At 70.9% G+C, this 55516-nt stretch carries 44 protein-coding genes and 3 pseudogenes; 26 read left to right on the plus strand and 21 right to left on the minus strand.

Annotated elements, in window-relative coordinates; all coding sequences use genetic code 11:
* Positions 1 to 773: 773 nt before the first annotated feature.
* Entirely contained in the window at positions 774 to 1355 is a 582-nt protein-coding gene (locus A2U95_RS21650) for a caspase family protein (RefSeq protein WP_277350961.1), read from the plus strand.
* A gap of 85 nt (positions 1356 to 1440) precedes the next feature.
* Here A2U95_RS21650 and A2U95_RS21655 read toward each other — a convergent pair whose 3' ends face one another.
* A complete protein-coding gene (locus tag A2U95_RS21655; RefSeq protein WP_055469927.1) occupies positions 1441 to 1866 on the minus strand; it encodes an OsmC family protein in 426 nt (141 codons plus the stop codon).
* A 527-nt stretch (positions 1867 to 2393) separates the two neighbouring features.
* Here A2U95_RS21655 and A2U95_RS21660 point away from each other — a divergent pair.
* A complete protein-coding gene (locus A2U95_RS21660) occupies positions 2394 to 3077 on the plus strand; it encodes a response regulator (RefSeq protein WP_166025853.1) in 684 nt (227 codons plus the stop codon).
* Positions 3078 to 3138: 61 nt separating this feature from the next.
* Here the strand turns inward: A2U95_RS21660 and A2U95_RS21665 are convergent, their stop codons facing one another.
* Both A2U95_RS21665 and A2U95_RS32840 read right to left on the minus strand, forming a co-directional pair.
* The gene (locus tag A2U95_RS21665; protein ID WP_166025855.1) at positions 3139 to 3873 is read right to left on the minus strand and encodes a hypothetical protein; all 735 of its coding nucleotides are present in this window, start codon (positions 3871 to 3873) and stop codon (positions 3139 to 3141) included.
* A gap of 350 nt (positions 3874 to 4223) precedes the next feature.
* A complete protein-coding gene (locus A2U95_RS32840; protein ID WP_240957563.1) occupies positions 4224 to 4496 on the minus strand; it encodes a hypothetical protein in 273 nt (90 codons plus the stop codon).
* Between the two features lie 69 nt (positions 4497 to 4565).
* Between A2U95_RS32840 and A2U95_RS21670 the strand changes: the two genes are divergently transcribed.
* On the plus strand, positions 4566 to 6242 hold the full coding sequence (locus tag A2U95_RS21670; protein ID WP_240957574.1) for a hypothetical protein: 1677 nt from the start codon (positions 4566 to 4568) through the stop codon (positions 6240 to 6242).
* Position 6243: 1 nt separating this feature from the next.
* Here A2U95_RS21670 and A2U95_RS21675 read toward each other — a convergent pair whose 3' ends face one another.
* Positions 6244 to 7605 carry a sensor histidine kinase gene (locus A2U95_RS21675; protein ID WP_166025859.1) on the minus strand — a complete coding sequence of 454 codons (1362 nt, stop codon included), beginning with the start codon at positions 7603 to 7605 and terminating at the stop codon, positions 6244 to 6246.
* 304 nt (positions 7606 to 7909) lie between these two features.
* Here A2U95_RS21675 and A2U95_RS21680 point away from each other — a divergent pair, with 304 nt between their 5' ends.
* The 3 genes from A2U95_RS21680 to A2U95_RS21690 all read left to right on the plus strand — a co-directional run bounded on the left by A2U95_RS21680 (position 7910) and on the right by A2U95_RS21690 (position 11420).
* Positions 7910 to 10060, plus strand: coding sequence for an AAA family ATPase (locus tag A2U95_RS21680; protein WP_085571293.1), 2151 nt, complete (start codon positions 7910 to 7912; stop codon positions 10058 to 10060).
* Positions 10061 to 10136: 76 nt separating this feature from the next.
* Positions 10137 to 10490, plus strand: coding sequence for a hypothetical protein (locus A2U95_RS21685; RefSeq protein WP_125537126.1), 354 nt, complete (start codon positions 10137 to 10139; stop codon positions 10488 to 10490).
* A gap of 399 nt (positions 10491 to 10889) precedes the next feature.
* Positions 10890 to 11420: a GNAT family N-acetyltransferase gene (locus A2U95_RS21690; protein ID WP_166025861.1), complete on the plus strand. Its 531-nt coding sequence runs from the start codon at positions 10890 to 10892 to the stop codon at positions 11418 to 11420.
* Between the two features lie 359 nt (positions 11421 to 11779).
* Here the strand turns inward: A2U95_RS21690 and A2U95_RS21700 are convergent, their stop codons facing one another.
* From A2U95_RS21700 to A2U95_RS21710, 3 genes are all read right to left on the minus strand, one after another.
* Positions 11780 to 12247 carry a cupin domain-containing protein gene (locus tag A2U95_RS21700; protein WP_063788357.1) on the minus strand — a complete coding sequence of 156 codons (468 nt, stop codon included), beginning with the start codon at positions 12245 to 12247 and terminating at the stop codon, positions 11780 to 11782.
* A gap of 1191 nt (positions 12248 to 13438) precedes the next feature.
* Complete coding sequence (locus tag A2U95_RS21705; protein ID WP_085571308.1) at positions 13439 to 14110, minus strand: response regulator; 672 nt, start codon at positions 14108 to 14110, stop codon at positions 13439 to 13441.
* Between the two features lie 140 nt (positions 14111 to 14250).
* A complete protein-coding gene (locus A2U95_RS21710; protein ID WP_166025863.1) occupies positions 14251 to 16314 on the minus strand; it encodes a sensor histidine kinase in 2064 nt (687 codons plus the stop codon).
* A gap of 312 nt (positions 16315 to 16626) precedes the next feature.
* Here A2U95_RS21710 and A2U95_RS21715 point away from each other — a divergent pair, with 312 nt between their 5' ends.
* The gene (locus tag A2U95_RS21715; protein ID WP_085571297.1) at positions 16627 to 18216 is read left to right on the plus strand and encodes an alpha/beta hydrolase; all 1590 of its coding nucleotides are present in this window, start codon (positions 16627 to 16629) and stop codon (positions 18214 to 18216) included.
* Positions 18217 to 18519: 303 nt separating this feature from the next.
* On the opposite strand, the gene A2U95_RS21720 is transcribed toward A2U95_RS21715, so the two are convergent.
* The 3 genes from A2U95_RS21720 to A2U95_RS21730 form a co-directional block, all read right to left on the minus strand.
* Positions 18520 to 19635, minus strand: coding sequence for an MFS transporter (locus A2U95_RS21720; RefSeq protein WP_240957577.1), 1116 nt, complete (start codon positions 19633 to 19635; stop codon positions 18520 to 18522).
* 228 nt (positions 19636 to 19863) lie between these two features.
* Positions 19864 to 21258, minus strand: a complete 1395-nt coding sequence (locus A2U95_RS21725; protein ID WP_085571299.1) for an amidohydrolase family protein — start codon at positions 21256 to 21258, stop codon at positions 19864 to 19866.
* A gap of 211 nt (positions 21259 to 21469) precedes the next feature.
* The gene (locus tag A2U95_RS21730; RefSeq protein ID WP_085571300.1) at positions 21470 to 22237 is read right to left on the minus strand and encodes an Atu4866 domain-containing protein; all 768 of its coding nucleotides are present in this window, start codon (positions 22235 to 22237) and stop codon (positions 21470 to 21472) included.
* Between the two features lie 384 nt (positions 22238 to 22621).
* On the opposite strand from A2U95_RS21730, the gene A2U95_RS21735 reads away from it, so the two are divergent.
* Positions 22622 to 22921 (plus strand): Atu4866 domain-containing protein, encoded by a 300-nt coding sequence (locus A2U95_RS21735; RefSeq protein ID WP_061441713.1) that lies wholly within the window; start codon positions 22622 to 22624, stop codon positions 22919 to 22921.
* 190 nt (positions 22922 to 23111) lie between these two features.
* On the opposite strand, the gene A2U95_RS21740 is transcribed toward A2U95_RS21735, so the two are convergent.
* The 3 genes from A2U95_RS21740 to A2U95_RS21750 form a co-directional block, all read right to left on the minus strand.
* Positions 23112 to 23984, minus strand: a complete 873-nt coding sequence (locus A2U95_RS21740) for a helix-turn-helix transcriptional regulator (RefSeq protein WP_166025867.1) — start codon at positions 23982 to 23984, stop codon at positions 23112 to 23114.
* Positions 23985 to 24069: 85 nt separating this feature from the next.
* Positions 24070 to 24945: a helix-turn-helix transcriptional regulator gene (locus tag A2U95_RS21745; RefSeq protein ID WP_166025869.1), complete on the minus strand. Its 876-nt coding sequence runs from the start codon at positions 24943 to 24945 to the stop codon at positions 24070 to 24072.
* A gap of 384 nt (positions 24946 to 25329) precedes the next feature.
* Positions 25330 to 26007, minus strand: a complete 678-nt coding sequence (locus A2U95_RS21750) for a GntR family transcriptional regulator (protein ID WP_061441710.1) — start codon at positions 26005 to 26007, stop codon at positions 25330 to 25332.
* Between the two features lie 150 nt (positions 26008 to 26157).
* Here A2U95_RS21750 and A2U95_RS21755 point away from each other — a divergent pair, with 150 nt between their 5' ends.
* A complete protein-coding gene (locus tag A2U95_RS21755; protein ID WP_061441709.1) occupies positions 26158 to 26580 on the plus strand; it encodes a VOC family protein in 423 nt (140 codons plus the stop codon).
* On the plus strand, positions 26577 to 27338 hold the full coding sequence (locus tag A2U95_RS21760; RefSeq protein ID WP_166025871.1) for an SDR family NAD(P)-dependent oxidoreductase: 762 nt from the start codon (positions 26577 to 26579) through the stop codon (positions 27336 to 27338). The genes A2U95_RS21755 and A2U95_RS21760 overlap by 4 nt, the downstream gene beginning before the upstream one ends.
* Before the next feature lie 379 nt (positions 27339 to 27717).
* On the opposite strand, the gene A2U95_RS21765 is transcribed toward A2U95_RS21760, so the two are convergent.
* The 4 genes and pseudogenes from A2U95_RS21765 to A2U95_RS21780 form a co-directional block, all read right to left on the minus strand.
* A complete protein-coding gene (locus A2U95_RS21765; RefSeq protein WP_166025873.1) occupies positions 27718 to 30222 on the minus strand; it encodes a DUF7825 domain-containing protein in 2505 nt (834 codons plus the stop codon).
* A pseudogene (locus tag A2U95_RS21770) lies at positions 30219 to 31585 on the minus strand (SWIM zinc finger family protein). Before A2U95_RS21770 ends, A2U95_RS21765 begins: the two are co-directional and overlap by 4 nt.
* 104 nt (positions 31586 to 31689) lie before the next feature.
* Positions 31690 to 32631 carry a DUF2071 domain-containing protein gene (locus tag A2U95_RS21775; protein ID WP_085575404.1) on the minus strand — a complete coding sequence of 314 codons (942 nt, stop codon included), beginning with the start codon at positions 32629 to 32631 and terminating at the stop codon, positions 31690 to 31692.
* Positions 32632 to 32951: 320 nt separating this feature from the next.
* Positions 32952 to 33323 (minus strand): winged helix-turn-helix transcriptional regulator, encoded by a 372-nt coding sequence (locus A2U95_RS21780; protein WP_061441704.1) that lies wholly within the window; start codon positions 33321 to 33323, stop codon positions 32952 to 32954.
* Between the two features lie 79 nt (positions 33324 to 33402).
* Here A2U95_RS21780 and A2U95_RS21785 point away from each other — a divergent pair, with 79 nt between their 5' ends.
* From A2U95_RS21785 to A2U95_RS21800, 4 genes are all read left to right on the plus strand, one after another.
* Positions 33403 to 33813 (plus strand): RidA family protein, encoded by a 411-nt coding sequence (locus tag A2U95_RS21785; protein ID WP_166025876.1) that lies wholly within the window; start codon positions 33403 to 33405, stop codon positions 33811 to 33813.
* Between the two features lie 457 nt (positions 33814 to 34270).
* Positions 34271 to 34606 (plus strand): beta/gamma crystallin domain-containing protein, encoded by a 336-nt coding sequence (locus A2U95_RS21790; RefSeq protein ID WP_085575403.1) that lies wholly within the window; start codon positions 34271 to 34273, stop codon positions 34604 to 34606.
* 284 nt (positions 34607 to 34890) lie between these two features.
* The gene (locus tag A2U95_RS21795) at positions 34891 to 36618 is read left to right on the plus strand and encodes a protein kinase domain-containing protein (protein ID WP_240957580.1); all 1728 of its coding nucleotides are present in this window, start codon (positions 34891 to 34893) and stop codon (positions 36616 to 36618) included.
* A 335-nt stretch (positions 36619 to 36953) separates the two neighbouring features.
* Complete coding sequence (locus tag A2U95_RS21800; protein WP_166025878.1) at positions 36954 to 37862, plus strand: DUF1963 domain-containing protein; 909 nt, start codon at positions 36954 to 36956, stop codon at positions 37860 to 37862.
* Positions 37863 to 38261: 399 nt separating this feature from the next.
* Here A2U95_RS21800 and A2U95_RS21805 read toward each other — a convergent pair whose 3' ends face one another.
* Positions 38262 to 39200 carry a DUF1963 domain-containing protein gene (locus tag A2U95_RS21805; RefSeq protein ID WP_166025880.1) on the minus strand — a complete coding sequence of 313 codons (939 nt, stop codon included), beginning with the start codon at positions 39198 to 39200 and terminating at the stop codon, positions 38262 to 38264.
* A gap of 182 nt (positions 39201 to 39382) precedes the next feature.
* Here A2U95_RS21805 and A2U95_RS33810 point away from each other — a divergent pair, with 182 nt between their 5' ends.
* Complete coding sequence (locus A2U95_RS33810; RefSeq protein ID WP_166025849.1) at positions 39383 to 39559, plus strand: hypothetical protein; 177 nt, start codon at positions 39383 to 39385, stop codon at positions 39557 to 39559.
* 33 nt (positions 39560 to 39592) lie between these two features.
* Here A2U95_RS33810 and A2U95_RS33815 read toward each other — a convergent pair.
* A pseudogene (locus tag A2U95_RS33815) lies at positions 39593 to 39977 on the minus strand (ISAzo13 family transposase); the annotation flags it as partial.
* A 17-nt stretch (positions 39978 to 39994) separates the two neighbouring features.
* On the opposite strand from A2U95_RS33815, the pseudogene A2U95_RS21815 reads away from it, so the two are divergent.
* The 10 genes and pseudogenes from A2U95_RS21815 to A2U95_RS21860 all read left to right on the plus strand — a co-directional run bounded on the left by A2U95_RS21815 (position 39995) and on the right by A2U95_RS21860 (position 49261).
* Positions 39995 to 41032 (plus strand): annotated as a pseudogene (locus A2U95_RS21815) (IS110 family RNA-guided transposase).
* Between the two features lie 183 nt (positions 41033 to 41215).
* The gene (locus tag A2U95_RS21820; protein ID WP_466238056.1) at positions 41216 to 42313 is read left to right on the plus strand and encodes an IS110 family RNA-guided transposase; all 1098 of its coding nucleotides are present in this window, start codon (positions 41216 to 41218) and stop codon (positions 42311 to 42313) included.
* Between the two features lie 32 nt (positions 42314 to 42345).
* Positions 42346 to 43629 (plus strand): bifunctional 3-oxoadipate enol-lactonase/4-carboxymuconolactone decarboxylase PcaDC, encoded by a 1284-nt coding sequence (gene pcaDC, locus A2U95_RS21825; protein ID WP_166025884.1) that lies wholly within the window; start codon positions 42346 to 42348, stop codon positions 43627 to 43629.
* A gap of 36 nt (positions 43630 to 43665) precedes the next feature.
* Positions 43666 to 44301, plus strand: coding sequence for an MBL fold metallo-hydrolase (locus tag A2U95_RS21830; protein ID WP_166025886.1), 636 nt, complete (start codon positions 43666 to 43668; stop codon positions 44299 to 44301).
* 73 nt (positions 44302 to 44374) lie between these two features.
* Positions 44375 to 45154 carry an exodeoxyribonuclease III gene (locus tag A2U95_RS21835; protein WP_166025888.1) on the plus strand — a complete coding sequence of 260 codons (780 nt, stop codon included), beginning with the start codon at positions 44375 to 44377 and terminating at the stop codon, positions 45152 to 45154.
* 67 nt (positions 45155 to 45221) lie between these two features.
* On the plus strand, positions 45222 to 45695 hold the full coding sequence (locus tag A2U95_RS21840) for a DUF6278 family protein (RefSeq protein WP_166025890.1): 474 nt from the start codon (positions 45222 to 45224) through the stop codon (positions 45693 to 45695).
* Positions 45696 to 45984: 289 nt separating this feature from the next.
* A complete protein-coding gene (locus tag A2U95_RS21845; RefSeq protein WP_166025892.1) occupies positions 45985 to 46740 on the plus strand; it encodes an amino acid ABC transporter ATP-binding protein in 756 nt (251 codons plus the stop codon).
* An 82-nt stretch (positions 46741 to 46822) separates the two neighbouring features.
* The gene (locus A2U95_RS21850) at positions 46823 to 47728 is read left to right on the plus strand and encodes a glutamate ABC transporter substrate-binding protein (protein WP_240957586.1); all 906 of its coding nucleotides are present in this window, start codon (positions 46823 to 46825) and stop codon (positions 47726 to 47728) included.
* Position 47729: 1 nt separating this feature from the next.
* Complete coding sequence (locus tag A2U95_RS21855; protein ID WP_166025897.1) at positions 47730 to 48374, plus strand: amino acid ABC transporter permease; 645 nt, start codon at positions 47730 to 47732, stop codon at positions 48372 to 48374.
* Positions 48371 to 49261, plus strand: a complete 891-nt coding sequence (locus A2U95_RS21860; protein WP_166025898.1) for an amino acid ABC transporter permease — start codon at positions 48371 to 48373, stop codon at positions 49259 to 49261. Before A2U95_RS21855 ends, A2U95_RS21860 begins: the two co-directional genes overlap by 4 nt.
* Positions 49262 to 49437: 176 nt before the next feature.
* On the opposite strand, the gene A2U95_RS21865 is transcribed toward A2U95_RS21860, so the two are convergent.
* Entirely contained in the window at positions 49438 to 50214 is a 777-nt protein-coding gene (locus A2U95_RS21865; protein ID WP_166025900.1) for a hypothetical protein, read from the minus strand.
* Between the two features lie 318 nt (positions 50215 to 50532).
* Between A2U95_RS21865 and ggt the strand changes: the two genes are divergently transcribed.
* Entirely contained in the window at positions 50533 to 52332 is a 1800-nt protein-coding gene (gene ggt / locus A2U95_RS21870; RefSeq protein WP_166025902.1) for a gamma-glutamyltransferase, read from the plus strand.
* A gap of 65 nt (positions 52333 to 52397) precedes the next feature.
* Here ggt and A2U95_RS21875 read toward each other — a convergent pair whose 3' ends face one another.
* The gene (locus tag A2U95_RS21875; RefSeq protein WP_166025904.1) at positions 52398 to 55103 is read right to left on the minus strand and encodes an ATP-dependent Clp protease ATP-binding subunit; all 2706 of its coding nucleotides are present in this window, start codon (positions 55101 to 55103) and stop codon (positions 52398 to 52400) included.
* Positions 55104 to 55516: the final 413 nt, after the last annotated feature.

Consider the following 55516-nt stretch of genomic DNA (forward strand, 5'->3'; position numbering starts at 1 on the left):
CCGGGCGCGGCCGCCGTCCCGGCGCACGGCGCCCCGCCGGGCCGGACGCCCGCCGGCGGCACGCCGGCGCCCGCTACCTTGGGGCGGGTGACGCCGGGGGCGGACCACGTGTCCGGCCGTCGCGTGAGGCGTGACCCGGCGATGTGGCGTTCTGCGAAAGATGAAAGGCTCGGAGCGTGAGTGAGACGAAGACCCCGGCCCTCCAGTTCCGCTTCGACGGGCCGGAACACGCTCCGGTGCTGATCGTGGGACCCTCCCTCGGCACCACCTGGCACAGGTTGTAGAGACCGTCCAGGGGCGTCTGTGCCAGTCCCCCGTGGGCACGAAAGTGCAGGTCGGAGCCTCTTGGTCCGAGAGCGTCTCCCCAGCTGGTGATGGCTGTGTGATACGAGGGTGATATGGCGAAGCGCCGCGGTCCGTCCTGGCGGGGTCTCTGCCCGGATGCGTGAGACGTCGAAGCCGCACCGGAGCGCTCCGGTGCGGCTTCGACGTGAGGTCGAACGCGTTGGCGCGCATGATGCGGTCGGCGCTCCTGAGCGGTCCGTGTGCCTGTAACTTTCTCGGGTGCCTGATTTGCGATCGCACCCGCTTATCCGTCCGTACCGGGGTGCGTCTTTCTCCCAGCGGGACGAGACATGCTCATGTATCTCGATTGCTACTTTGCCCGAGGGGCCGACCACTTGGCCGGGCTCACACGGCCATGACGGCCATCAGAAGCGGAGTCGTAGGCTATAAAGCTTGAAGAGCAGGGTCCGTGAAATATCGGCAGCTTCATCTCCAGCCAGACGGAGACCGACCTCACCGCCGATGACATGCGACTGGCCATCGGCGAGTTTCTTACGGCCTGCGACGAGGACGAACTGGCCCTGCTGTGTATCTCGGGGCACGGTGTAAGACGGGTCAGAGACGGCGGCGAGTTCTACGTCGTCGCCCGGGACACCGACTTCGACCGGGTGGCCGAGACCGGTGTTAGCGCCGGTTTCTTCGATGAGCTGTTGGAACAGTGCGCCGCGCCACAGAAGGTCGTCATGATCGACTGTTGTCGCAGCAGTGGCTTCGCCGTCGGCCGCACCTCCGACCAGCAGCCGAACGGCGCCGTGGCCAAGTCTGGCGAGCCGGCCCTGCTGACCAGTAGAGGCATGATGACCGCCGGCGGCCCGCTGCACGACCTCGGCACCCGCATACGGCCGGAAGTCGGCACGCCCCCCTGCGCCGAGCAGACAAGGGACGACAAGAAGGGGGCCGGCCCGCCGCCCATGAGGGTGGCAGGCCGGCGAGGCCGCTCCGGCTTCCAGTGGCAACGCCGTGGCCTGCCCACCTCGAATCGCCACTACGCGTCTTCAGCGGGTGCGTGAGTCAGACCTCTGGGGGACTGCACCGCAGTTCCGTTGCAGAACCGGCTCCGCCCGACGCGTCATGTGGCCGATCCCCGCCCCTGTTTCAGGCCAGCTTCGCGGTCAGGGTGATGGTCGTGCCGGTCAGGGCCTGGCTGACCGGGCAGTTCTTCTTGGCGTCCTCGGCGGCGGCGACGAAGGTGTCGTTGTCGAGGCCGGGGACGGTGCCCTCCACCGTGAGGTGGATGCCCTTGATGCCCTCGCCGGGCTGGAAGGTGACGTCGGCGGAGGTGGTGAGCTTGGTGGGCGGGGTGCCGGCGCCGGTCAGGCCGTGCGACAGTGCCATGGAGAAGCAGCTGGAGTGGGCGGCGGCGATCAGCTCCTCCGGGCTGGTCCTGCCGTTCGCCTGCTCGGCGCGCGACGGCCACGACACCGGCTGCTCGCCGATGCCGGACGAGTCGAAGGTGACGACGCCGTTGCCCTCGAGCAGGTTGCCTTCCCAGACGGTGTGCGCGGAGCGCGTGGTTGCCACGGTGGTTCCCTTCGTTGAGCCTTCGGCCCCTGATCGGGGCAGCGAGCCCATCGGATCACAGGAGGACGTGGCACGGCGGCACGGTGTCCCACGGCGATACCGGCGGTCTTGCGGTGTCAGCACCGCCCGCGAACGCAGGCCCTTGCCCGGACGGCACGCTTCACGAAGTTGATCGTCGTTCACTTTTGCGTAATTGTGTACTGCGTGCTGTAGGGCACGTAAGGCAGTAAGGCGAAGGGAAAGTGCTCCGACAGATGATCCCTCAGTTGCTAGAGCAACCTTCTCGGACCGGTCTGATCAGTCGCCAGGCCGGAGCAGCGTGCCGTCTCGTCTCTGCGCGTCGGCTGCGTCACGCTGCGCGCATCGACCCAACGCGTCCCGGAGACCCGTGCAGATATCGTGATCTCTCGTCATCGAGAGCCGGTACACATGCTCGTCGTCGGCGCATCGCTCGGGGCGGCAGTCGAGTCGGCCGCCCGTTTCACCCGCACCGCACGCCGGTGCACCGCACGAAGGAAGCCTCTTCCATGGAGTCCGTCCGCGTTCTGCTGGTCGACGACCAGCAGATGATCCGCACCGGTTTCCGTCTCATCCTCGAATGCGAACCGGACATCGCCGTTGTCGGTGAGGCGTCCGACGGCGACTCCGCTGTTCAGCAGGTCCTCGCCCTGCGGCCGGACGTCGTCCTGATGGACGTCCGCATGCCCGGCACGGACGGTGTCGAGGCCACCCGGCGCATCGTGGAGTCCGGTGCGGAAGCCCAGGTCGTGATGTTGACCACGTTCGACCTGGATCGGCACGTCCTGGACGCTCTCAGGGCCGGGGCCGTCGGTTTCCTGCTCAAGGACGGGCCCGCACAGTCTCTGGTGGAGGCGGTACGGATGGTGGCCGCCGGTGACGCGGTCCTGTCTCCCCGTGTCACTCGGCGGCTTCTGGACCGCTTCGCCCGTCTGCCTCAGCCGGCCGTCGGGGCCGCGTCCAGGCGGCTGGAGCATCTCACGGCCCGCGAGGTCGACGTGTTGCGTGCGCTGAGTCGGGGGCTGTCCAACGAGGAGATCGCTCAGGAGTTGGACGTCAGCAAGAACACGGTCAGGACACACATCGCTCATATCCTGGAGAAGTACCATCTGCGTGACCGGGTACAAGCGGTGATCCTGGCCTACGACGCCGGCCTGGTCACACCGGTCGGGCACGCTTCCACCGTCCGCTGACAGGCTGCTCCTCCCTGACGGCCTCCCACGAACGAGTCGTCAGCGCATCCGGGGCGCGAGATCAGAGGCGCAACGGCGACTGCGCGGGCGGCACTTCGTACGGCACGGCCTCGCGTACACCCGAGTACCTGGTCCGGCCCCACCGGTGTACGGCGTCGACAGAGACCCCGTACGGCGCCAGACGTCCGTTCAGACGCATCACACGGGCTTGCAGCGCCCGTTTGCTCACCGGCTCCCCGGCGGTGCCGAGCAGCAGACCCAGATCGTGACAACACCACTCACGGGAAGGCAGGCTTAGAAGTTCCAACAACACCTGCTGAGAAGCCTGGTGAGGCACGACCTGCGGACGACTCCGGGACGGTGCCCGCAGGCGTTGACGCCTCGAAGAGAGATCGATCCACCTGCGTTCGGCGACGATCCGTCCGGCCAACTCCCTAGGAGGGGTGTCCCGGGGGAGCACGTTGACGGCCCCCGCACGCAGCGTGGCGACCACGTCCACGTCCCGGGGGGCCAGCACCACGACCGAGGAGATCGTGCTGAGCACGCGCACGCGCTGCTCAAGTCGGTCCGTTCCGCCGTCCTCTGACACATCGAGGACGGTCAGTCCGTCGGGCCTGCGCAGCAGCGACATGTAGGCCGGTGCGGAACCCCATGAGTGGGACAGGGCCGGCAGCACGTGGTACGGGCGCATGGTGCGCAGCAGACGGGCTGTCTTCTGCCGGCGCAGTGAGAGGACGACATCGACGGGGCAGGAGGAGGACATCGCAGTTGTGGGCATGGGCATGGGCATGGGCATGGGCATGGGGGTGGTACTCGTGTGGCGGGGGGTGGTACTCGTGTGGCGGGTCCGTTCCATGCTCGGCACCCCCGCGCGCCACCGGCTGCTCAAGCGGTGGTCGCCATGTGCTCACCTGTGCTCAACGGCGGCCGCCGAGGGTGCAGGGGCGACGAACTCTCCGCCCCTCGTGGGCGGCCGCTCTTGGTGATCCACGGACGCATATGCTCCTCTCGGAGTACTCCCGTCGCGGCCGCGCTCCGCGCTGTCGCGGTCAGCGGCCCGGGCGCGTCGGGCGAGACGGAGAGGCGGAGTGAGTGAGCACGCGCGGCGGCAGCCTGGGCCGGCGGTTGGAACGAGTCCGGGAGCGTTCATTCCTCGGACGCAGGCGTGAGCTCCACTTCTTCCGCGCAGCGTTGCACGGAGCATCCGGCGCCGCCTGCGTTCTCTACCTGCACGGTCCGGAGGGCACGGGCAAGTCGATGCTCTTGCGCCGGTTCGCGCTGGAGGCCCGTGCCGCAGGCCGCACCGTCGTACGGGTCGACGGGCGGACCACGCCGGCGACCGCCGATGCGTTCACGCGTGCCGTACGTCCCGTCACGCGGGAGCCTGGAGCCGTTCTGCTCGTCGATTCCTTCGAGCACTGCCGGTCCTTGGACGGCTGGTTGCGTGAGGAGTGCCTACCCCGCCTCCCCTGGGGCACCGTGGTCGTCGTGGCGAGCCGCCACGAGCCTGACCCTCACTGGCCGGCCGACCCGGGCTGGACGGGGCTGCTGCGTGTACTGCCCCTCGGCGGTCTGAGCAAGCCCGACGCAGCGGCGTTCCTCCGGCAGCGAGGCGTGCTCCCTCACCTGCACGACGCCCTGCTGGAGTTCACCGGAGGGCACCCCCTGGCTCTCGCCCTGGCCGCGGAGGCGGCGGTGCGCACGGAGACCGATGGCGGTGCCGATCACGCGGATCCTCCGCTGGGCCAGGACGCCGTCGCCACTCTGCTGCGCCGCCTCGTCGGTACCCCGCTCGACGAGGCTCACCAGGCAGCCCTGGAGGTGTGCGCCCAGGCCCGTGTCACTTCGGTGGCGTTGCTGCGGGCGGTCCTCGGTGACCAGGGCGAGGATCTCTTCCTCTGGCTGCGCGACCAGCCGTTCGTCCAGACCACCCGGCTCGGTGTGGCCCCCCACGCCGTCGTACGCGAGGCGCTGAGAGCCGATCTACGCTGGCGTGATCCGGCCGGATTCGCAGAACTGCACCGGAGGATCCGGGGCCACCTGCTCGAACGGACGAGGCTCGGGCCCGCTTCCCGCGTCCTCGAGACCGTGGGGGACCTGCGGTTCCTCCACCGCTCCGGGCGCTTTCTGGCAGATGCGCACGGCCGGGCGTCGGGCGGCCGGGCCGAAGAGCTGCCCCGCGCGGTCGGGCACGAGGCGACGCTGATCCGCCGGATACGCCGCCAGGAGGGACCGGAGTCGGCGCGCATGGCCGCGCACTGGCTGCGCGAGCAGCCCGAGTCCTTCCTTCTGCAACGCCTCGGACCTGGTGAGGAGGACGTCGGAGGTTCGGCGTGGTTGAGGCTCATGCCCTTCGAAGGGGAGGCGGAGGACCCGGTCGTCGCCGCCGCCTGGGCGCACACCAGGAAGCACGGTCCGGTGCGGGCCGGCGAGCACATCGCGCTGGCGCGGTTCCACGTCGGCGAGTACGGCGATCACCGTCCCTCCCCCGTGATGGACGCGTCCCTCGGGCGCATGGTGGGGGAGATCATCCGCGACGACAGACTGGCCTGGGCGTTCGCCGTCCTGCGCGACGACGGCTTCTGGGACTCTCATCTGCGCCACCACGCCATGGAGCCGACGGCCGGCACGGTGACCGTCGACGGTCACCGTCACCGTCTCTTCGCCTGCGACCGGCGTGCCCTGCCCGCGGTGTTCGGGGGTGCGGCGAACGCTCCCTTGCTCACCGGCGCCGCTCTTGGTCCAGCCCGCTCCGGGAAGGATCCGTGCACGGCGGCGGAGATCCTGGTGCTGGGCGAGGAGGAGTTCGCCGTCGCCGTGAAGGCCGCTCTGCGAGCCTTGCGCCGGCCACGTGAGCTGGCGCTCAACCCGCTCCAGCGCAGTCGTCTCGTCCTGGCGCACGGCATGGGTCTCAAGGACGTGGTCACCAGCGCGATCGGCAGCCTGCCGCTCGAGCGCGGTGGTGACAAGGGCTACCGGGCGGCGACCGCCGCCTACGTCGAAGGGGCCTCGACGCAGGCGGCCGCCGCTCGGCGCTTGGGGCTTCCCCTCAGCACCTACCGCCGCCACCTGGCGTGGGCGACACGCCGGATCACGCGGATCATGTGGGAGCACGAACTGTCCGGAACCCCGCTGCTGTCACCCGCGGACCGGCCGCGGCGTTGACTCAGGTGACCGGGAGAGCGAGGACGGTCCCGGCCTCGTCGTCGTGGGACCCGGTGCCGTCCTCGTGGCCAACGGGCTCGGCGAGGACGCAGGAGCTCCGGTCGTCCGGCGGGGGCGGGCCGTACACGGACGGAAGGGGGAGGGCGGCATGCACACAGTAACCGCCTCCGGGCCGGTGACCGGTGTGCAGTGTGCCGCCCATGGCCGCGACCCGTTCCCGGATCCCGACCAGCCCGTGCCCCGCCCCCCGGTCGAAGACGTGGGCCGGTGAAGGCGCGGCCTGCTCGCCGGGGCCCGCGTCGCAGATCCTCAAGGAGAGCCTGCGGCGGTCGTGCTCCCACGTCAGCGTGACGGCGGTGCGGGTGCGGCCCGCGTGCTTGAGCGTGTTGGTGAGGGCTTCCTGCACGATCCGGTAGACCGCCAGTTGCGAGCCGGCCGACAGGTCGACCGGTTCCCCGCTGATGGCGCAGTGGACCTGGAGACCGGCGGCACGTACCGACTCCAGCAGCGCCGGGATGGCGTCGATGGTGGGCTGCGGTGGCTGCTTGCTGGGGTCGGTGTCGTCCTCGTCGTCGGTGCGGAGCACGTCCAGCAGTTGCCGTAGCTCGGCGACGGTGGCCCGGCCGGTCTCCTCTATGGTGCGGTGCAGTTCGTGGGCCTTCTCCGGGTCGCGGGCCTGGACCCGGTCGGCGGCGATGGTCTGCACGACCATGAGGCTGACGTTGTGGGCGACGATGTCATGCAGTTCCCGGGCGATGCGCGCGCGTTCCTCCATGACGGCGGCACGGGCTTTGGCGAGCTGTTCACCCTCCAGCGCCTTGGCGCGCTCCAGCGCCTGATCCTGCATGGCGGTCCGCGTTCGTACCAGCCGGCCGAGGGACCAGGCCGCGGCCGTCAGCACCGCCTCGGTCGTGCCCGCGGCAAGCCAGTGACCCGCGGGCGCCAGCACGGCTTCCGTCACGGACAGCGCCGGAACGTGGAGGAGCGCCACAAGAGCGGCGGTGCGGCGCTCGGTCCGCACGGCGGTCAGGAACAGGGCAGTCGCGGCGCACAGGTAGGTGGGGCTGATCGCGGTCCCCTGCGGCCCCACCAGGTGGGGGACGTAACTCAGCGCCTGGAGGATGCTGCAGGTGACCGCGACCACCACGAGGCTCGCCAGCGGGAACCGGTGATGAACGGTAATGGGCGCACCGCAGACCAGGATGAGCGCGACCCACCAGCCGCCCGGCGCGTTGTGCAGGGCCTCGCTCGCAGGGACCAGGGAGGGCAGGGCCAGGCACCAGCCTGTCAGGAGAACGCCCAGGGCCAGGTCGGTCAGGGCGGGGGGCAGACGGCGGCGCGGCCACGAGTTCAGTGCGCTCATGACGGTCCACGGTAGACCGCGCCGGCCGACAGCGGCCCGCCGGGACACCGGAAGACGGCGTACCCCTCGTCCGTGGGTCAGCGCGAGCACGGACAGTCCGGATGTCGGTGCAGGAGCGTCCGGGGGCACGTACTCGTTCTCCAGGACGAGCAGGAGAGCGACCTCGTCCGGTCGGCCGATCCGCGAGTTCGCCTCGAAGGCGGAGCTCGCCGACGACCGGGACGGTTGGACTGGAGGGGTTGACCGATCCCTTCGCAGAGGAGTTCCGGTGAGTCCGGGACCAGTCCCTACCCGAGCCGAACCAGTGAGCGGCAGCAAGGCCACGGACCCCGCCGGCTCCTGTGGTGACGGTCTGCTCGGCGAGCACGTGGCCGCCGCACGTGCCCGGGCCTTCGTCGGCAGGGCGGCCGAGCGGGATGCGTTCCGAGCGGCGCTGGCGGGAGAAGCCGAAGCCCGTCCCGTCCTCTTCGTGCACGGGCCCGGCGGTATCGGTAAGTCCGCCCTGCTGCACCGCCTGTCCTGGGACGCGACCGCCGCCGGCAGGACGGTGGTGTGGGTGGACGGTGCGAGGACACCGGCGGACGCCTGTGGTCGCCTGGATGCGTTCCGTGATGTCCTTGACGATCCCGCACCCGTCCTGTTGGTCGACAGCCTGGAGCGGTGCACCGGGCTGGAGGCGTGGCTGCGCGAGAGCTTCCTGCCCGAGGTGCCGGGTGATGCGGTCGTGGTCATGGCGTCCAGGACCCCGCCGCAGCTCGGCTGGAGAACCGATCCCGGCTGGGCCGCCTGCGCCCGGTCGATGAAGTTGCCCGCGCTCAGTGCGGAGGAGACCAAGAGGGTCCTGGGCGACCAGGACGTGCCGCCACCTTTGCACGTCTCCGTGCGGGAGTTCGCGGGCGGCAATCCCCTGGCTCTGTCCCTGGTCGCGGCCGCCGCCCGCACAGGTGGGGAAGCAGGGTGGTCCATGGACGGGGGCGTCTCCCGACGGCTGACCGCGGTCCTGTTCCACCGTCTCGTCGGCGGCCTTCCCACCGAGCAGCACCGACGGACTCTGCAGGTGACCGCCCGGGCGGGGACCGTCACGGAGGAGTTGCTGCGCGCCGAACTCGGCGCCGGCGCGGCGGCCCGGTTGTTCGCGTGGCTGCGCGCGCAGCCCTGGGTGACGGCCGTCGGATGCGGCCTGCGGCTGGACGAGGCGGTACGCAACACGGTCGCGCACGACGCCAGATGGAACGACCCCGACGGGTTCGCCACTCTGCACGAGCGCCTGCACGACCACCTGGTGGAGCAGATACGCACCGTGCCTTTCGACCGCGCCCTGGACGCTGCGGCAGCCCTGCACCGCTTGTACCGGGACATCACGGCGCTGCCACCCGCCCATGAGTGGACCGCGCGGGACAGCCACGAGGACGAGGCGTGCAGACCTGTGGACGAGGCCACCGTGCTCGGCCTGATCGCGGACTGCGAAGGGCCGGAGTCCGCGGAGAACGCACGGTTCTGGCTGCGTCACCAGCCGGAGGCGTTCAGGGTCCGGCGGCCAGTCCCGTACGGCCCACCCCGAGCCTGCACGGCCTGGCTGAGGCTGACGGCGTACGAAGGGGAGACAGCGGATCCCGTGCTCGCCGCCGTCTGGGACCACGTCCGGCGGCACGGGCCACTGCGGGCGAACGAGCGGATCTCGGTGGCCCGCTTCCACGCCGGCCCGCGAGAGCGACGGGACGCCTCATCGGCCGTGGCGCTGTCGCTGCGGTGCCTCGTCGCGGAGACCGTGCGGACCGGCGGACCGGCCTGGGTGTTCTTCGTGCTCCGGGACGACGGCGTCTGGGACGGGGCGCTGCGCCGGCACGGGCTGCTTCCCACGGAGCACCGCTGGGACGTCGGTGGCGTTCCCCAGCGTCTGTTCGCCCGTGACGTGCGGGTCTTTCCCGCTTCCGACTGGCTGCGCGGGCTGCTGCGCTCCGTGTCGGGTGAGGGCGACGGCCGCGACCCCTGTCATCGGGTGAACGGTGCCGGCCTCGTCCGCACGGATGAGGCGCGGACGCCGACGGGGGTACTGTCCGAGCGGGAGTTCGCCGACGCCGTGCACGCGGGACTGCGGGCGTTGCGGCGGCCGTCGGAGCTCGCGCTGAATCCGTTGCGGCGTAGCCGGGTGGCCGCCGTAGGCGGTGAAGACCTGGCGGCCGTGCTCCAACAGGCCGTCTACGAGCTGGCCGAGGAGCAAGGTGGGCACGGACCGCACCAGGCCGCGGTGACCGCGTTCGTCGAAGGGACGGCCACGCACCAGGCAGCGGCCGAACGACTGGGTGTGTCACTGAGCACCTACCGCCGTCATCTCAGGACTGCGGTCGAGCGCGTCTCGGCTCGTCTGTGGCATGAGGAGGTGTACGCGTCCGGTGTGCCGGACGAATACACCTCCTCCGTGGGCGACCGGGAACAGAGCCGCGTGGACCGCTGACGCACGAGGGCGGCAGCCGGAAGGGCGGCACCCTCGTGCGGGTCTATGCTTCGCGGACTAGGTGCGATTCCTCCTGGTGGCCGAGATCGCGGCGGATTCCGCGCGAAAGGATCGGCTCATGGATCGCATGCATGTTCTCGTCGCCCTGGTCGCTGTTGTGGCCCTTGCCCTCACCGCATGGACCAAGCCTCTCAAGGTGTTGTCCTTCTGGCCCCTCGTCATCGTCTGCATGATCTCCTACCCCGTGGGCGCACGGCTGTTCTCAGCGTTCGAGGAGGGGCGGTCCGGCGGTGCGTGGGTCGAATGGACCTTCCTGCTCAGCGTCGCCCTTCTGATCACCGTGCTCGTCGCGTCGGCCCTCCGGTTCCTCACGTCCTCCCGAGGCCCACACACCGACCGTCACGCCTACCACCAGGACCCCGACGCGTGAGTGTCCCTCTCCCGTAGTCCGGTGAACCTTGATCTGTGACGGTCCGGGGTTCCCCTGAGTCCGGAACGCTGCTGCGGCCCCGGACCGAGAGGTCGTGTCGGTGAGCGGGGCGCGGGGCGCGTGTTCCGAACAGTCCGTGTCGTTCGGCAGTGTCGCCGACACGGCTGTTGAGCACCATGCTTCGACGGTCAGCTTCGTCATGGACGACAGCCTCCCGCTCCGGCCGGGCCCGCACGGGAATGACTCCCTTCCAAGGGGCCGGGATCCTGCCATGGGGGACGACACCGCAAATGACGGTGACGAGCCCCGGTCGGTGGCCCCGCAACGGCTGTCGGCGGTTGCCGCACTCCTGCACCGTGCCCTGCCCCCGCCTTCCCTGACTCCAAGCCGAGGACCACTATGCCCGCCCCCGCTCCGACGACCACCGCACCCCATCGCCCCTGCCTGCCGCACACCGGGACCCGCACCATCACCCGTCCCGCTACGCTCGATGACTTCGACGCGGTGAACGCGCTGCACAACCGCTGCTCGCTCGAGACGCGCTTCGCGCGCTACCAGGCCGCCCGGCGTTCCCTGCGCCGGGGCGAGTTCCACCACCTGACCCGCCCCGACCTGGGCCTCACCTGGGTCACCCACCCGGAGGACGATCCTCAGCGACTCATCGCGACCACCAACCTGGTCCGCACGACCGAGCCCAGCACCGCCGAACTCGGCATCATGATCGAGGACCCGTGGCAGAGCCGTGGCCTGGGCACCACGCTGGCGCAGTACGCCCGGGAGCAGGCCCGCACCTTCGGCTGCTGCTCCATGAGTGTCATGACCGGCTTGGACAACGTGCGCATGCTGAGAATCCTGAGGACGCTCGGTGCCTCCCGGCCCGCCGTTCACCGCTCGACCGCCGACCTCACAGTCTCCGTCGAGCAGCCGTAGCCGCTGCTGCCGGGCACCGGTGTCCTCCAGGACCGCACCGATCAGCTCGGGATCGATGATCTCGGTCAACTCGCCCAGATGGCCGGGCGCATACACGTCGAGGGCTGTCGCACCGGACCTGACGCTGACAGGATTCTGCGGCAACGGGACCTCCGGGACACTCGCAAAGGCTTCGACACCATGCGAACTACCAGAGGTCCCGCCTTCTCGACAGGGCGCACGAACCCTTAACGCACTGGCGTTGCACACAGCGGGACGCCAGCTTGGCGCACCGTGGCCGGTGACCGGTATGCGTCCGGTGAACGTCCGCCCAAGCACCGGGTACGGCGGCTGCGGCGGCGTCGCGGAGGGGCGGTCGTTCAGCCGAGGGTGTAGCCGTACTTCTCGGCAACCTCACCCATGGCGACCACATCGGCCGGGTCGAGGGGAGGGCCGACCTGGCCCCGGACACCGGGGCGGCCGATCTCCTGGAACATGCCGTCCATGCCGCCAGGCACATAGAGGAAGTACATGCGGGCGGGGTGGCCCGGGCTGGTGTTCTTGAAGGAGTGACGAACGCCCTTGGGGACGTACACAACCCCTCCGGGCTCGACGTCGAACTGCTCGTCACCGACGGTCACACGAAGTGTTCCGTCAAGAAGAACGAACGTCTCGGACTCGCCATGGTGGGTGTGCGGCGGGGGGCCGGCATCGGCCGGAACGATGGCCTCTGCCAGGGACAGTTCACCGCCGGTGTCAGCGGCGCTGAGCAAGGTGGTGTAGGTGTCCCCTACGAGGAACACCGGGGAGCCGCCGTCCGGCGGTATGTGCAGTGGGGGCAAAGACATGGTTCGTACTCTCTTGCGGGTGCGGGGAGCGCTGTGTGGCGCCTTGCTTGCGGGAAGAGGCGTGGCCTGTGCCCGAACCACGGGCACGTCGGCCGCCACCTCGCGCCCATCCGGTGCTGGGAACGGTCGAAGAGCGGTCGGCGAAGATGCTCGCCGGACGGGTGGCGAGAAGGGCGTGGCGTTCTCGGGGGTGTCGCGGGGGTGTCGCCGGGGCAGTGACGGCGGCTCGCCGGATCGGCCCGTTGCGTCGACGACTGCGGAGCGTGTGGTCTCCCCGGAGTCGCCGGAGGATCGTCTGCCCGCCGTTGGAGCCGGGTAGTTCCCGCCTCCGTGGGTCCGTCCGCCAACAGCATGAAGGGGCGGCAGAAGCGGGCGGCCGCGGTCAGCTCCTCGGGAGCCCTGCTGCCGCTCGTCTGCTCGCCGATGCCGAAGAAAACGAAGGCGACGGCGCGTTCGCCCTCAAGCGGGTTCCTTCCCAGACGGTGGGTGCAGGCACGGTGGGTCCCATCCTCCTCGTGTATCGAGCCTCGCGTCGGGGCTGCGGGACATATCCGAGCACACGATGCCGCGATACGGCGGCGCGCCCGATATCCCTTTTCTGGGGAATCGATCGCAGGGTCGGCGGCCGCGTCGCCGACGGTCGAACGCCGCCCTCCAAGGAGCGCCGGTCGCTTCACCCATCAGTGAGGTTTGCTTCCGTAAAGGTGTGTTCTTGGAGCGGTGTAGGTGGGTGAAGCCAGGAATCACGTGTGGAGGATGCCGTCCGAGTGACCTTCACGTTGCTTCAGTGACTGATGCGGCGCGACTCGTCGATCGCCGGCAGGAGCAACGCGCCGTCTCGTCCGTCCGCGAACCCCGTGTCTCGACGGCACGGATCGTCGCAGTGAGATCACGGAACGACCCGTGCGGGTTTCGTGACCTGCTCTGCTGGTGGTCTTCGTGGTCGTACCTGCCGAGCAGCAGCGCACGGGGAGCGGACAAAGACCCGGCGGTGACTGTTCCGGGGCCCGGCCCTTCCGCGCTGGGCGGCCTTGCTTTCGGGGTCCTGGACGGCAGGCGAAGAAGGCTGGGCGGAGTCGGCCCGCGCAGGGCAGCGGCGGCGCAGTCCACCGCGGGTCCGCGATCGCGACTGCCGGCTTCGCGGCCAACTCTCCCTCTGATCGCCCTGGTGGCAGGCAAGCGGAGGGCCGCTCAGAGAGCCGGCGTCACCGACGGGCGGACCAGCCCACTCTCGTAGGCGAAAATGGTCGCCTGCACACGATCCCGTAGGCCCAGCTTGTTGAGCACTGAGCTCACGTGCACCTTCACCGTTCCCACGGCTACTTCCAGACGCGCGCCGATCTCCGCGTTGCTCAGGCCCGTGGCGACGAGGACGAGGATCTCGCGTTCGCGGCTGGTGAGGCTGTCCAGCGCCCCTGTGATCTCCGGAGCGAAGGAGGCCCCCCGAGCGAAGGCTGCTATCAGACGCCCCGTGACCGCGGGCGCGAGGACGCCGTCACCGGAGGCGACCACCCGTATCGCGGCCAGGAGGTCCTCCGGCTCGGAATCCTTGAGCAGAAAGCCGGAGGCCCCGGCGCGCAGAGCTTCGTAGACATAGGCGTCGAGGTCGAACGTGGTGAGCACGAGAACCCGGGAGCCGCTGCCGTGACTGGTGATCAGCCGGGTCGCCGTCAGTCCGTCCATACCCGGCATGCGGATGTCCATGAGCACCAGGTCGGGCGCGAGCTGTGCCGACATCGCCACAGCCGCGTCACCGTCCGCTGCCTCGCCGACCACGGTCATGTCGGTTTCGGCCGTCAGGATCGCCACGAAACCCGCGCGGACGATCGCCTGATCGTCCACGACCAGCACACGGATACCGATGGTCCTGCTCCTCTCTTCGCCCGCACCCGGGCCACTGTCTGCGCCGCATCCTCCCATGGAGGCGGTGCGCGGGACCCACCAGGTCGGCGTGCGCATCCAGAGGCCGCCACGCAGTCGCCGACCTGTCGGCACGGACACTTCTACATGCGAGGGGTGTTCGTCACGACGGCTCTTCGAGGCGCTTTCGGCGCTCTGCCGGCGTCCAGGCTTCCGAGCAACTGGCGCATGGCGCTCAGTGTCGCCCGCGTAGCCGCGGCCACCTGCTCCAGGCTGCCCTCCTCAGCCGAGGAGATCATCCGGTCCGTCTGCCGGAGCACCGTCTCCCGCAGACCGACGGCGACTCGCTGCCGTTCGCCGTGGACCATGGCCCTCGTGCTCGACAGCACAGTGGTGAGGGCCGTGTCCTCCCGGCCCAGTTCCCGCCTGCGACGCCTGTGCATCAGCCATCCCGCCCCCCAGGCGGCCGTGCATCCCAGGCCGGACAGGAACAGCGTCCAGCAGGCGAGAAACAGCACGAGAAAAGGCCCGGCCGGGTCTCCGAGCAGCGTCCCGTCGGCGGCGAAGGCGGACGTGAAGGAGATCGCCGACGGGAGAACCGCGGCGGGCACGGACAGAAACGACAGCCGTGAGCCCGCCGGAGATGTCAGTGGATGCGCCGTCGGCAGCGGGACGTGTCGGCCGGAGGGCACGGGCGCGGTTCTCAGGACCCGGCCGTACGCCGCGACCGCGTAGACCGCGGCCGGTGCGACGATGCCGCCGCCGAGGAAGCAGATCGCGGAGGACGGCGGCAGCGCACCACCGCGGAGCAGAACCGGCCACAGGAGGGCGGCGGCCCCGGTCACCGCCAGGACCGCCCAGGGCGCGTGGCGGCGCCACAGCAACGGCAGTGCGTGGAGGGTCAGCACCGACACGAGCAGCAGGCATGTGCCGGCCCCGTAGCCGGCGTCCTCCGCCTTCGTCAGGGCGACGCCCGACGCCACCGCGGCGGCCGAGCCGAAGATCGCCCTGTCCGCGATCCGCTGTTCGCGAGGAAAGTCGCGCCGACGCCCTGGGCTCGGCCGAGGGCCGGACGCGGCGTCGGGGAGCACGGCGTGTACGCGCCAGCCTCCGTCGGGGCGGGGTCCCGCGGACAGCCTCCCGCCGAGGACGGCGGCACGCCGATGCATTCCTTCCACCCCCCGGCCGGAGCCGATCCCCGCCGTGCCGGTGTCCGTGCCGCCGGGCGGCCTGCCGTTGTCGACGGTCAGATGCAAAGTGTCCCCGGCCCGTTGCACCCGCACGCTGACCGCGGCGCCCGGCGCGTAGCGAAGGGCGTTGGTCAGGGCCTCCCGGATGATGCCGTGGGCCGCTTCCGCCGCGGGTCCGGTGAGATCAGCGGGCAGGGAGACGGAGACGGGGCGGCCCAGCCTGCCGAATCCGGCGATCAGCGTCTCGATCGGAGCGGTCATCGCCTGGGGAGCCGGTGGGTCGTCCACCTGCATGACCGCTACGAGACGCCGCAGTGCGGACTGGGTCTCCCGTGCGGTGCGGCGCGCGAACGCGAGTGCCTCCGCGGCCAGGTCGGGCCTGCTGTCACCGAGCCTGCGGGCGGCCTCGACGGATACCACGACGGAGGTGAGGTGGTGCGCGCTGATGTCGTGCAACTCACCGGCCAGCCGTTCCCGTTCCGCCTCGGCGGCCTGCGCCTGCTGCTGCTCGGCACCGGCCAGCCGCTCCGCCGTGGCCTGCCGTTCCCGCAGCCAGTGCCGGCGGCCGGTGCCGAGAGCGGACACCAGCAGAAAAGGGCCGACACCAGTGAGCCAGTCGGAGAGGAGAAGACCGCCGACGCCGTGCCGTGCGGCCGCCTGCAGGAGCTGGACGACGGCGACAGCCGCGGTCGCGCCCAGGCCGACGGGCCAGCTGCACAGAACGGTGACGGTGAACAGCGCCACCATGACCGCCAGCCCCGGTACCAGGCCCAGCAGGTCGGGTGGCGCCAGGATCTGTCCCACCACGGACACCGCGACGATGACGCCCAGGGCGGCGAGCGGTGCCCGGTGACGCCGATCGAGCGCCACCACAGCGAGCGCCGTGGCACAGAAGGCGGTGATCCACTCAACGGTGTCCGGCGGCTCCTTCGAAGACGCAACGACGCTGAACCACAGCAGCAGTTGCGCTCCCATGAACAGTACCGGCAGTGGCCTGACCCGACGTCCTTTCCCCATTGGCGCAAGTGTATGGCCGGGCGTCGCCCTCCCCGACACCGCGGGGTTCAAGGGGTCACGCGGTGCCGGCCCTGCGGTCGCGCCACCGCTCTATGTCCCGCGGACTAGGCGACGATCCTTCCGGCGGGCGACGGGGCGGCACGTTCAGCGCGAAAGGATCGGCACATGGATCGCGTCGTCGCGTCGAGCCTCCGGGGGGATCAGGTCCTTCCAGGGCACACGCACCGACCGGTACGCCCACCACCACGACTTCGTGTGAGCGGCCGTCCACTGCGCCCGTATCACCCACACCAACTGGAGACCGGCACAAGCATGCCCGCACAACCTCGCATGTCCCGGACCGCTGTCGCCCTGGCGTCGCTCGCCGTGCTGGCGGCCACCGCGGTGACAGCCTGCAACCCCGAGACCGCCGACGACGCTCGCGGCGATGCCGCGATACCCGCGGTGCCCACCGCTCTCAGCGAGCAGGAACTGAAGTGGAGCACGTGCTCCGCTCCGTCCACGGCTCAGGGCGGCGGAGACAGGCCCGAGAAGCTGCCGGACGGAACGACGTGGCAGTGCAGCACCATGAAGGCTCCGCTGGACTACGCGGACCCCGACGGCGAAACCATCGATCTGGCCCTGATCCGGGCGAAGGCGTCCCCGGACTCCGGCGAGAAGCGCCTCGGGTCCCTGGTCTTCAACTTCGGCGGCCCCGGCGGCTCCGGGGTGCTCACCCTCCCCCTCGCCGCCGGCGACGAGTACATGACGCTTCACAAGCGCTATGACCTGGTCAGTTTCGACCCTCGCGGGGTCGGGGACAGTGCCGGCGTGCACTGCCTGGACACGAAGGCCATGGACGCCTGGCTGGCCGCGGACGCCACCCCTGACGACGCCACGGAGGAGAAGGCCCGCGAGCGTGGGGTACGCGCGTTCGCCCGAGCCTGCCAGAGCGAGTCGGGCGCGGTGCTGGATCACGTCGGCACCCAGGAGGCCGCACGTGACCTCGACCTGATGCGCCACGTCCTGGGCGACGAGAAACTCAACTACTTCGGCATCTCCTACGGCACACAGCTCGGCGGCGTCTACGCACATCTCTTCCCGAAGCGTGTCGGGCGCTTCGTCTTCGACGCCGTGGTCGACCCCACCGAGGACGCCCTGCACGGTGCCCTCGGCCAGGCGAAGGGGTTCCAGGGCGCACTGCGCAACTTCCTGGAGGACTGCGCACGGCAGGACTCCTGCTTCTTCGAAGGCACGAACCCGCAGCAGGGCGAGAAGGACATCATCGCGCTGCTCGAGCGCCTGGACACCGACCCCCTGCCCACGGAGTTCGGGCGTCCCCTGACTCAGAGCCACGCCCTCAACGGCATCGCCGCCGCCCTCTACGACCAGGAGAGCTGGCTGCTGCTCAGGGGCGGACTGGCCGCCGCCATGGACGGCGACGGCAGCGCACTGCTGCTGCTCTCCGACCTCCTCAACGAACGGATCGACGACGACGGATACGCCAACATCAACGCAGCCAACACCGCGGTGAACTGCGCGGACTACAAGGACCGCTTCACCCTTGAGGACGTACACCGCCACCTGCCCCGATTCCGCACGGCATCTTCGGTGTTCGGCGACTGGATGGCCTGGGGGCTGCTCCAGTGCACCGGCTGGCCCGCTGACGGCCACGCATCCACCGTCGAGGTGTCGGCCGACGGCGCGAACCCAGTCCTCGTCATCGGCAACACCGGTGATCCGGCCACTCCCTACGAGGGTGCCAAGAAGATGGCGGACGAACTGGGAGAGAAGGTCGGCGTCCACCTCACCGTGGACGGCGAGGGGCACGGCACCTACGCCGTCAACGACTGCCTGACCGAGCTGGTCGACGCGTATCTGCTCGACGGGACGGTCCCGGCGAACGACACCGTCTGCTCGTGACGTTGGCGTCCCTGCGGCTTCCCTGAGCCACCGTCCCCAGCGGCGGGCAGGTCCGCTGCCCGCCTCGGCAGACCGTTTCCGCTGACCGCCCGGACAACGCTTCTGCTCCGTCCGATGCGCCTCGATGGCCGGCATCCGCACCGGACGGACTCCGCTGCCGAGCCCGGGGCGTTCGGCCGGCGGCGGTTCCGGCTCTCGCGGGCGGGCCCGTGGCACGGCGGGGGAGCAGCGGTCGGCGTACGGCTGTCGGGGGAGGGCCTTGCGGGGGCCGAAACGCGCTGCGTGCCGGGCCGGCGGCGGGGGTCACGGGGTGGGGTGGCGCATGGCCGGCAGGATCAGGGAGGCGCCCAGAAGGAGCACCCCGGCGACGACGAGCAGAATGCCGTCGAAGCCCAGCCCCGTGAGCGCACCGGCGAGCTGTGGGCCCAGGCTGGCGCCGATGAACATGCTGCACCCGTAGAGGGCGACCGCCGCACCACGTGCCTGCGGGGCGTTGGCGTTGATGGTCTCGACGACCGCGGGCGCCGCTACCGCGACGGCGGCCACGAACAGCAGCAGGGCCAGGGCGAGCAGCGCCGTGTTACCGCCGAGGAAGGAACCGGTGGCGACGGTGAGAGAGGCCAGAGTGAAGGCGAGGGCCGCGCGCAGGGGCGCGGGCAGCCGCCCGAGCACGGGGACCAGCAGGGGTACGGCGATCAGGGCGGGGAGCGCGCTGGCCCGCAGGGCGAGGATCGCGGTGGCATCGCCGGTGACGGTCGGTGGGCCCGCGATGGCCACCGCCGTGTAGAGGGAGACGAAAGCCGTCATCAGGGCGACGGTGGACAGGCACAGGGCGCCCAGCCGCGGCTGTCGCAACAGCCGCGGCATCGCCGCGAACGCCTGCAGCAGTCCGCCGTCGGTGCCTCCACGCGGAGTGGGTCGCAGGACCCGGCGCACCGGGAACAGGTTCAGGGCCATCAGCACGGCACTGATCCAGAAGACCGCACGCCAGCCGATTCCGGCCGCAACAGCCTGCGCGCCGACCTGAACAACGACGGCGGCGGCGAGCATGCCACTGGTGACGCAGGTGAGGGAGGTGCCGCGGTGTCGAGGCGCGATGTGCCGGACGACGTAGGAGAGCGCGGCAGGGGCGAAGGTCGCGGCGGTCAGTCCCTGCAGGCTGCGCAGCACGACGGCGGTGGGAAGGTCGGAGACCGCGCTGACCGCCGCGGTGGACGCCGTGGCGGCCGTGAGCCCCACGGTGATCACGGCGCGTGGTCCGTAACGGTCGCAGAGCGGGCCGGCGAAGAGGAACCCGGCTGCGTAGGCGAAACCGAATGCCGTCGCCGTCCACGTGACCTGACCGGGTGTGGTGCCGAACTCGGTGGCCATGGGGTACAGCAGTGCCAGGACGGTGTACATCTGACCGACCATCAGCATGCCCAGCGTGGTGAGCAGTGCTGTGGTCCTGGCGGCCGGGGCCCAGCCTGGTGGCCGACCGGGCGTTCCGCTCCCGGTTGTGTGATCGAGTGCACTGGTGGGGTGGGACATGGGACTCCGAAAGAACGTCTGGTGGCCCCGTGTGCGGCATGACCGGCCGATGGCAGGCGCCGGGGACCGGGTCGCCCCCGGCCGGCGAGGGGCCGGCCGGGGGCGGTGACGGGATGATCAGGCTGCGTGGGTGTTCAGCACGTACTCGCGCGAGGCGTGGACCTCGCTGCGCAGGGCGGGCAGGTCGACGTCGAGGACCTGTCCGTCCCACTTGCGGGGCTCGCCGTTGATGAGGACGGTGCTGATATTGCGGGCGTCAGAGCCCAGTACGAGGGTGCCGATCGGGTCGTTGAGCGGCATGTTGTTGAGGTCCTCGGCCTGGATGACCAGCAGGTCGGCCTTCTTGCCGGGGGTGAGTGAGCCGGTGACGCCGGCGAGGCCGTTGGTGCGGGCGCCCTGGAGGGTGGCGAAGTCCAGGACGTCGTGGGTGGTGATGCGGACCGGCTGCCGGCCGGTGCCGTGGGCGGCGTTGACGGCCCGCATCCGCTGGATGGCGTGCAGGGCCCGCATCTGGGTGAACATGTCGCTGGCCAGGGCGACTTCGACGTCGATGCTGAGCCCGGGACGGATGCCGACGGACAAAGCCTCGTCGACGGCGGGGATCGCGGTCTCCAGGCCGATCTGGGCGTCGGAGGTGGGGGCGAGGGCCACGGTGGTGCCGCTTTCCCCCATCGCCTTCCATGCTTCGGGGGTCAGTCCGGTGGCGTGGATGAGGGTGACGTTGCTGCCGAGGATGCCGTCCTTCGCCCAGTTCAGGATCACCTCGGAGGAGGCTGTGCCGAAGACCGCGTCCACGCTCACCCCGATGCCCAGGTCCTTGGCGACGCGGGCGAGTTCGGGGCCGTAGGCGAGGGCCGGGCCGGCGATCTCGTCGGTGGCGAGCGTCGCCAGGCGCAGGGTCAGCAGTTGGTCGTCACTGTTGAAGTACTTCTCCCTGAGGCGTGTCAGGTCGCCGGGCCACTGCTTGTCCCAGTCACCGAAGTGCGGGCCCATGGAGGCGTGCACACCGCGGATGCCGGTGTCGCGGAGAGCCTCGACGGCGGCGTCGGAGTGTTCGGGGGTGCGGGAGTTGTGGGAGAAGTCGAGCATGGTCGTGATGCCGCTGTCGATCGCGGTGAGGGCGGCCAGCCTGGTGCCGGTGTACATGTCCTGGGGCCGGTAGACGGTGGCGTAGCCGGCCAGGGTGGACATGACGTAGGCGCCGAGGTCGTCGACGTCCGGCATGATCCGGCGCAGCTGGGCCTCCCAGGCGTGCCGGTGGGTGTCGACGAAGCCGGGGCTGAGGACGGTGCCGGTGGCGTCGACGACCACGGCGTCACCGGCCTCGAGACCGGGACCGACGGCGGTGATGGTGTCGCCCTCGACGAGCAGGTCGGCGTTGGGCAGGACACCGAGGTCGGCGTCCATGGTGACGATGGTCGCGCCGGTGAACAGGATGCGCCGTTCGTCCGCGGGGCGACGGCGGAGCTGTTCGAGGGCGGCCGTGGCGGCGGTGCCGTTGACGTGGGTCATGGAAAAGCTGCTTTCAGTACTTCGGGGAGGGGGAGGGCTGCCGGGAACGCCCGGCAGCCCGGTTTCCGGTTCTGGCGGGGCCGGCCCCGGCAGCCAGGGCGCCGTTCACCCGGGCGTCGTGCGTCCAGGACCGAAAGGCTGCGGAGGCACGGTCCGGACCCGGTGTTGTCGCCGTGTGTGCGGGCGGCTCGGCCGTTGCCGGCCGGGCGGTTCAGCCCAGCTTCATGACGTAGCCGGCGTGGTGCAGCTCGTCGCCCCTGAACTCTCCGTAGGCCCAGAAGCCGAGGTCGTCCAGGTAGTCGATGCGGTCGCCGTCGATCCAGAACCGCCCCTGGTAGGCGTGGGGGCGGCCGCCCCGGGTCTCGTCGTAGCGGCCGTCCGCGGTGAGTTCCTGGTGCAGGAAGTCCTGCCGGTCGATCCAGACGCCGAGCCGTGGGCTGCCGGTCAGGTCCGGAGCGGCGGGGATGCCGGCCTGGGGGGTTGTGGGCCCGCCGGAGATTTCGGTGCCCGACCACCGGACGGGACGGCCGGCCGCGACCAGTGCGCGGACCTGCTCCGGGTGGGACACGAGGGTGGCCACCGCGCTCGGCACGTCGGCGGCGAGTTCGTCGGGTACCACCAGGAAGTCGGTGTTGTTGCCGGGCGTCAGCGTCGCGACGTACTCCGAGCGCCGGCCGCGGCCGCCGGCCAGGGCGACGGTGTCCACGACGGCGGGGACGATGGTCGTGCCCGTGCAGTCGACGACGATGGCGTTGTCGTCCTGTGCCGCGGTGATGATGCCGGGGCCGACGCCGACGATCAGGTCGCCGACGAACAGGATGTCGGCACCGGTCATGGTCCCGATCAGCGGGTCCATCGTCACGATCCGGGCGTTGGTGAACAGGACGGGGCGGCCCCCGTCGTTCGAGAGGATCTCGTCGAGCGCCTCCGGGTGCCAGCTCAGGGCGCCGGTGTGGGCGTGGGTGTCGTTGGTGGTCATCGTTTTCCTCAGGGGTTCGGCTCTTCGGTCCGCCCGGCGAACGACGCGGGCTTCCTCACGGGCGGGTCGCGGCTGCTCGGCGTCACGGCAGCCGCATGACCACCAGGTTCGTCCGGCCGGACAAGCGGAACCAGGCCGCCGTGCACCCGGGTGCACGGCACCCACCCATGCCCGGCCGGAGGAGAGCGGAAGGGGCCGGCACCATGGCCGGCAGGGAGATGACGGGCACGGCACAGGCCCGGCGCAGAGCGTCCGGGGAATCTGTCCGCCCCGGCACGTCACTCCCGCTCCGTTCCGCGATCATGGGTGCACGGCTCCCAGGAAGCCCGTACCCGGGGACGCGGCGGCCTGGCCACGTTCCGTCATGGGGCCGAGAGTGAAGCCATGACCAGCAACGACACGCCTCGCGCTCCGCACCCGTACGTCGGGATGTGGGTGACCGCGGACGGATTCATCCGCCAGGAACTACTGCCGAACGGCCGCTACGACGAGGCCCGCGGACGGCGCCGGAGTGCCTACACCGGCCGGTACACCGTCAGCGGCAACCACATCGACTACGTCGACGACACAGGTTTCACCGCCACGGGGGACGTTCGTGACGGCGTTCTCTTCCACGAGCATCTGGTGCTCTACCGTGAGGGCGATCAGCGCGTCCGGCGGGAAGGTACGGGGTCGCGCGGCTGAGGGACCTGATCCTGGACTCCCGAGGGGCCGTCGGTTCTCGGGCCGACTCCAGGAGCGGGCGGCCGACGGTACAAGGCACGGTTGCCCTCACAGGCCCGAACACGTTCCGATGCCACAGCGAGGGCTCGTCGCCGGCCGGCGAGCCCTCCCTCTCGTCCAGGGCCCTTTCACACGAGGGGCCACTCAGCAGTCAGCTGTTGCCGGACGACAGCGAAACCTCGCGCACCACCTCTACCGACGCCTCTTCGCCGGCACCGGACCGGAGCACGGCGAAGGCGGCCGCGGTGGCGCTCGCCGGCTCTGCCTGGTAGACGACCAGCTGCTGATGCGGGGCTCCCCCGACAGTGAAGGCCGAGAACTGGATCTCCAGAGCACCCACCTCGGGATGCGACAGGTACTTCTCCTGCTGCGTCTTGCTCCTGACCTCGTGCCGTGCCCACAGCCCGGCGAACTCGGGACTCCTCCCGCGGAGCGTGTCGACGACCTCGGTGATCCGCGGGGACTCGGGGTCGTGTCCGAAGGCCGCACGCAGTTCGGCCACGCACGAGTGGGCGGAGTCGTCCCAGTCCCTGTAGAAGGCACGTCCCGCCGGGTCGAGGAAGACCATGCGAGCCAGGTTGTCGAACCGTTGGAATCCGCTGTGCAGGGCCGCGGCGAGCGCATTGCGCGCCAGGATGTCCAGGGCCGGGCCCAGGACAAAGGCGGGGGTGTCGGGCCAGCCGTCGATCAGCCGCAGAAGGTGGGGGTGGACCCTGTCGTCGCCGGCCGGAACACCGCGACGTTCCTGGGGCGCCCCGGTGAGCCTGCGCAGATGGTCGTGCGCCTCGTCACTGAGGCGCAGGGCGGCGGCGACCGCGTCGATCACCTGCGGGGACGGGCTGGACTCCCGTCCCTGTTCCAGGCGCATGTAGTAGTCGGCGCTCACCCCGGCGAGCATGGCGACCTCCTCACGGCGCAGCCCCGGCACCCGCCGGCGCCCGTGCTCCGGAAGCCCCACGTCCTGCGGCTTGAGGGCTTCGCGCCGTGCTCTCAGAAAGTTTCCCAAGGGAGTGGTGTCGCTCATTGTTCCAACCTAACGGAGAGGCCGGCCCGCCCTTCGTCCCTCACGTGTGGGCCTGGCCGGTGGACCCGGCCCGAACGGCGGCGACTCAGTCGAGCGCGGCGCCGGCCGCCGGCTCCTCGGCCACTGCGCCGGCACTGAGGGAGCCGAGCAGGGACAGTGCGTCGGCGGACGCCGTGCCTGGTTCGGCCTGGTAGACGACGAGCTGCTGCGTCGGGGCGCTGTTGACGGTGAAGGACTCGAAGTGCAGTTCCAGGTCACCGACCTGAGCATGGTGGAAGCGTTTCGCCTCCCGCGTCTTGGCGCGCACGTCATGCCGCGCCCACAGCGTGGAGAAGTCCGCGCTTTTCAGGGACAGCTCGCCTACGACCTGGTTCAGCCGCGGATCCTCGGGATCGATGCCGGCCGCACGGCGCAATGTGGCCACCGTCGACTCGGCCGCACGGTCCCAGTCCCGGTGAAACCGCCGCGCGACCGGGTCCAGGAACGTCATGCGCAACAGGTTGTCACTGTGAGTGAAGTCGGCGTGAAGAACGCTCGCGAGCCGGTTACGGGCCAGGATGTCCAGTACGGGGCTCATGACGAAGGCAGGCGTGTCACGCCACGTGTCGAGGAGACGCCTGAGGTGCGGGGCGACTCGTTCCACGCGCGGTGCTCGGCGTGTCCGGCGGGTGGTCGGGCCGGCCACGCGGTGCAGGTGGGCCATCGCTTCGCCGTCCAGCTGCAGTGCCCGCCCCACGGCCTCGAGGATCTGCCGGGACGGATGCCGCTCGCGGCCCTGTTCGAGACGCGTGTAGTAGTCGGAACCCACCCCCGCGAGGGCGGCCACCTCCTCACGTCGCAGACCGGGCACCCTGCGACGACCGGAGGTGGGAATCCCCACGTCGCAGGGGCGCAGGCGGGCGCGCCGCGCCCGGAGAAAACCCCCCAGCGTGTTGTCGACGAGCTCCTTCTCTCTGTCCATACGTCGAGGCTAGAGCGGCGCGACGCACTGCCGTAGGGGCGAGGGAGGGTGCGCTTACCCTGGGAACAGCACACCCTGGACAGTCACACCCCTGTCCGGGTCGACGACGGCCTCGCTCTCCGAGGGCGGCACAGGCCGAGTGCTTCCCACCCGTCGCAGGTGAAGCGCCGCGACTGGTGAAGCGCCGCGACTCCTCAGCACTGTCTTGGCATGCGTCTGCCTGGCCGGTCCCGCCCTGCGCCGGGAGATCCGAGCCGGTGCGACGCGGTGAGGAACCGGAACCGGAGCCCACCCACAGCCACTCGCCGCTTTCCGGCTGCCTGGCGCGTACGGGGCACGCTCAGGTACGGCCGGACGCCTCGGTGCCTGACGTGGTGCTTGACGTCACGGTGCGGTCGGCAGACCGGCCAGCAGACTGCGCCGTGCGGATTCCACATGCTCTTCGGCCCGGCGGGCCAGCGTCCGGATGTCGCCGGAGCGCAGAAGAGCGGCCAGCTCGCGATGCTCGTCGACCACGCGTGCGCGGTAGTGGTCGTAGGCCACGTCGACGCGGCGCAGCTGGAACAGGTGCACCTGAGAGCGGATCGCCTCCCAGGCGGAGGTGAGCCTGCCGTTCCCGGCCGCGGCGTAGATCTGGTCGTGGAAGGCGATGTCCAGCGCCACCAGCCGGGGGGCGTCACCGCCCTCGGCGATCTCGGCCGCCATCTCGGCCACCAGCCGATCCAGCGCGGACAGCTGCTCCGCGGTCGCGGCTCGCCGCGCGGTGGTCGCGGCCAGGCGGTCCAACGCGGCCCGCAGCGCGTAGACCTCCTGCGCGTCCTCGGCCGTCACCCTGATGACGGTGGTGCCGCGGTGCCAGCCGCCACGCACCAACCCCTCATGCTCCAGCCGGGCCAGTCCTTCCCGGACCGAGCCACGGCTGACCCCGAGGCGTTCGGCCAACTCCACTTCGCGCAGTGGGGCTCCGGGCGGGAAGTGACCCGAGAAGATCGCGGCGCGCACCAGGTCGGCGGCTTCGTCGGCCAGCCCGCGCCGGGCGGCCTTCGGCAGTGCAGATGACATGCCGCCATGTTGACATCCGGACAATCGCAACCACCAGACCGGCCAGGCGACTCGCCCCGGGCTTCCAGTCGACTCTTGTCCTAATGTTGACATTGAAAGATCGGGTGGGTCAGGCTGCCCTGGCCGCCGACTCCACCAGAGGGGACCCCCATGCCACGCCGACCCGCTTTCCACCTGGCCGTCCCGGTCGACGACCTGGTCGCCGCCCGCGGCTTCTACGGACAGGTGCTGGGTCTGCCCGAGGGGCGCAGCGCCGACCACTGGGTGGACTGGAATCTCGAAGGCCACCAGTTGGTGACCCACCTGGTGCCGACCGTGCCGCAGCCGGCGGGTACCAGCGTGGTGGGACAGCACCGGGTGCCGATCCCGCACTACGGTCTCCTGCTGCCCGAACAGTCCTTCCACCAGTTCGCCGAGCGGTTGCGAGCCGCGGGGGTTCGCTTCGACATCGAACCGCATCGCCGCTTTCCCGGTGAACCCGGCGAACAGTGGACCATGTTCTTCCGCGACCCCGCAGGCAACGCCCTGGAGTTCAAGTCCTTCCGTGACGAGTCGATGGTGTTCGCCCGATGAGGGGCGTGCTCGTCACCGGTGGATCGCGGGGCATCGGCCGCGCCGTCGCGAGGGCCTTCGCCGCCGGCGGTGACCGTGTCGCGGTGCAGTACGCCGGTCGCCGTGCGGACGCCGAACGGACGGTGCGCGAGCTTCCCGGCACCGGGCACACGCTGCTGCAGGCCGACCTGGGCGAGCCAGGTGCGGCCGAGCGGACCGTGGCCGAGGCGGTGGCCGCGCTCGGTGCCGTGGACGTGCTGGTGAACAACGCGGCCGTGGCACCCGCGGCGGACACCCGGCACCCCATCGCCGAGACCCCGCTGGAGCACTGGCAGCAGGTCTGGCGGCGGATGGTCGACATCAACCTGCTGGGCGCGGCCGACTTGTGCTGGGCCACAGCCCACCACCTCGTCGACCGGGGCACCGGCGGGGCGATCGTGAACATCGGCTCGCGCGGCGCGTTCCGGGGCGAACCCGATTACCCCGCCTACGGGGCCACCAAGGCCGCCCTGCACGCCCTCGGTCAGTCACTGGCCGTGGCCCTGGCTCCGCACGGCATCGCGGTCACCTCCGTCGCGCCCGGGTTCGTGGCCACCGAACGGCAGACGGGGAAGTTGTCCGGCCCGGAAGGGGAACGTCTGCGCGTGGAGAGCCCCTTCGGGCGCGTCGGCACCCCGGAAGAGGTCGCCGCCACGGTGCATTTCCTCGCCTCCCCGGCCGCGGCATGGGCCTCGGGAACCATCGTCGACCTCAACGGCGCGTCTCACCTGCGCACGTGACACCCAACCGCGCGAGAGAAGAACGGCGCGCGTGTGGGGCCCCGCCCACGCAGGGCAGCAGCTCGGCCTGGAGGTGACAGTGCGGGGGAAGCTGGGACCGCTGAGAACGAAGATGGCCGAGCTCGTCGATCGCGGCGGTACGGGCCCCACGGCGAACGCAGCCTGACTCACCCCGCCGTCGTCGCCCTCGACCGACTCGGCATGACCGCTGCCCGAGCGACAGGAGTTGTCGCGCTCGGAGGTCCTGGCGCCGGCCTCGGCCGCACTCCGTGCCGCCGAGGCCGATCACCTCCCGCTCGAGCCGGCCGGCATCGGACCGTTCCTGCCGCGTTACGTGCCCCTGCAGCAGGATCTCCCGGGCGGATGCGCCTCTTCGGACCTACGTGCCGGCAAGTGCTGCGCGTAGGCGACGGGCCTGGCTCACCAGCCGTGAGCTGCCCCGCCGGGCGGCTATCGGGTCGAGTCCGGGTATTACGCCCTGGGCTCCGGTGCGTTCGGCGCACTCGGCGGCGACGGTGAGCAGTTCGCCGAGGCCACGGGACTCGGCGGGGGAGAGGTCTTTGGACAGGAGCGGTGGCAGCGCGTCACGCAGCACGGTCCAGACGGTGCGGTACGCGCCGGTGGACGCGGCCGTTCCCAGGGACTCCGCCAGGCGGCTCGGAGCGACGATCCCGATGAGCATCAGCGCACCGAGGTCGGTGGCGAGCGCACCGGGATCCAGCTTCTTCTGTGCCGCCAACAGCAGCAGTGCGTCGACCGCGGCGATTCTGTCCTCCTGGCGCTGGACGCCGAGCCCGCCGGCCACCACCAGGGACGTCGCGGGCCCGCTCGCGCCGGGTGACTGCGCGAGCAAGGGCAGGACGGAGCAGACGTCCGGATCTTTCTCGGGATACCGGGCGCAGGGCAGGACGTGCTGTATCAGCCGCAGAGCTATGAGTTCGGGGTGTTCGGGCAGGAGGGCGGGCCAGTGGGTCTGCTGGACGGCCGCGGTGGCGGCGCACCAGCACCGGTGGTGGGAACCGAGTGCCGGACTCCCCAGCTCACGGAAAGCGAGTGGGAACATGTGCAAGGCGGTGATCTCGCCGGACCGGACGACCGGTGTCGTCCGGTCCGTCACCGCGCGGTGCAGGACCGTGCCGGTGAGGCCGCCGGTCCGCAGCCAGTCGGCGAGCCGCCGCCCCTCCGGCGTGCCCAGCAGTGCGGCCCGCTCGGCGGCGGCCTCGGCGGCCGCCCGGTCCGTGGTGCGCACCCGCAGCAGGGCCTGTGCGAAGTCGCACGCTCCGACGTGGGCGCCCAGCCGCTGGTACGTCTTCAGCCGGTCGGTCAGTTCTCCTGGCTCCAGCAGCCCGTTGTCCCAGCTCGGCGTCGACAGCAGGAACGGCTGCGGATCGGTGAGCAACCTGTGGGCGATCTCCCAGAAGCGGGCCCGGAAGGGGCCGTCCGGGAGGCATCCGGCATGCGCGCCCCCGCCGTCGAGCACTGCCTTCGCGGTGCGCGGTGTGATCCGCTGGTGGAGGCCGGCGAGGACCAGGTCGAGGGCGAGTCGCGGGGTGAAGCGGACATGGGAGGGGGCGAAGGCGGAGGGGACCGAGTCGTCGGGGAGAGGCCGGCGGCAGGTGCGGGACCACCACCGCGTCGCCGCTACCGGCTCGAGCGCCTCCAGCAGTGCTGCTCGATCCTCATGGGCCCAGCGCACCAGTCCGTCCAGGGTCCGCTCGAAGTCGGCGACGGGCAGGATGCCGTGGGAGGCCAGCAGCGCGCCGGTCTCCTCGGCCGTCTCCGCCACTGAGGCCGGCGGCGACGCGAGCGCGACCGGGGACGGAACGGGCGGCAGCGTGTCCTCGCCGGCCGCCTGCAGAGCTTCTTCCGCTCCGGTTCCCAGGGCTTCGACCACTCGGGTGCGCAGGCCGGGGGCGATGGGCGCGGCCGAGGTGAGGATCTCTTCACGCGAGAGGGCGTCGGTCAGATGTGTCCCGTGCCGCTCGATCAGCTTCAGGGCCCGTTCCTGGGCTTCGGTGTCCTCGTGGGTGAGGGCGTGGGACGCGGCCGGGAGCAGTGCGTCGGCTGTGGCGGTGTCGCGGGTGACCACTTTGTCCAGCAGTTTCAGCTGAGCTCGGACCAGGTTCTTCTCCGGCCGGGTGAGCACCGCTCGCGTCATGTCGGCAAGGTCATGCGTCGGCAGGGAGCCGGTCAGGGCGAGCTCGGCGAGGACGGACTGGACGTGGACGGCGACGGGCTGGAGCGCGTCGGCGGCCAGGGCCAGCCAGTCGGCGACACGGCCGGCGTGCTCCTCGGCGGACAGATCGAGGTCGAGCAGCAGCCGGTGGAACACCCGCTGGTCCACTGCCGTGCCGCCGCGCAACAGCCGCCCCAGACATCCGTCGACCATGGTGGCGCGGTCGAGCGTGCCTTCTGCGGTGAGCCTCGCGAGAGCGAGAAGCCAGGGATTGTCCTTGTTGGAGTGACCGCTGTTCAGCGCCTGGCCAGTCCCCCCTGCCGTGAAGAGGCCGGCCACCATGGGCCTGAGGTAGGGCGACTGTCTCAACCGCTCGGCGATCCGGTGCGCCAGCTCCGTCAGCCATTCGGCGGGGCGCTCCTCGAGCATGGGGATGAATCTCTTCTCCGCCACCCACATGCGCTCCCAGCCGGAAGCTGTGAGCCAGGACGCGACGGCCGCCGCTCCGCTCTGGCCGGCGACGCCCGCCACCAGCAGCGCAGGAGAGGCCGCTTGGAGCTGCGGCGTCACCCAGGCGTCGCGGAACTCCTTGCGCAACGCCTTCAGCGCCGGCAGTTCCCCGCGCCGTTCGGCGGCCGTCATGCCGTTCACGATCGTCACCACGTCGTCCGTCCGCCCGCCGCGCACCGCTTCGATCAGCTTGCTCAACTGTTCCTCTCCCGTCGTGCCATGCGTACCGCCAGCGCGTGCTTGCAGGGGCCGCGTCCGCCCCGGTATCTCGCCCACCACAGGCAGCTGCACCTCAAGACGCCGGCGTCCTCGCGCACCCGGTGGGTGTGGCCGTCCTCGGCCGTGACGGTGCCCATCGCGCCGTCCAGCGTCACGGCACCGGCCGACAGCAGGGCACGGGCATGCCGCAGCCTCGGGTTGTGACGCTCGGCGAGACCGGAGTCGTAGGGCAGCTGCCGGTGGAAATAGGCGGCTTCGGCCGTGTCGTAACCCACCCGGCCGGAGGTCGCCAGGCGCATCAGCGCCGACCGGACCCGCGCGGTGGTCACCCCGCAGGCCGCGGCCAGAGCACTCACGTCGATCCGCGGTTCCCACGCCAGCAGCACGGCCACCAGTTCCGCGTCCTGGACGGTCTCGTCGTCGGCCAGTGCCTCCAGTACGCCGCCCTCACCGGAGAAACCCCTTGCGGGGTCCGGGGAGAGAGTGAGCGTCAGGCGCATGCCCGGCAGAACCGCTTCCCAGGCACTCGCGGTGGCCGCCCGGCCGTCCCCCACGGGACCGTAGACACGCAGCGCGGTAGCGTGCCGCAGCACACGGTGAAACGCGGCCAGCCGCTCCGGTCCGGGCAGGCACACCGCTCCTGGTGCGGGACACGTGGTGGGCCTGGGCCCTGCCGGGCCAGCACGAACCAAACGGGGCCGCGCGGTTCTCTTCCACCGCTGTGAGGAAGGGACCGCAGGAATCGGACTGCTTCGGACGCGGGCAGTTCGGCACGCAGGTCGAACCCGGAGGCGATCGCCTGCGCCTCCGCGAAGCCGCGCAACCACCGGTCGGGCAGGGGCACCTTCTTCTCCACCACCGCGCCGCCCAGTGTGGTCACCGTCAACTCGTCAGGCCCCACCCGCAGATGGACCGGATCGCGTGGGGCCGACGCGCGTGAGCGCCTCACGTAACGGGTTGTTGACGTCGAAGTTGCTGGTGCCGTGCCCGATCTCTCCTCCGTCGAGTGCGTCTGCCAGCACGTCGAGCCGTGCGTAGACACCGCAGCAGCCGGAGAACGACTCGAAGCGGAGCCGGTCGCCGTTGCCGGTCGCCACCGGGTCCAGCCAAGCCGGTAGGTGAGGCCGGTAGTAGCGGGCGCGGCGGGGATGTCGGCCACCGAGAGCAGGCCGGCGGCGGCTGCCTGGGGACTGGTGAGGAAACCCGAGAAGAACCGGGGATGGTCCTGGAAGCCGGAGGGCGTCGCGCCTCGGGAGGTCTCCAGCCCCAAGAGGCTTCCGTCCGCCGAGGCTTCGAACGCGGAGAAACGCGCATAGGCGAGGGTCCCCGATGATCGCGTCATGGAGGAGACACTAGAGGCGACCACCGACAATGCCCTGATCAAGCCCTCGCGGCCGGCACTCGAACGAAGAGAGCCCACCGGTCCGGGTCCGCCTTTGCCTCAATTCAGAGTGGATCGCGTTCTTCACTCTCGAGAAAGAACCTCACACGCGGTACCAGGAAAGCGAACGGCTCGGCGTTTCCGACGAGAGCACTGGCCGCTGCGGACACGACCGGCCCGGAAAGAGCTGTGCAGGAATCGAGTGGGATACCGAGAGAGATCTCCTGCCGGGTCACCTGTCCGTGCCACGGTTGAACCGAGAGCGCACGGTCCTGAGGCACGCAGTAGGCGAGCATCCTCCCGTAGTCGGGAAAAGCGCGTCGCCAGGGTCCATCCGTCGGCCACTCGGGCAGCGGAACGAGGTGGGCCTCGGCGTCCGGGGCGGTACCGCGCCCCGGAGCCAGAAGGAGATCGATCCGATCGTCCTGCGCAACGAGTATCGAAGCTCGATCAAGAACGTGCATGGGCAACCCCTCGGCGACCATGCGCGCACCGAGGGCGTGCACCGTGCGATCGACAGCGGTACTGAGGAAGTAGACGCCCAGGGAACCTGTGCGGGGGTGGCGCACGTAGATCCGCCAGTTGCTCTGCAGCGGGGAGGGCAGGAGCCGCCGCCACCGGCCGAGCAGCGCTGGCCCCAGATGTCCATGGCGGTAACTCAGGAAGGTCACCATCGCCTGGTCGCCGCTCTTGCCGAGACGCTGCAGTTCCAGGCCGGGTGGGACCAGGGGTGCGATGCGGTGAGCATCGACCACGTAGTTGACGTAGACGACGTCGGTCACGTCGCTGACAAAGACCATTGAGGGGATGCGCTCACACAGCCTCCGCAGCAGTCGGCTGTCGGCCACCCGGTTCAGCGGTGCGGCGAGCCGGCCTCGCGGATGAACCCACGGTGCGTACCGCCCGTACCTGGTCTGCCGGCGAGTGCGACGCAATGAACGCTCGGCGGCCCAAGCGGCCAGGCCGACCGACAGGACGGAGCCGAGCACGGCGAGGAGCGTGAACATGAAGGCAGTATGGCAACCGCGGCGAATCCGGCTTCGGCCGCCAGGGACGTGGCATGCGATCTCACCCCAGTACTCGGGCCACGTTCGTGAGCCGGAGCCCGCGCCTGCCAGTGGCCTTCCGCGGTGAGCAATCCGGTATGGGTCCGCCCGCCGACGTTGTCGTCGGTCGACTGGGCCCCCAGCCGATTGCCGGTCTCCTGGGAGCTGCCGGTCACCTGTCTCCCGACAACGGACCCGGCGGGGTAGGTCCGAAGGATTACGCCCCGCCGATGAAGGCAGAAACGTGTCGCGAAGCGCGGGCGGCCTTCCCGCTCAGCATCTCACCTGGCGTCGAAGGACTCCCGTGCCTTTTCGATCTGGGGCATGTATGTCCGTACCCAGTCCAGGAGGACATCGACGGGCGGGCGCATGGTCTTCCCCAGCGGAGCGACCCGGTACTCCACTGCGACCGGCCTGGAGCTCACGACCTCGCGCTCGATGATGCCGTTGCGCTCCAGTCGGCGCAGGGTGGCAGTCAGCGACTTCTGTGTGACCGAGGGAATCGCACGGCGCAGCTCGTTGAACCGGCGCGGTCCCTCGCACAGCTCGCTGAGCACGCTCAAGGACCACTTGTCCAGTACTTGGTCGAGCAGTTCGCGGTGGGGCGCCGGGATGCTCAGTTCGTCGTCGTGGGAAGAGGCGGTATCGGTCATGAAACCTGGTCTCGTTGAAGTGTCCTGTGACTCCTAGGTATCAAAGGTATACGAGGTCCGTCACCGGAAGGAGACCACCATGTCCGTCCAACGTTTCACCCCCCAGGGCTTGCTGCAGCCCGCGCCTTACCATCACGTCGCCGTCGGCACCGGCAGCAGACACGTCCACGTCAGCGGGCAGACTTCCAGCCTCGCGGACGGGACCCCCGTCGCGCCGGGAGATCTCTCCGGGCAGGTCGCGCAGGCGCTGCGGAACACCGCACGCGGTCTCGCCGGGGCCGGCGCGACGTTCGACGACGTGGTCCGACTGACCGTCTACGTCACCCAGTGGAAGCCGGAGAAGATGGGCGCCTTCATGGCGGGCGTCGAAAGCGTCGCGGACGAGATCGGGCTGCCCCAGCCCCTCCCCCCGGCGTCACTCATCGGCGTCGACTGCCTCTTCGACCCGGGCGTCCTCGTCGAAATCGAAGCCACCGCCCTCGTCGACTGACCGACCGCTTGCACAGGCCCGCCCACCTGTGGCAGGTCCAGAACTCAGCTCTCTACCGACGCGCTTGTGGAAGGGCTTCGCATATCCCAGCCGAGCGAGGACGCTCGGCCCGACCATCCCGGTTCAGCGCGGGAACACCCGCCCGACCGACGCTTTCGCTGTTCGAGGGCACACGGCGCGACGCAGCTGTGCGCCGTTTCAGCCCAGAAAGGGAGTAACCGCTACCGGGCCGGCTGGTCGAAGCGGCCCAGTACGTGAACCGGTGCGGGCACGCCAACTCGTGGCTCACGTGCAGGGGCTGTCGGAACGCCCCACCGAGATGCCGCCCCGCTGCGGCATGCGAGGACCGGCGCATTCCACACGAATGATCAGGACAAGACGACCCCTCCCTGTACGAGGCGGTCGTCGTCAGAGCGGCACACCGTGGCCGCACCTTATGGGAAAAGGATCAATAGCCATGAAGCGTTCCACTTCGCGCATCGCCGTCACTGTGACGGCGGCGGCAGCCCTGACGGCTCTCCTTCCGGCCTCTCAGGCTGCCGCGATCAACCAGACCGACTGCGGCGACAGGACCGACTTCGTCAAAGTCTGGTACGACGGCGGTGCACGGACCATGTGCTTCGCCAACGGGGGCACTGTGACCCTTCAGCTTCCCAACGTCTCGAAGGTCACCTCCGGCGACAACAACGTCGCGATGTTCCTGGGCGCTCGAGCAGTCACCATGAACAAGTGGTCCACCCTGGTCGACGCCGAAGGACTCAACGCGACGCTTCACGCCCTCCAGATCTACTGACCCACCGCAAAAGTGCCGGGCCACACAGGCCCTTTCGGTGTACGGCATGCTCCGTGAAGCGTCGGCAGCGTCCCCACGCGGCCCGGGGCATGCCCACTACCCCCGCAGCGCTCGCGGCGGTACTTTCCACACCTTTGGCACCTCCCTTACGGCCGGCCGGTAGCTGCTCCGACGATGGCTGCCGCTCAACGCCGCGTCGCTGGCCGGAAGTTGTGAGGCCCCTGGCACCACTGCGCTCTCGTAAGCTGCGCAGGTCCGATGCGTGTGTACGGGAGGAGTTCGTCGTGGTGCAGCCGTTGGAACAGGGAGATCCAGACTTCCTGGGTGACTACCGGGTGGTGGGTCGACTGGGTGAAGGCGGCATGGGGCGGGTCTTCCTCGGGCGTTCGCCGAGCGGCCGGTCCGTGGCGATCAAGGTGGTGCACGCGTCGCTGGTGCACGAGCCGGAGTTCCGGGACAGGTTCCGCCGCGAGGTGGAGGCGTCGCGTCTGGTCGGGGGAGCCTTCACCGCCCCCGTGATCGACGCCGACACGGAGGCCGAACAACCCTGGATGGTCTCCAGCTACATCCCCGGCCCCTCGCTCCACCAGGCGGTCGCCGAACAGGGGGTCCTGCCCCCGGTGACGCTGGCCGCTTTGGCCGCAGGTCTGGCCGAGGCCCTGGTCTCCATCCACCGGGCCGGCCTGGTGCACCGCGACCTGAAGCCCTCCAACGTGCTACTCACCGACGACGGCCCGCGCGTCATCGACTTCGGCATCGCCCGGGCGCTCGACGCCACCGCCCTCACCAGGACCGGGGCCACCATCGGCTCGGCGGGCTTCATGTCCCCCGAGCAGGTCGCCGGCGGCGAGATCACCGCGGCCAGCGACGTCTTCTCCCTGGGCGCGGTGCTCGCCTTCGCCGCCACCGGGACCGGTCCGTTCGGCGTGGGATCGGCGCCCGCCATGCTCTACCGCGTGGTGTACGAGCCCCCGGACCTTCAGGGCGTCCCGGACCCCGAGCTGCGCGCCCTGCTGGCCGACTGCCTGGCCAAGGAACCGGCACTGCGCCCCACTCCGCAGCAGATTCTCCGCCGGGTGGCCCCGGCCGCTCCCTGGGCCCCGCATATGCCGGCAGCCGGCCGGCCGGCCACCGCCGGAGAGACCGGTGGGCCCACGCGGCCCGCCACCCTCGCGGAAATGTTCACCCAGTACGCCGGGGCGCCGCTCTCCCCGCCGGGGTCGTCCGGCGGGCAGGCGTCCGCGCCGGGCGACCCCCGCCGGTCCATTCGTCGCGACGTGATGGCCCCGACCGCCGGCGTCCACGCGGAGGAAGCGGTTCCCGCATCCGGGTTCGGTCCGGCGCCCGGGTACACGCCGGTCTCCGCGGGAGCCGTGCCCGACCCCGGTCCGGTGTCCGCAGCGCCTCGCCCCGTCGCGGCCTGGCGGCTCGACGAACGGTCCGGAACGCGGGCGACGGACGCCACCGGACGCCACCACGCCACGGCCACGGCAGTCAGATGGGCAACGCGCCACGGTGAGGGCGCCGAGTTCAACGGGTTCAGCAGCGAAGTGGCCACCGAAGGCGCGCTGATCGACACGGCACGCGGCAGCTTCACCGTCGGCGCGTGGGTCCGGCTCGGTGTGATCCCTCCCCACTTCGTCACCGCGGTCAGCCAGGACGGCGAGGAAACCAGCGGCTTCTACCTCCAGTACTCCTCCGACGAAGGCCGATGGGCCTTCGCCCGCCCGGACCTGCGCGTCACGTCGATGTCCGTACCGGTCGCCGGTGCGTGGACCCACCTGACCGGTGTCTGCGACAGCGTCGCCGGTGAGTTGCGCCTCTTCGTGAACGGCGTCCAGGAGGGCGCGATCCGTGACAGGATCCTGATCTGGTCCGAGGGGCCCTTCGTCGTCGGCCGGGGCCGTTACGGCAGGAGGCCGGTCGATCACTTCCCGGGCAGCATCAAGGACGTCACGGTCTTCGACCGTGCCCTCACCGAGGGGGAGATCGCCGGCCTGCTTCAGCCATGACCCACCCAACAGCCCGAATGGCCGGCTCGGAGAACAGGGGGCACTGCCAGCTGTTCGCGGTGGGACTCGGCGTTCACAGCGGCGGGGCTGATGCAGGTCCGCGGTCGGCTGGTGGGACAGCAGACCTCGGCCACGGGCGACGATGGTCGAAGGGTGACGCGGTGTGTGGACAGCCGTACGGCCGCTGGCAGTTGGCTACCAGGACGTTGTCGGAGGGGTGCCTTACCGTGTCGATCAGGCATCGGGCCCGCCCGCACGGTGCCGGTCACCGACCCTCGTCAGAAAGCGACCTCGTGGACAACTGGACCAGCACCGTCGGCCCCTCCGGAGATCCTGTGGGGCAGACGTCCCGCAACAGCGCCTTCCGGGCCCTCGCCCGGCGGCACGGGGTCTCCGACGACGCCATCACCCGCCTGCTGTGGAGCATGGAGCCGGCGGTGTACTTCGACTGGAAGGCCCCGGGGAGTGTCCGGCCCGATGACCGGGTGATCGGTTACATCGGAGGGGCGCCGGAGCTGCCCCTGGACATGGAGTGGGACATGGGCGACGTCTTCGTCGCCTCCTTCGACCTCGCGGCGGTGCCCCGGACGCTGTTCGACGACAGGCTGCCCCGGGAGGGGCATCTCCTGCTGTTCACCTGGTCGGACGCGGGCGGCGGCAAGGCGCTCTACATACCACCCGGGACCGAGACGGCTGTGGCCCCGATGCCCGTCCCGAGCGCACTGGACCTGCGTCTCGGGTCCTCCCACATGGTGCTGGAGCGCAGGACCATGGTGGCCTCCCGCGACGACGCCTGGGACGCCCACGCCTGGCTGATCGGCGAGGAGTACGGGGGCATCTGGGACGAGGTGGAGGACGAGGAGGCCGAGTGGCACGCTCGGCTGGAGGCCGCCGTCGAGGAGTACGCCGCCAAGGTCGGCGTCCGGCCGGCCATGAACAACAGCACTGACAAACTGCGGGGGGTGCAGCGGAACGTCCACGACAGCTGGGACTACGTCACCGAGGCGTTCCAGCGTCTGCGGGAGGAGGCGGTCCTCGCACTCCGGGACCACCCGGAGCGGTTCGACGAGGTGTACGACCGGGCGTGGCGGGAGCTGCCCGAACAACCGCTGTTGCACCTCGCGACCTTCAACATGGAGTCGCTGCAGTACGGCTGGATGGACGGTGACATCAGCTGGTTGATCAGCCGCGACGACCTCCACGCCAGACGGTTCGACAAGGTCGAGCACCACTGGCTGGGCTGACCCCGGCGGCTCGCGCACACGCCCCCGCGCGATCGCCTCGCATGAGACGGTCCGTCGCTGGTGTGTCACGTTCGGACAGACCTACGCCGACGCGCTCCGCCGTCGGCATCTCCGGTCCGGGGTGGCCGGTGCACGAACCACCGGTCCGTCGACGGCCGCCCCGCGCCCGTCTTCCGGTACCGGGAGCGGTCGAAGAGCGGTCGGCAGCGATGCTCGCCAGGCGGATGATGAGCACCGTGCCGACGCGGACGCCGGTGTCGAGTAGGGCCTCGACGGCGCCCGTCGGGCAGTCGGCGAGATGGAGCAATGATGCGGGTCGGTCGGCTGCGCGAACTGAGCTTCCGACCTGGGCGCACGGCTCCGACACCCGCCGGGCGTAGCAGGGAGAAGAGGGAATATTCAGCAGTAATAGGACTGCATGACGCGGTCGAAGCGCTGCGCCAGAAGGTCCTCACGGCGGATGATCCAACTCACCTCGCCGTCGCCGGTGTCGAACATTTCGGACTCGCCGAACTCCAAGAGGTTCAGCCAGGGGCCGCCCTCCTTCCACCACGCTTTCTCCAGACCCTCGGCATACAGCTCGTCGAACCTCTCCGGCGTATTCCTCAGCGTGACCACAGCTTCTTCGCACCGGTCCAAGAACTCCCTGCCGTACTGGCACCAGTAGTCCCGAGGACTCAACAACTCCCCCCGCAGGGTGCAGGTCCGGTGCACGAAGGGGATGCTCCCGACTCGCTCGGCGTACTCCGTGATCGCCTCCAGAAGCGGACGGAGCGTCTCCCTGTCGTCCTCGTGGACGTCATCGAGGTCAGGCATCAGAGCCCGGGGATGGTCGTACTGGTGCTCGGGAGCCCATGTCCAGCCCAGGGGGTCCCATGATGTACCGGGGCGGTAGACCAGTGTCCGGCGCTTAAGGACCTGTGTTGTCCACGTGTTGTACGGGGCAATGACCGAGACGCCCGCGGGTGCGGGTCGTACGGTCGTCTCGGTGCCTGGCGGTACGTACACCACCGGTGCGGACTCGTCGTCCTCGTAGCCGACGTTCGTGAAGAACAGGAGGTGTCCCTCACGGGGAAGATTGAGGGACAGGGGCTGCTCCGGTATCGCGGCCAGGTCCAGGCCGGCGACATAGACTTCCCCGCCCTCCCAGGGAACACCGGTGGGCAGCTCGGGCAGGCCGCCGGTGTGACCGACCACGATGTCGTGAGGGCCGACAGCCGCCGGATCGACCATGTCGAGGTGTACGGACGGCTGCATGCACCACATGATGCGGGTGATGGCCTCATCGGAGACGCCGTGTTCACAGGCGAAAGCCCGGAACTCGTCTGTGTATGACATACCGTCATCCTCACACCTGCCACTGACATGCCATGCGCTCGGGTTTCGTCAGCGGACCGCGTGCGAGGCACCTTTCCGGTGCCGTCGGCATGCTCTCGGCCGGCTGGCATCCGGGCAGCTGGGGCCGTCGGCCAGTAGGGCCGTGCCATCGGCGTACCAAGCGAGGAACTGCGGCACTCAAAGTGGACCTGGCCGCGGAGGAGGGCGCAGTAGCCGAACCGGCCGTCTCATCATGCCCACCACATCCGGGCCGCGGCAGCACGATCACCCGGAGCCTGTCCGGCGTCCAACTCGTCGCCTCCAACGCCCATGCCGGCCTGGTGGACGCGATCGACGCGGTCCTGTCCGGCGCCTCCTGACAGCGCTGCCGCACCCACTGAAGCCGTAAGGATTCAACCTGTCGGGGTGGCGCCTTCGCTTTGTGCTGCGGTGAGGAGATCAGCGGCGGATCGGTAGCGGGTACTGGCCGGAGACGGGAGGAGTTCGGCTTCGGCGAGCGGGGGGGCGGATCTCGCGGACCGTGTTGCCGATCGAGAATTGCTGACGTCGTCCAACGCCTCGGCGAGGACGTCCATAGATCACAACTTGCGCAGATGCAAGATAGTGAGGACGACGGGCTCTTCGTCGCCGATCTTCTTGGGGAAGACGCCGCCGCGGCTGCCCGGCTGGCGGTCGGCGCCTCGGCGCTGGTAGGCGGCCCGTTCGGTCTGAGTGCGACATGCCGGTCAGGCTCGGATGGGACAGGTTCTTCATGATCGAGGTGCGTCGCGGCGTCCGTTTGGCGCGGGGTCGTCCTGGGCGTGGACACGCACGGCGAGGTGCATGTCGCCGCCGTGATCTCCCCGCTCGGGAAGGTCCTGGGAACCGAGTCCCTTCCCGCGACGGCGGCCGGTTACCGACAACTGCGTGTCTGGGCCCGCAAGCGGGGGACGGTGCGCCGGGCCGGCGTGGAGGGCACGGGCACCTTCGGTGCGGGCCTGTCCCATTATCTGCTCGCTCAGCAGATTCAGGTGTTCGAAGTGAACCGGCCCGACCGCTCTGCCCGCCGGCTGCTCGGCAAGTCGGACCCGCTCGATGCCCAGGCCGCAGCGCGAGCCGTGCTCAGCGGTCGAGCCCGATCCCGGGCGAAATCCGGCGACGGTCCGGTGCACAGCGCTCGGATCTACAAACTCGCCAAGGACTCCGCGGTCAAGGCCCGCACCCAGGCAATCAACCAGCTCAAAGCCGTCCTGATCATCGCCGACCCCGCCCTGCGGGAACGCATGTCGAGCCTCGGCAACGCCGAGCTGTTCCGCACCTGTGCGCGCCTCGGCCCGCACGATGGTGGTGGGGGAGACGAGGACGCGGTGGCCCAGGCCACCCACATGACATTACGCATGCTCGCCGAACGCATCGAGCAGCTCACCGGACAGATCAATGAGCTGAACCAGCGACTGACCTGGCTCGTCGAACGCCACGCGCCGCAACTGCTCGTACCGGTGGGTATCGGTCCGGACAGCGCCATCACCCTGCTGATCACCATGGGGGACAACCCTGAGCGGCTCAACACCGAAGCGTCCTTGGCTGCCCTTTGCGGAGTCAACCCCATCGAGTGCTCCTCCGGCCGGCGGAGCACGCGCCGGCTCAACCACGGCGGCGACCGGCAGGCCAACGCCGCCCTGCACCGCATCGTCTTCACCCGCTTGCGTCACGACCCACGCACCCAGGAGTACTACGAACGCCGCACTCAGGAGGGCTAGACCCGATGTGAAATCATCCGATGCCTCAAGCGATACGCAGCCCGCGAGGTCTTCAACCTGGTCAGACTGGCTTTTCGCACCCCTGCGTTATAGGGGCGTCTGACCGAAGTGTCCAGTCACAGGCATGTCGGCCATCGTTGCGGGATGCTGCCTGCCACCGAGCCAGAGGGCGTGTCCCTATAGGGGCCTTGCCGATCAGGCGCCATCACGGTTCAGACCGCCCGAGCAGGCCGGTGCCATCCACCCTGCATCTCACATAGCGGGAGGCGAACCATCATGACGGCCCGACAACGCAGCACTTTCTCGAGCACGGATCCTCCCATTCGGCGCGAGGTTGTCCTGGGCGTGGACACCCACGGCGAAGTCCATGTCGCGGCCGTGATCTCTCCGCTGGGAAAGATCCTGGGCACCGAGTCCTTCCCGGCGACGGCGGTCGGCTACCGTCAGCTGCTCGTCTGGGCCCGCAAGCGGGGCACGGTGCGCCGGGCCGGCGTGGAGGGCACCGGCACCTTCGGTGCGGGTCTGTCCCGCTACCTGCTGGCCCAGCGCGTCCAGGTGTTTGAAGTGAATCGGCCCGACCGCACAGCCCGCCGTCTGCTGGGGAAGTCGGACCCGCTCGATGCGCAGGCTGCCGCACGGGCCGTGCTCAGTGGCCGCGCCCGGGCCCGGGCGAAATCCGGTGACGGTCCGGTGCACAGCGCCCGGATCTACAAACTTGCCAAGGACTCCGCGGTCAAGGCCCGCACCCAGGCGATCAACCAGCTCAAGGCCGTCCTGGTCATCGCCGACCCCACCCTCCGGGAACGGCTGTCCAGCCTGGGCAACGCCGAGCTGTTCCGCACCTGCGCGACCCTCGGCGCGACCGCCGGAGGGGGAGACGAGGACGCGGTAGCCCAGGCCACCCACATGACGCTGCGCATGCTCGCCGAACGCATCGAACAGCTCACCGGACAGATCAATGAGCTCAACCAACGCCTGACCCGGCTCGTCGAACGTCACGCCCCACAGCTGCTCGTGCCGGTAGGCATCGGTCCGGACAGCGCCGTCACTCTCCTGATCACTATGGGGGACAATCCCGAGCGGCTGAACACGGAGGCGTCCTTTGCTGCCCTTTGCGGAGTCAGCCCCATCGAGTACTCCTCCGGGCGTCGGAGAACGCGCCGGCTCAACTACGGCGGCGACCGGCAGGCCAACGCCGCCCTGCACCGCATTGTCTTCACCCGCCTGCGCCACGACCCGCGCACCCAGGCGTACTACGAACGCCGCACCCAGGAGGGCAAGACCCGACGTGAGATCATCCGATGCCTCAAGCGATATACAGCCCGAGAGGTCTTCAACCTGGTCAGACCGGCTTCCCACACCCCTGCGTTATAGGGGCGTCCGTGAGACGTGAGAGGGTCTGACGCGTGAGTGAGACACCGCCGAACACCCTGCAATACCGCTTTGACGGGCCAGAAGAGGCCCCGGTCCTGATCCTGGGTCCCTCACTGGGTACCACATGGCACATGTGGGACCGCCAGGTTCCGGAGCTCGCCCGGCAGTGGCGGGTGCTCCGATGGGACCTGCCCGGGCACGGAGGCGCCCCCGCCCACCCGGCCGGCTCGGTCGCCGAGCTGGCGGCCCGGCTGCTGGTCACGCTCGACGGTCTCGGCGTGCACCGCTTCGGCTACGCCGGCTGCGCCCTCGGCGGCGCGGTCGGACTGGAGCTGGCGCTGCGGCACCCCGAGCGGGTCGCCTCCCTGGCGCTGGTCGCCGCCTCGCCGCGCTTCGGCACCCCCGACGAGTTCCGTCAGCGCGGTGTGGTCGTCCGCAGCAACGGGCTGGAGCAGATCGCCCGTTCGTCCCCGGAACGCTGGTTCACCGGCGGCTTCGCGGCGGCCCAGCCCGCCATCACCGAATGGGCCGTGCAGATGGTCCGCACGACGGACCCCGGCTGCTACATCGCCGCCTGCGAGGCGCTCGCCGGGTTCGACGTGCGCCCCGAGCTCGGCCGGATCGGCGTGCCCACGCTGGTGCTGGCCGGGTCCGACGACCGGATCACCGGACCCGCCGAGGCCCGCACCCTGGTCGCCGGCATCCCCGACGCCCGCCTCGCCGTGGTCCCCGGCGCCTCCCACCTGGTACCGGTGGAACAGCCCGCCGCCGTGACGGACCTGCTGGTCCGGCACTTCTCCAGCGCGTGGGCGGCCGGCCCCGCCGGACCCGCCGGGCCGGTCCCCGCGTCGGTCACCCAGGGGGTGACCCGCCCCCGTGCCATGCCCATCGCCGAGCTGGCCGCCGCGCCGGCCCCGCCTGGCCCCGGGGGCCCGGACGACCTCTACGACTCCGGGCTGAAGGTCCGCCGGGAGGTCCTCGGCGACGCCTACGTGGACCACGCGCTGGACGACGCCGACGACTTCTCCGAGGACTTCCAGGACTTCGCCACCCGCTACGCCTGGGGCGAGGTGTGGAACCGCCCGGGCCTGGACCGGCGCGCCCGCAGCTGTGTCGCCCTGGGCGCCCTGGTCGCCGGCGGCCACTGGGAGGCGTTCGCCGCCCACACCCGCGCCGCCCTGCGCAACGGCCTCACGCCCGCCGAGGTCCGCGAGGTGCTGCTGCAGACCGCGGTGCACTGCGGACTGCCCGCGGCCAACCGGGCGTTCACGATCGCGCAGCAGGTGGTGCACGAGGAGACCATGCCCCAGGAGTGAGCGGACCGGCGCGCCGCGGCGAGGCAGGATGGGGCCATGGAGTTCATCAAGAAGACCCATTCCTGCGTGCGCCTGGAGAAGGACGGGGGCGTCCTCGTCATCGACCCCGGCTCGTTCACCGAGGAGGACGCCGTCGTCGGGGCGGACGCCGTCCTGGTCACCCACGAGCACCCCGACCACTTCGACGAGGGCCGGCTGCGGGCCGCGCTGGAGGGGAACCCGGCCGCCGGGATCTGGACCCTGGCCGCCGTCGCCGACAAGATCTCCGCGGCCTTCCCCGGCCGGGTGCACACGGTCGGGAACGGCGACACCTTCACGGCGGCCGGGTTCGACGTCCAGGTCCACGGCGAACTGCACGCGGTGATCCACCCGGACATCCCGCGGGTCACCAACGTCGGCTACCTGGTCGACGGCCGGGTCTTCCACCCCGGTGACGCGCTCACCGTGCCGGAGGGTGCTTCGGTGGAGACCCTGCTGCTGCCGGTGCAGGCTCCCTGGAGCAAGATCTCCGAGGTGATCGACTACGTCCGGGAGGTCAAGCCGCAGCGCGCCTACGACGTGCACGACGCCCTGCTGACCGATCTCGCCCGGCCCGTCTACGACCGGCAGATCGGCGCCCTCGGCGGCGCCGAGCACCTGCGGCTCGCCCCGGGCGACTCGGCCCGCCTGTGACCCGTCCGGAGTGAGGCGGACAGTCCCGCCCGTCCCTCGCGGGACTGTCCGGCCCAGCGGGTAGCGTGGGGCCATGCGCATCGCCACCTGGAACGTGAACTCGATCACCGCCCGCCTGCCGAGGCTGCTGGCCTGGCTGGAGAGCAGCGGCACGGACGTGCTGTGCCTCCAGGAGGCCAAGGTCGCCGAGGAGCAGTTCCCCTTCGAGCCGTTGCGCGAGCTGGGCTACGAGGCGGCGGTCAACGCCACGGGCCGCTGGAACGGCGTGGCGATCCTCTCCCGGGCCGGCCTGCAGGACGTCGTCAAGGGCCTGCCGGGCGGTCCCGGGTACGAGGGCGTGGAGGAGCCGCGCGCGATCTCGGCGACCTGCGGTCCGGTCCGCGTCTGGTCGGTGTACGTGCCCAACGGCCGGGAGGTCGGGCACCCGCACTACGCGTACAAGCTGCAGTGGTTCGAGGCGCTGCGGGCCGCCGTGGCCGGCGACGCGCGGGGAAGCCGGCCGTTCGCCGTGATGGGCGACTACAACGTGGCCCCGGCCGACGAGGACGTGCACGACGTCGCCGCGTTCGAAGGGCTGACCCACGTCACCCCCGCCGAGCGGGCGGCGCTGGCCGCGCTGCGGGAGACGGGGCTGGAGGACGTGGTGCCGCGGCCGCTGAAGTACGACCGGCCGTACACGTACTGGGACTACCGCCAGCTCGGCTTCCCGAAGAACCGGGGCATGCGGATCGACCTCGTCTACGGCAACCGGGCGTTCGCCGAGGCGGCCAAGGACGCCTACGTCGACCGCGAGGAGCGCAAGGGCAAGGGCGCGTCCGACCACGCCCCGGTCGTCGTCGACCTCGACGTCTGACGCGCCGGAGGGGCCCCGTCCGCGCGCCCCGTGGTCAGGACGCGGGCCCGGTGCCAGTCTGGGAGGCATGAACATCCCCTTCCTGGACTACTGGCGCAAGAGGCACGGTGCTTCCCGGGGGACGGCGGTGCTGGTGGGGAGCGGACCGGCCCTCGGCGCCGGCGAGGCGACCGGCCCGGCCGCGGCCGGGCCGGTCGCGGAACTGCTCGCCGAGTGCGAGCTGCTGCGCGCCCACGCCGCCGGGGAGGGCGTCGAACTGGACGACTCCCCGGCGTCCCTGGAGGCGCTCGACCAGCTCGCGCCGAAGTGGCGGGACGACGAGGAGACGGTCCTGCGGCTGGGCAACGACGCGGGGCTCTACCTGGGGACCGTGGTGGTCCGCACGGTGCCGGGCGCGGTGTGGGAGATCTGGCCGAACGGCCTGCCGGTGGTGCGGCTGGCGTCCGGCCGCGAGATCGACGTCGTCACGGCGGGGCGGGCGTGGGCGGCGGACGGCGCGCCCGAACTCTGTCACGTGTACGCGGAGGCCGCGGAGTCCTAGTGCCCCGGTCCGGGTGCGTGATCCCGAGCCCGGGGGCGGACCCGGGCGGCCGGTCGACGAGGTGTCGTGAGCCCCTGGCACGCCGTCACCCGGCGGCCGGGAACCGCTCGTCGGCCACCGGCGTGCAGCACTCCTCCAGCACGGTGGTCCTCGTCCCGTCCCGCCCGGACCTCGCGCCCGCCCCGCCGCAGGGGGCGGCGGTGTCCGAAGTGCGTGTCTACGTCACATATCGGATGGTCCCGGATAGTTTACGGAACCTACGACACGGCGATGAGCAATGGGGCTGGGCATGGCCTTCGATCCTCTGATCGAGCCTTTGATCGAACTGCGCGACGTCAACAAGCACTACGGCGACCTGCACGTCCTCCAGGACATCAACCTGACCGTCTCCCGCGGGGAGGTGGTCGTGGTCATCGGGCCGTCCGGGTCCGGCAAGTCGACGCTGTGCAGGGCGATCAACCGGCTGGAGACCATCGAGTCCGGCGCCATCCACCTGGAGGGGCGGCCGCTGCCCGACGAGGGCAAGGCGCTCGCCCAGTTGCGCGCCGAGGTCGGCATGGTGTTCCAGTCGTTCAACCTCTTCGCCCATAAGACGGTGCTCCAGAACGTGTCGCTCGCCCAGGTCAAGGTGCGCCGCCGCAGGCGCGAGGACGCCGACCGGCGCTCGCGCGAGCTGCTGGAGCGGGTGGGACTCGCCGCCCACGCCGACAAGTACCCGGCACAGCTCTCCGGCGGCCAGCAGCAGCGCGTGGCGATCGCCCGCGCCCTGGCGATGGAACCCACCGCGCTGCTCTTCGACGAGCCGACCTCCGCGCTCGACCCGGAGATGATCAACGAGGTCCTGGAGGTCATGCGGCAGCTCGCCCGCGAGGGCATGACCATGGTGGTGGTCACCCACGAGATGGGCTTCGCCCGCTCCGCCGCCAACCGCGTGGTCTTCATGGCCGACGGCAGGATCGTCGAGGACCGCCCGCCCGAGGAGTTCTTCACCGACCCGCGCAGCGAGCGGGCCAAGGACTTCCTCTCCAAGATCCTCAAGCACTGACCGGGGGCGCGCCGTGACCGACCACGCCCACCGCACCCCCGCACCCTCCCGCACCCGCCCCCGCGCCGCCCGCACCGTCCGCGTGCTGCTCGCCGCCGTCCTCCTCCTCGCCGCGGCCGCCTGCGGCAAGGACGGCAGCCCTCCGGTGAAGGGCCCGGCCCAGGACGAGCTGCCCACCTACCAGGTGAACGAGGACTTCCGGCTGCCCGGGTCGCCGACGTGGCGGCGCGCCGAGCGCCGCGGGTACTTCGTCGTCGGGGCCAAGGAGGACCAGCCGTTCCTGGGGGAGAAGGACCCGGCCTCCGGCGGGTACACCGGCTTCGACATCGAGATCGCCCGCATGATGTCGGCCTCGCTGGGCCTCGACCCGGACCGGATCCGGTTCAGGACCATCGCCTCCGCCAACCGCGAGACGGCGCTGCAGAACGGGCAGATCGACTTCTACGTCGGCACCTACACCATCAACGACAACCGCAAGAACCTGGTCGGCTTCGCCGGGCCGTACTACATGGCCGGCCAGGGACTCCTGGTCCGCAAGGACGAGGAGGACGTCAAGGGCCCCGGGGACCTGGACGGCAAGCGGGTCTGCTCGGCCTCCGGATCCACCCCCTACCAGCGGATCAGGGACGAGTTCCCGGAGGCGGAGCTGGTCGCCTACGACTCCTACTCGATCTGCGTGGACAACCTGCTGACCTATCAGGTCGACGCCGTGACCACCGACGACGCCATCCTCATCGGCTACGCCGCCAAGGTGCCCGAGGAGCTGAAGGTGGTGGGCAGGCCCTTCTCCGAGGAGCCCTACGGCATCGGCGTCCCCAGGGAGGACGACGCGCTGCGGCTCGCCCTCGACGACGCCCTGGAGGAACGGGAGAGGAACGGCGACTGGCGGCGGGCCTACGAGGCCACTCTCGGCCTGTCCGGCGTGCCGGCGCCCGAGCCCCCTCCCATCGACCGTTACCCGGCGGGCCGAGCGAGGACCGGAACCTGACGTGAACGTACTGACCGACAACTTCTCCACCTACGGCGAGGGCTTCCTCGGCACCGTCGAGCTCACCTTCTTCGCCTCCCTGCTCGCCCTGGCGCTGGGCTTCGTCATGGCCTCCTTCCGGGTCGCCCCGGTCGGATCGCTGAGAACCGTCGGCACGGTCTGGGTGACCGTGCTGCGCAACACCCCGCTGACCCTGCTGTTCTTCGCCGTCCTGCTGGGCCTGCCCCGCTTCGGCCTGGTGCTGCCCTTCAACGTCTTCGCGGTGCTCGCGCTGGGCTGCTACACCTCGGCCTTCATCTGCGAGGCGCTGCGCTCGGGCATCAACACCGTGCCGCGGGGACAGGGGGAGGCGGCCCGCAGCCTCGGTATGACCTTCGGCCAGACCCTGTCGAGCGTGGTGCTGCCGCAGGCCTTCCGCACCGTCATCCCGCCGATCGGCTCCACCCTGATCGCGCTGGCGAAGAACTCCGCCATCGCGGGCGCGTTCAGCGTCACCGAACTGCTCGGCACCTACAGGACGCTGGGCGAACTCGGCTACGACGTCATCTGGACGTTCATCTGGATCGCCGTCGGCTACCTGATCATCACCCTCGCCATCAGCGCGCTCTTCAACGTGCTGGAGCGCAAGTGGGGAGTGCCCCGATGACCGCGAAAGCGCCCGCCACCACCGCCCTCTACGACATCCCCGGCCCCAGGGCCCGCGCGCGCCACCGCCTCTACGGCGCGGGCGCCTCCCTGGTGATCCTGGCGCTGCTCGGCTGGCTGGTGTACCTGCTGGTGGACACGGGTCAGTTCGAGGCCGCCAAGTGGGCGCCGTTCCAGTACAAGGGCATCCAGGAACTCCTGCTGCGCGGCCTCGGCAACACCCTCAAGGCGTTCGCCCTCGCCGCGGTGCTCTCGCTCCTGCTCGGCGCGCTGCTCGCCGTCGGACGGCTCTCCGAGCACCGGGCGCTGCGCTGGGTCTCCACCCTGGTGGTGGAGTTCTTCCGGGCGATGCCGGTACTGGTGATGATCTTCTTCGTCTTCGTGGCGCTCGAGGTGCGGCCGCTGCCGGCCCTGGTCGCCGGGCTGACGCTCTACAACGGCTCGGTGCTGGCCGAGGTCTTCCGCTCGGGCGTCAACGCGGTGGACCGCGGCCAGCGGGAGGCCGCCTACGCGCTCGGCATGCGCAAGACACAGGTGATGACGTACGTCCTCGCGCCCCAGGCGGCGCGGGCCATGCTGCCCTCGATCATCAGCCAGCTGGTGGTCGCCCTGAAGGACACCTCGCTGGGCTTCCTGATCACCTACGAGGAGTTCCTCCACGCCGGGAAACTCATCGCGTCGAACCTTGACTATGATTTGCCGTTCATCCCCGTGGTCATGGTGATCTCGCCGATCTACATCGGGATGTGCATGGTGCTCTCCTGGTTCGCCGGGTGGGTCGCCCGGCGCCAGCGGCGCAGTCCCAGGACCGAGGCCGTCGACACGGCCCCGGTCCCACCGGGACCGCTGCTGCCGGGCGAGGCCCCGCCCACGGCCGACAGGCCGTAGGGGGCGGCGGCTCACAGGGCTCCCCTGGATCCGCCCGGCGGCAGCCGGAGATCACTGCTCGCGCGGTGGCGGACCGTCCACAGGACGGTCGGTCCCGGACGGGGAGAAGGTCAGCTGCGCGCCGGCCGGGTCCGGACCCGGCCGCCCGGCACCGGACCGTTCGGGGCGCTTCCGCCTCAGGAACCCGCCCGGTGCCTGGGCTGCGCCTGCGCCTGGAGCGGCTTGGCCTGGGGCGCCGACTGCGCGGCCTTGGTCACATCGCCCACCAGTTCGACCATGTCGGCGCCGTAGGCGGCCGAGTTCACCACCTTGAGCAGCAGGACGAACGATCCGCCGTCGTACTTGCGCGCCAGCTTCTCGTGGTGGCGCGCCAGGTAGCGGGTGGCCGCCTGGTTGGTGACGGCGCGCTGGCCGCAGAAGAGGAACACCGGACGCGCCGCCCTGCCCTGGCCCGCCGTCAGCCGGGCCAGCAGCACGTACTCCTCCTTGCCGGGATCCATCCGGTACCGCTCGGAGCCGATCCGGAACGCCCCGCGGTCCGGGCCCGCGTCCGGCTCCACGGTGATCCGCACGCCCGGCAGCAGCGAGTGCAGGTGCGCAGCCAGCCGCCGGTTGGCGCCGGGGCCGCCCACGCAGAACTCGGTCCGCCCGCCGAAACTCTGCTGCGCCGCGTCGTGCGGCACCAGCTGGGCGTGGGCGCCGCACTCCTTGACGACCGCGGCCAGTTCCAGCAGGGCGAAGACGTCGTGCCGCACCACGGTGAGCTCCGGGCCGGCGCCCGGGTCACGGTTCACGACCAGCAGCGACTCCGCGTTGTCGGGCAGCCCGAAGAAGGCCTGCCTGCGGCGGAGCCGGCGGTCGGCGAGGCGGCCGCGGAGCAGCCAGCCCAGTGCCGTGCCCGCGCACAGGGCGACCACGGAGAGCGTGACGAACGACAGTGCGACGGTATTCATGGGCGCGCAGCCTATCGGGCACCCGTCGCACGCCGGAGTGCGCATCTGAAATGTCCACGGCAAAAAGGAGTCCGGGGGCCGGTGGTCCGTTCCGGACGCCCGTCCGCGCCCGTCCGGCCCTCCGTCGGGGCGACGTCCGTTCCGGGACGAACCCCTGGCCGGTGTTCGTCCCTGCATTCGAGCGCGCCTCTGAAATGTGCACGGCAATCCGGGCTAGGCTGCGGCGATCACCGATGACCGGAGGTAAAGGTGCGTCCTTCCGTCACACCCCTGCCCGTCACACGGAACGAACCCCGGGCGCCGGGAGCGCGCCGGGCGATGAAACCGGCGGTGCTGGCCGTCTCGGCCGCCCTCCTCTGCTCCCTCACCGTCGCCGCCCCGGCGCAGGGTTCGCCGGCCGGGCGGCCCGGCCAGGCGCCCGTCAAGACCCCGGTGGCCACCGGGTACGGCGGCGCCGTCTCCAGCGTCGACCCGGACGCGACGGCGGCCGGGCTGGAGATCCTCAGGAAGGGCGGCAACGCGGTCGACGCGGCCGTGGCCACCGCCGCCGCCCTCGGCGTCACCGAGCCCTACTCGGCCGGTGTCGGCGGAGGCGGCTACTTCGTCCACTACGACGCGCGGTCGCGCACCGTGCAGACCGTCGACGGCCGCGAGACCGCGCCGCTGAGCGCCGGAAGCGACCTGTTCCTCGAGGACGGCCGGCCGATCCCGTTCGCCGAGGCCGTCACCAGCGGGCTGAGCGTCGGCACCCCGGGCACCCCCGCCACCTGGGAGGCCGTCCTGGACCGGTGGGGCAGCAAGCGGCTCGCGACCGTGCTGGCGCCCGCCGAGCGGCTGGCCCGCGACGGCTTCACCGTCGACGAGACCTTCCGCGCGCAGACCGCCGCCAACGAGGCCCGCTTCCGCACCTTCCCCGACACCGTGGAGCTGTTCCTCCCCGGCGGGCGGCTGCCCGTCGTGGGCTCGACCTTCAAGAACCCGGACCTGGCGCGCACCTACGCGCGGATGGCCCGGCAGGGCACCGGGGTCATGTACCGGGGGCCGATCGCCGAGGACATCGTCGAGACGGTCAACCGCCCGCCGGTGGCCCCGGACACGGACCACCGGGTGCGGCCCGGCGAGCTGACCGGGCGGGACCTGGCACGGTACCGGGTCACGAGGCAGGCGCCCACCGAGGTCGGCTACCGGGGCCTGAAGGTGTACGGCATGGCACCGTCGTCCTCCGGCGGCACCACCGTCGGCGAGGCCCTCAACATCCTGGAGAACACCGACCTCTCCCGGGCGACCGAGGAGCAGTACCTGCACCGCTTCATCGAGGCGAGCCGCGTCGCCTTCGCGGACCGGGGCCGCTGGGTCGGCGACCCGGCCTTCGAGGACGTGCCGACCGGGGAACTGCTGTCGCAGGAGTTCGCGGACTCCCGCGCCTGCCTGATCAAGGACGACGCGGTGCTCACCAGCCCCGTAGCCCCCGGCGACCCCCGCGACCCGAAGCCCTGCGCCCTCGGGGACGAGGCCGCGCCGACCACCTACGAGGGCGAGAGCACCACCCACCTCACGGTCGCCGACAAGTGGGGCAACGTGGTCGCCTACACGCTCACCATCGAGCAGACCGGCGGCAGCGGCATCACCGTGCCCGGCCGCGGCTTCCTGCTCAACAACGAGCTGACCGACTTCTCCTTCGCCCCGGCGAACCCGGCCGTCCACGACCCCAACCTGCCCGGCCCGGGGAAGCGGCCGCGGTCCTCCATGTCGCCGACGATCGTGCTGGACGGCAAGGGCAGGCCGGTGCTGGCACTCGGCTCGCCGGGCGGCGCGACCATCATCACCACCGTGCTGCAGACCCTCACCGGCGTGGTCGACCGCGGTCTGCCGCTGGTCGACGCCATCGCCGCGCCGCGCGCCAGCCAGCGCAACGCGGCCCGCACCGAACTGGAGCCCGGCCTGTACGACAGCGCGCTGCGCGGCCGGCTCGAGGCCCTCGGGCACGTGTTCAGCCGCAATCCGGAGATCGGCGCCGCCACCGGCGTGCACCGGCAGCCCGACGGCCGCTGGACCGCGGCCGCCGAGACCGTCCGCCGGGGCGGCGGGTCCGCCATGGTGGTGCGGCCCGCCGGCTGACGGGCCCGCACTCGGGGAACCCCGTCCTGACCTGCGTCCCCGGGGCGCGTCCCCGGGGACGCGGGTCAGGAACCCGTTCCGCCGGAGCCGCCGAACGGCGCCTCCGGCGGGGCGTCCTGGGCGGTGGCCGCCGTCGAGCCGCCGTCCTCCACCCGGAAGGCCGGACGGTCGTCCGCGCCGACCTCCACCGTCACCCGGCCGCCCGTGGACAGGCGGCCGTCCAGCAGCATCCGCGACAGCTCGTTGTCCACCTCGCGCTGGATGGTGCGGCGCAGCGGGCGGGCGCCGTACTCCGGCTGGTGGCCGTGACGCGCCAGCCAGTCCACCGCCTCGTCGGTGAACCGCACCGTGACGTCCTGCGCGCGCAGCCGCCGCCGGGTCCGCTCCAGCATCAGGTCGGTGATCTGCCGCAGCTGGACGTCGGTCAGCTGGCGGAACACCACGATCTCGTCGATCCGGTTGAGGAACTCCGGGCGGAAGTGCTGCCGCAGCGGGCGCAGCACCTGCTCCCGGCGGGCCTCCTCGTCCGCCGCCGCGTCCGCGGCGGTGAAGCCCAGCGTCCCGCCGCCCCGGACGATCGCCTCCGAGCCCAGGTTGCTGGTCATCACGATCACCGTGTTGGTGAAGTCCACGGTGCGGCCCTGGGAGTCGGTCAGCCGCCCGTCGTCCAGCACCTGGAGCAGGATGTTGAAGACGTCCGGGTGCGCCTTCTCCACCTCGTCCAGCAGCAGCAGCGAGTACGGGTGACGGCGGACCACCTCGGTGAGCTGGCCGGCCTCCTCGTGCCCGACGTATCCGGGCGGGGCGCCGACCAGGCGGCTCACCGTGTGGCGTTCCTGGTACTCGCTCATGTCGAGGCGGACCATCCGCTCCTCGCTGCCGAACAGCGCCTCGGCCAGGGCCCGCGCCAGCTCCGTCTTGCCGACGCCGGTCGGGCCGAGGAAGAGGAAGCTGCCGATCGGCCGGTCCGCGCCCGCCAGGCCCGCGCGGGCCCGCAGCACGGCGTCCGACACCGCCTTGACGGCCTCGTCCTGGCCCACCACCCGGTCGTGCAGGTGCTCCTCCAGGTGCAGCAGCCGCTCCTTCTCCTCGGTGGTCAGGCTGGACACCGGGATGCCCGTCTGCCGGGAGACGACCTCGGCGATCGACTCCACGGTGACCACCAGGTTCTGCCCCTCGTCCGGCTGCTCCTCCTGGCCGGCCGCCTCGATGCGCCCGCGGACCTCCTCGATCCGGTCCCGCAGCCGCATCGCCTCCTCGTACTGCTCGGCGGCGACCGCCTGGTCCTTGTCGCGGGTGAGCTGCTCGGCCTCCCGCTGCAGCGCCCGCACGTCGGTGCGCCGGCCGCGCGACCTCAGCCGGACCCGCGCGCCGGCCTGGTCCATCAGGTCGATCGCCTTGTCCGGCAGGAACCGCTCGGTCAGGTAGCGGTCGGACATCTCCACGGCCGCCACCAGCGCCTCGTCGGTGTAGCGCACCTGGTGGTGGGCCTCGTACCGGTCGGCGAGGCCGCGCAGGATCCCGATCGCGTCGGCGACCGACGGCTCCGGCACCATGACCGGCTGGAACCGGCGGGCCAGCGCGGCGTCCTTCTCGATCCTGCGGTACTCCTCCAGCGTGGTCGCGCCCACCACGTGCAGTTCGCCGCGGGCCAGGGCCGGCTTCAGGATGTTGCCGGCGTCCATCCCGCCGCCCTCGCCGCCGCCGCCCGCGCCGACCACCGTGTGCAGCTCGTCGATGAAGACGACCAGCTCGTTGGGGTGCGCGCGGATCTCGTCGATGATGCCGTTGAGCCGTTCCTCGAAGTCGCCCCGGTAGCGGGTGCCGGCCAGCACCCCGGACACGTCCAGGGCGACCACGCGGCGTCCGGCGAGCACGTCCGGGACGTCGTCGTCCGCGATCCGCTGGGCGAGGCCCTCCACGATCGCGGTCTTGCCGACGCCCGCGTCGCCGATCAGCACCGGGTTGTTCTTGCCGCGCCGGGAGAGCACCTCGACGGTCTGCTCGATCTCCTCGTCGCGGCCGATCACCGGGTCGATCCGGCCCTGCCGGGCCAGGTCCGTGAGGTCACGCCCGAACTGGTCCAGGTAGGGCGTGTTCATGCCGTGCTGCGGCTGCTCGGGGTGGCGGGCCGCGGCGGTGCTGCCGGAGGGACCGCGCCTGCCCGCCGGGGAGGACGGGTCCTGGCCCTCCGGCGGGGGAGTGGGGGTGAAACGGGCCGTGCTGAGGATGTGCCCGGCCGCCGAGTCGGGGTTGTCGGCCAGCGCGCTCAGCACGTGTTCCGGACCGATGTAACCGTCGCCGCGGCTGCGGGCCAGCTCGTGCGCGTCCAGCAGGGCGCGCTTGACGGCGGGCGTCATCACCACCGAGGCCGGCGGCGCCCCGTCCCCGACGGGGGCGGCGGAACGGCTGTCGATGTCCGCGGCCAGCTCGTCCGGGTCGGCGCCCGCCCGGGCGATCAGGCTCCGCGTGGGCTCGATGGCCAGGGCCGCGCGCAGCAGGTGCTCCGTCTCCAGGTCACGGCTGCCGTGCTCGGCGGCGTAGGCGGCCGCCGCGCGGACCAGGTCCTGGGCGGGGCGGCTCATCAGGCGGCCGATGTCCACCCGGCGGGGAGGCGAGCCGTCACCTCCGCCCCGGCCGCCCTGCGGCGCGCCGCCGGAGCCCCTGGCGGAGGGGGAGGGCCCGAAGAGGCCACTGCTGAACAGGCGTGCGAAGAATTCTGCGAAGGGGTCCGAGCCGTAGCCCTGCGGACCCGGGAATCCGCTGGTCATCAGCCATCCGTTTCAGCGCGCCCCCGGCATCGCGCGGGCGCACGAGGTCGACGGTCCGTGCGCCCGCCGGGTGCCCCTGAGGCAGGGCGCTACACCTGGGACGAACGGGGCCGCCCGCGCCGGCCGTCACGGTCCGCGCGCGGGGGACCACGCCGCGCCCTGGCCGAAAACTCCGCGTAGCACCGGCGTAACACGGCTGGTGTTCGCTTCGGAACCGGGCAGTGCCGGTCCACGGGCGGCAGGGGGAACACGGCATGGCGGCGGAACAGCTCCCGGCGCGGGTCCGGGACTTCGCGCGGTACCTCGGCGGCCTCCTCGGCCGCCTCGACCAGCGGGCCGGCCGGTCCGGCGTCCTCCTGCGGCGCGACCCGGAGGGCATGCGCGCCTGCCTGGAGGGACGCGAGGTGCCGCCC

Origin of the sequence: Streptomyces chilikensis (assembly GCF_001642695.1) — a bacterium.
In the GTDB taxonomy this organism is placed as follows: domain Bacteria; phylum Actinomycetota; class Actinomycetes; order Streptomycetales; family Streptomycetaceae; genus Streptomyces; species Streptomyces chilikensis.

Coding starts and splice junctions, on each gene's coding strand:
- ggt (WP_166025902.1), top strand. CDS start 50,533: ATGAAACCGGCGGTGCTGGCCGTCTCGGCCGCCCTCCTCTGCTCCCTC.
- A2U95_RS21725 (WP_085571299.1), bottom strand. CDS start 21,258: ATGACCCACGTCAACGGCACCGCCGCCACGGCCGCCCTCGAACAGCTC.
- A2U95_RS21775 (WP_085575404.1), bottom strand. CDS start 32,631: ATGTTCACGCTCCTCGCCGTGCTCGGCTCCGTCCTGTCGGTCGGCCTG.
- A2U95_RS21745 (WP_166025869.1), bottom strand. CDS start 24,945: ATGGACAGAGAGAAGGAGCTCGTCGACAACACGCTGGGGGGTTTTCTC.
- A2U95_RS21760 (WP_166025871.1), top strand. CDS start 26,577: ATGAGGGGCGTGCTCGTCACCGGTGGATCGCGGGGCATCGGCCGCGCC.
- A2U95_RS21785 (WP_166025876.1), top strand. CDS start 33,403: ATGTCCGTCCAACGTTTCACCCCCCAGGGCTTGCTGCAGCCCGCGCCT.
- A2U95_RS21830 (WP_166025886.1), top strand. CDS start 43,666: ATGGAGTTCATCAAGAAGACCCATTCCTGCGTGCGCCTGGAGAAGGAC.
- A2U95_RS21790 (WP_085575403.1), top strand. CDS start 34,271: ATGAAGCGTTCCACTTCGCGCATCGCCGTCACTGTGACGGCGGCGGCA.
- A2U95_RS21690 (WP_166025861.1), top strand. CDS start 10,890: ATGCCCGCCCCCGCTCCGACGACCACCGCACCCCATCGCCCCTGCCTG.
- A2U95_RS21665 (WP_166025855.1), bottom strand. CDS start 3,873: ATGCCCATGCCCATGCCCATGCCCACAACTGCGATGTCCTCCTCCTGC.
- A2U95_RS21780 (WP_061441704.1), bottom strand. CDS start 33,323: ATGACCGATACCGCCTCTTCCCACGACGACGAACTGAGCATCCCGGCG.
- A2U95_RS21820 (WP_466238056.1), top strand. CDS start 41,216: ATGACGGCCCGACAACGCAGCACTTTCTCGAGCACGGATCCTCCCATT.
- A2U95_RS21755 (WP_061441709.1), top strand. CDS start 26,158: ATGCCACGCCGACCCGCTTTCCACCTGGCCGTCCCGGTCGACGACCTG.
- A2U95_RS21715 (WP_085571297.1), top strand. CDS start 16,627: ATGCCCGCACAACCTCGCATGTCCCGGACCGCTGTCGCCCTGGCGTCG.
- A2U95_RS21875 (WP_166025904.1), bottom strand. CDS start 55,103: ATGACCAGCGGATTCCCGGGTCCGCAGGGCTACGGCTCGGACCCCTTC.
- A2U95_RS21835 (WP_166025888.1), top strand. CDS start 44,375: ATGCGCATCGCCACCTGGAACGTGAACTCGATCACCGCCCGCCTGCCG.
- A2U95_RS21860 (WP_166025898.1), top strand. CDS start 48,371: ATGACCGCGAAAGCGCCCGCCACCACCGCCCTCTACGACATCCCCGGC.
- A2U95_RS21720 (WP_240957577.1), bottom strand. CDS start 19,635: ATGCTGATGGTCGGTCAGATGTACACCGTCCTGGCACTGCTGTACCCC.
- A2U95_RS21740 (WP_166025867.1), bottom strand. CDS start 23,984: ATGAGCGACACCACTCCCTTGGGAAACTTTCTGAGAGCACGGCGCGAA.
- A2U95_RS21845 (WP_166025892.1), top strand. CDS start 45,985: ATGGCCTTCGATCCTCTGATCGAGCCTTTGATCGAACTGCGCGACGTC.
- A2U95_RS21840 (WP_166025890.1), top strand. CDS start 45,222: ATGAACATCCCCTTCCTGGACTACTGGCGCAAGAGGCACGGTGCTTCC.
- A2U95_RS21700 (WP_063788357.1), bottom strand. CDS start 12,247: ATGTCTTTGCCCCCACTGCACATACCGCCGGACGGCGGCTCCCCGGTG.
- A2U95_RS21675 (WP_166025859.1), bottom strand. CDS start 7,605: ATGAGCGCACTGAACTCGTGGCCGCGCCGCCGTCTGCCCCCCGCCCTG.
- A2U95_RS21710 (WP_166025863.1), bottom strand. CDS start 16,314: ATGGGGAAAGGACGTCGGGTCAGGCCACTGCCGGTACTGTTCATGGGA.
- A2U95_RS21735 (WP_061441713.1), top strand. CDS start 22,622: ATGACCAGCAACGACACGCCTCGCGCTCCGCACCCGTACGTCGGGATG.
- A2U95_RS21730 (WP_085571300.1), bottom strand. CDS start 22,237: ATGACCACCAACGACACCCACGCCCACACCGGCGCCCTGAGCTGGCAC.
- A2U95_RS21805 (WP_166025880.1), bottom strand. CDS start 39,200: ATGTCATACACAGACGAGTTCCGGGCTTTCGCCTGTGAACACGGCGTC.
- A2U95_RS21865 (WP_166025900.1), bottom strand. CDS start 50,214: ATGAATACCGTCGCACTGTCGTTCGTCACGCTCTCCGTGGTCGCCCTG.
- A2U95_RS21660 (WP_166025853.1), top strand. CDS start 2,394: ATGGAGTCCGTCCGCGTTCTGCTGGTCGACGACCAGCAGATGATCCGC.
- A2U95_RS21750 (WP_061441710.1), bottom strand. CDS start 26,007: ATGTCATCTGCACTGCCGAAGGCCGCCCGGCGCGGGCTGGCCGACGAA.